A 57,671-nucleotide genomic window follows, 5' to 3' on the forward strand; every position below is an offset into this window, starting at 1 on the left:
CGAAACGAGCGCCAGACAGCTTGGCAGCGGTTTCGAAGTCCAGCCAGCCGAACTTTTCGCCGAGAGCGACGTGATCTTTCACTTCGAAATCGAATTGGGTTGGCGTGCCCCAGCGGCGCACTTCGACGTTGTCGTCTTCGTCCTTGCCGACCGGCACCGACTCGTGCGGCAGGTTCGGGATACCGAGCAGGATCGAATCGAGTTCGGTCTGGATCGCGTCCAGCTCGACCTTGCCAGCGCTCAGTTCGACCGCCATACGCTCGACGTCCGCCATCAGCGGCGCGATGTCTTCGCCACGCTGCTTGGCCTGCCCGATGGATTTGGAACGCGCGTTACGCTCAGCCTGCAGTGCTTCGGTGCGGGTCTGGACGGTCTTGCGCTGTTCTTCCAGCGCTTCGATGCGCGCGGTGTCCAAGGCAAAGCCACGGGAAGCCAGGCGGTCCGCTACGTCCTGAAGGTTGCTACGTAACAGTTTGGAATCGAGCATGTCGGTTTCTCGTTATCAAAGTTTGGTCAGGGACAGGCCAGCCCATGTTGCGAGCAGCCCGCCGAATACGCTCAGTGCCGCATAGCCGAGGGCCAGCAACACTTGCCCGCTTTCCAGCAGGCGCACCGTATCCAGTGAAAAGGATGAAAAAGTCGTCAGCCCCCCGAGGAAGCCGACCATCAACCCGGCACGCACCTCGATCGGCACTTCCGGGCGTATCAAAAACAGGCCATACAACACGCCAATCAACAGGCAGCCCACGATATTAACGGCCAGCGTCGCGGTATAGAAGTGCCGCGGCCAATTGGCGCTGACCCAATTGCCGGTGGCGAAGCGCAACAATGTGCCAGCGACGCCGCCGACCGACACTGCGAGGATCAATGGGACCACTACTTTCTCCGCTGCCGAGGGCTCAGACGATCGAGTTGAGCGAGGTGATTGAGCTTCTCGCCGATCTTCAACTCCAGGCCACGGGGCACTGGCTGATAGAACGGAATCGGCTCGAGTTCTTCCGGGAAATAGTCTTCGCCGGCGGCATAAGCGTCCGGCTCATCGTGGGCATAGCGGTACTCGTCGCCATAACCCAACTGCTTCATCAGCTTGGTTGGAGCATTGCGCAGGTGCAGCGGCACTTCCAGGGAGCCGTTTTCGGCCGCTGCGCGCAGGGCGGTCTTGAAACCCATGTACACCGCATTGCTTTTCGGTGCGCAGGCCAGATACGTGATGGCCTGGGCCACTGCCAATTCGCCTTCCGGGCTGCCAAGACGCTCCTGCACCTCCCATGCCGCCAGGCACAGGCTCAGCGCACGCGGGTCGGCATTGCCAATGTCTTCGCTGGCCATGCGCACCACGCGCCTCGCCAGATACAGCGGATCGCAACCGCCGTCGATCATCCGCGCAAACCAGTACAGCGCGCCGTCGGGATTAGAGCCGCGCACCGATTTGTGCAGCGCCGATATCTGGTCGTAAAACGCTTCGCCACCCTTGTCGAAACGCCGACGGGTGTCGCCGAGCAGGCTTTGCAGCAACTCGGTGCCGATCTCGCTGTTGTCTTCGGCCAGATCGGAGGCGTTCTCCAGCAGATTGAGCAGACGCCGGCCATCGCCATCGGCGGCGGACAGCAGCATCTGAAAACCTTCATCGCTCAGCGTCAGGTTGCGCTTGCCCAACCCGCGCTCTTCGGTCAGTGCGCGTTGCACCAGCTTGCGCAACGCCGCTTCGTCGAGGCTTTTCAACACATAGACCCGGGCACGCGACAACAATGCGTTGTTCAGTTCGAACGAAGGGTTTTCGGTGGTGGCGCCGATGAAGATCAGCGTGCCGTCTTCAACGTACGGCAGAAAGGCGTCCTGCTGCGACTTGTTGAAGCGGTGCACTTCGTCGACAAACAGGATCGTGCGCTTGCCGTACTGGCCGGCCTGCTGCTTGGCGATCTCAACCGCCTGACGGATCTCCTTGACCCCGGCGAGTACCGCCGAGACGGTTTCAAAGTGCGCATCGGAGACTTCCGCGAGCAACCGCGCCAGGGTGGTCTTACCCACGCCCGGAGGGCCCCAGAAGATCATCGAATGCAGCGCGCCCTGCTCCAGCGCCTCACGCAGAGGCTTGCCGCGAGCGAGCACGTGTTCCTGACCGACGTACTCATCCAGATTGGCCGCACGCAGACGCGCGGCCAAGGGTTGGGCAATCGGTGCACTGCGAAACAGATCCATCACGTAGCGTTGAAACCTCTGATTTTTTAAACCTGTGGCGAGAGAGCTTGCTCCCGTCGGGGCGCGAAGCAGCCCCGCTCTTCATTCAGAAGCGGGGCCTGCTGCGCAGTCCAGCGGGAGCAAGCTCCCTCGCCACAATAGCTCCGACACGGAACCTGGCGTTTATTCCTGGATGACGTCAGCACCCTTGGGAATGTCGAATTTGAATTTGGATGCCGGCACCGCTTCGTTGGCCTTGACCCCGGTAAACAGGATATTGGTGCGCTGGCCGACGCTGTCGATCAGTTGCATGTCATTGAGCAGACCGTTGCGGAACGACAGGCGCAGATTGTCGAACAGGGTGTCCTTGGTCTTCGGCTTGAGGGTGAAGTCGATCACACCGCCCGCCTCTTTCGCGCTGATATCGAAGCTCTGGCTGATCTTCGAGACATCACCGGACAGCAGCAGCGCCGGGGTCTGGGTCAGACGCTCGTCGAGCTTCTTGATGGTTGCCTGTTCCAGGTCCGGGTCCCACAGGGTGACTTTCTTGCCATCGGAGACCATGGTCTGCTCGGCCGGTGCGTTGGTGTGCCAGTAGAACAGGCCCGGACGCTGCAGGGTCATGTTGCCGGTGGTTTCCTGCAACTGCGTACCGCCGCCGTCGAGGGTCAACTGGGAAAAATTTGCCGACAGGGTTTTCGATGTTTCCAGCAATTGAGTCAGGCGCGCCACGTCCTTTTCATCGGCGTGGGCCGTGAGCGTGGTCAGCGCGAGTACTGGCAACAGCATGCGGATAAGGCGCATTGGAGTCCTCTTGAATACGTGGGAAAGCGGGCGGCGCGTCATTGCGCCGCCCGAGTCATTGCGTTTCAGTCGCGTACCGGGCCCGGGGCCAGGACTTCACGCGAACCGTTGGTGTTCATTGACGTGACGACACCGGCCATTTCCATCGCCTCGATCATCCGCGCGGCGCGGTTGTAGCCGATCTTCAGCTTGCGCTGAACAGCGGAAATCGACGCGCGACGGCTTTCGAGGACGAACTGCACCGCTTCGTCATACAGCGCGTCGGCTTCCGGATCATCACCGTCGCCACCACCGCTACTGCCTTCAAAGCCGCTGCCCGCCTCTTCGACACCGTTGAGGATGTCGTCGTTGTATTCCGGCGCGCCGCGCAGTTTCCACGCCTCGACCACACGGTGAACCTCATCGTCGGAGACGAACGCGCCGTGCACCCGGATCGGCAAACTGGTACCCGGCGGCATGTAGAGCATGTCACCGTGACCCAGCAGTTGCTCGGCGCCACCCTGGTCGATGATGGTCCGCGAGTCGATCTTGCTCGACACCTGGAACGCCATGCGAGTCGGGATGTTGGCCTTGATCAGACCGGTGATCACGTCCACCGAAGGGCGCTGGGTTGCGAGGATCAAGTGGATGCCCGCCGCCCGCGCCTTCTGCGCGATACGCGCGATCAGTTCTTCAACCTTCTTGCCGACGATCATCATCATGTCGGCAAATTCGTCGACCACCACGACAATGGTCGGCAGTTTCTGCAGCAGCGGCGCTTCGTCGTGAATGCTTTCACGCTTGTACAGCGGATCGCTCAACGGCTCGCCGGCATCCTGGGCTTCCTTGACCTTGGCGTTGAAGCCGGACAGGTTACGCACGCCCATCTTCGCCATCAGCTTGTAGCGCCGCTCCATCTCGGCAACGCTCCAGCGCAAGGCGTTGGCGGCGTCCTTCATGTCGGTCACCACCGGGCACAACAAATGCGGAATGCCTTCGTAGATCGACAGCTCGAGCATTTTCGGGTCGATCATGATGAGCTTGGCGTCGTCCGGGCCGGACTTGAACAGGATCGACAGGATCATCGCGTTCACGCCCACGGACTTACCGGAACCGGTGGTACCGGCCACCAAAAGGTGCGGCATCTTCGCCAGGTCAGTGATGACCGGCTTGCCACCGATATCGTGACCGAGCGCCAGGGTGACCGGCGATTTGAAATTGTCGTACTCGGGCGTCGACAGCACTTCGGAGAAGCGCACGATCTGACGGTCTTCGTTGGGAATTTCGATACCGACAGTGGTCTTGCCCGGAATCACCTCGACCACCCGCACACTGGTCACCGCCAGGGAGCGTGCAAGGTCTTTCGCCAGGTTGGCGATGCGGCTGACTTTTACCCCAGCGGCAGGCTGGATCTCGTAACGGGTAATCACCGGGCCCGGATGAATCGAATCCACCGTGACTTCGACACCGAATTCCTTGAGCTTGATTTCCAGCAAGTGGCCGACGGCTGCCAGCGACTCGGGCGAATAGTTGAGTTGTTTCTTTTCCGCAGGATCAAGAATCGAGATCGGCGGCAAGGTGCCTTCCACCGCGCTGTCGACGAACAACGGCGCCTGTTTCTCTTTCTGCACGCGCTTGCTCGGCTCTGGCGCCTTGGCCGGTGCCGGCGCGATGACCGGAGGCACCTGCTTCTCGCGATCGGACATGTGCTTGCTCAGCGCTTGCTCGCGCTCGATCAGGCGCTCCTTGACCTTGGCTTGCTCACGCTTGTCGGTGACAGTCGGTGCGACCACATCATGTACGCGGTCATCGACCTCACGCAGTTGCGCCACCAGTTGCTTGCGCTCGGTGCGCGCCGACCACCAGCGGTTGAGCGCGCCCTGGAACAGTTCGAACAGATCAAGGGTGATCTTGCCGGTGACATCCATCACCTTGAACCACGACAGGTCGGTAAATACGGTCAGGCCGAAGAGGAACAGAGCGATGAACAGCAGCGTACTACCCTGAATGTTCAGCGCATTCTTCGCCAGATCGCCAAGGCTTTCGCCCAAGGCCCCGCCAGCGCCAGCCGGCAGACCGGTCGCGGCATGGAAATGAATGTGCGCCAGCGCAGCACCCGAGAGCACCAGGAACACCAGACCGATCAGGCGCCAGGAGAACAGCCAGCCGCTCCACTGCCAGGGTTCGTGGCGTTGACGGAAGATCTGGTATGCCTTGACCGCCAGCAGCAACGGAAAGATATAGGCGAAGTAACCGAGCACCATGAACAGGATATCGGCGCTGTACGAGCCTGCCGGGCCGCCGAAGTTCTGCACGTCGTCGATCTTGCTGTTATGACTCCAGCCCGGATCGTCCTTGCCGTAAGTCAGCAAAGCCATCATCAGGAACAGGCACAAGGCGCCAATGGCGATCAATGCACCTTCCTTGAGCCGGTAGTGCAGTTGCTGGCGCCAGAGCGGAACGACTGTTTTGGGTGCTTCGGTGGTCTTCTTCAAAACGCTTCTTTTCCTGCGCCCGAGGCGCGTCCATCTATTGAATGACGATAAAAAACTGCCCGATCCAGGCAGGTAAAAAGGTGAAAAGCTCAACTGAGACTACTTTTAACACTGTGCCACTGGTTTTATAAACACAGCCATAAACACTCCGCACAGCGAAAAGCCCGTCACAACCCGGCATTGTACGGGTTTGTGCGCCCGACGCCATGCTTGAGCGCTCAGCCTTGAGCATAGCCAAACGCATGGGAATCGCGTTGCAATTGGAGCATGCATTGTCTTGCGTGACAAAGGCTTATGAGCTGTATTTGATGAACGTAGCGAGGCTGGTCAGATATGGCGGACAGAAATGCCAAGCAGGCATCGATACGGTGACGCTTACGACCACGGGCGACACATCAAGTTGCAGCTCGACAGTCATCGCACCCGACATCTGTGCAGGACATCGGCGCCGTTTCGCGGCAAACTCTTTCGCGGGGCTGCGCGCCCCCTGACCGCCCTCCCCTTCTGCAAGCCTGGATGCCATGCTGACTTGGTTACAACGTAATTCCCTGACCTTTCCGCCCCTGGAAAAAGCCATGCGCGAGCCAAACGGACTGCTCGCCGCCGGTGGCGATCTCTCCGCTGACCGGCTGATCCAGGCCTATCGCCACGGCTGTTTTCCCTGGTTCTCCGAGGGCCAACCGATTCTCTGGTGGTCGCCGGATCCGCGCACCGTGCTGCTTCCCGACGAACTGCACGTCTCGCGCAGTCTCGGCAAGTTGCTGCGCAAGCAACGCTATCAAGTGACCTTCGATCAGGATTTCGCCGCCGTCATCCAGGCCTGCGCTGCGCCCCGTGATTACGCCGATGGCACCTGGATCACTGAAGCCATGCAGGATGCCTACGTCGAACTGCATCGGCGCGGTTTCGCCCATTCGGTTGAAGTCCGGGACGATGGACAACTGGTTGGCGGCCTGTATGGCCTGGCGATGGGTCGATTGTTTTTTGGCGAGTCGATGTTCAGCCGCGCCGACAACGCTTCCAAGTACGGCTTCGCCACCCTGGTGCAGCATTTGAAAGCCGCCGGCTTTGTCCTGATCGACTGCCAGATGCCGACCGACCACCTTCACAGCCTCGGTGCACGGTCGATTCCGCGCAGGGAATTCGCCGACTATCTGCAGCGCCATCTCGATCAACCGAATTCGGCGACCTGGGTTTGCTGAGCGACTTTTGCGCAGGTGGCTTACACTTAATACACCAGCTTATCCCGAGGGTTGATTCATGACCGAGTTGGCGCGTTTGAAGTTCTATGCCACTCAGCCCCACTCTTGCAGTTATCTGCCCGAGGAGCAGGCCACGACGCTGTTTCTCGACCCGAGTCAGCCCATGGATGTGCACGTCTACGCAGATCTGTCGGAAATGGGCTTTCGTCGCAGCGGCGATCACCTGTACCGGCCGCATTGCCAGAATTGCAATGCGTGCGTGCCTGCGCGCATTCCTTCGGCCCAGTTCATTGCCAACCGCCAGCAAAAGCGGATCTACAAACGCAACGCCGATTTGCAAGTGCAACCAGTCAAACCGCAGTTCAGTGAAGAATACTTCGACCTGTACCAGCGCTACATCGAACAGCGTCATGCCGACGGCGACATGTACCCGCCGAGCCGTGATCAGTTCTCGACGTTCCTGGTACGTGATCTGCCCTTCTCGCGCTTCTACGAGTTCCGACTCGACGGACGGCTGCTCGCGGTGGCGGTCACCGACCTGCTGCCAAACGGTCTGTCGGCGGTCTACACCTTCTACGAACCGAACGAAGAACGCCGCAGCCTCGGTCGTTACGCGATCCTCTGGCAAATCGCCGAGAGCCAGCGCTTGGGCCTTGAGGCGGTGTACCTGGGTTACTGGATCAAGAACTGCAAAAAGATGAACTACAAGACGCAATATCGGCCCATTGAATTGCTGATCAATCAGCGCTGGGTCGTCCTGAACTAAACCCACGGCCTAAACCCCTTGGCGTAAACCCCATTTTTCGGGCACAATGCACGCCGCTTTTGCCTGGCGCAGTTGCACCGGGCCATTCATTGGATACCGAGGGCTTTACTGCATGTCGAAAGAAGACAGCTTCGAAATGGAAGGCACTGTCGTCGACACCCTGCCCAACACCATGTTTCGTGTGGAGTTGGAAAATGGGCACGTCGTAACCGCGCATATTTCCGGCAAGATGCGCAAGAACTACATTCGTATTCTTACCGGTGACAAAGTGCGCGTCGAGCTGACGCCCTATGATTTGAGCAAAGGGCGGATCACTTACCGCGCTCGTTAATCAAGTCAATACAGAACGCCCGGGTTATGCCGGGCGTTTTTGTATCTGCGCTTTATTGGTTTGTGTGTATATCCATTTTTTCGGGTGCGGCCGCTGGCGGTTTCGCTCTTACAGCGAGTCACCTTTTCCAAACGCCAAAAAGGTAACCCAAAAGGCTTTGCCCCAGCGTACGGCCCGCTCGCTGGGGCTCGGGGTTTCTTCGTTACGGGATCGATCCCGTAACGAAGCCTGCCAAAGGGGCAAAAGATCAAAAGCCGGATCAAGAGCCCTTCACCCTAGCCCTCTCCCAGAGGGAGAGGGGACTGACCGCGGTGGCTGGGCGGGCTACGCCACCTTGCGATACCGAGTCGAATGGAAATATGCAGAAGATCAAAAGCCCCTCACCCTAGCCCTCTCCCGGAGGGAGAGGGGACTGACCGCGGTGTTTAGGCGAGGTACGCCGACGTGAGATACCGAGTTGAATGCAGGTTTTGAACACCACACAAATCGGCTCCCTCTCCCTCGGGAGAGGGCTGGGGTGAGGGGCGAATCCAACGCAGATCCAAAGCAGACCACACGCTTTTCACCACTCAACAATGAGCGTTAGCTCGAGTGCTTTTGATCTTGATCCACGGGCGACGTCGGAAGGCTGAGCGGATCGATCCCGCAGCGAAGGAACCCGAGCCTGCGAGGGCCTAACGCAGGAGCAAGCGTTTTTTTGCTTACTTTTTTAGGCGTTTGTAAAAAATGTGAGTCGCCGTCAGGGCGAAACCCTAAGCAGCCGTAACCGCAGCAACGGATATTCACCCAAAACCCCCAAACGACAAACAGCAAAAAGGCGCCCGAAGGCGCCCTCTTGATACACGACCGTCAGGCCATTTCCGCAGTAGTTTCGAAGTCAAACGTCAACTCCCCGTCCTTGATGTCGATGTGCACCACACCGCCATGCTCGGCCAGTTCGCCAAACAGAATCTCCTCCGCCAACGGACGCTTGATCTTGTCCTGAATCAGACGCGCCATCGGACGTGCGCCCATTGCCGAATCGTAACCACCCGCCGCCAGCCAGCTGCGCGCCGCATCGGTAACCTCAAGCAACACGCGCTTGTCTTCCAGCTGCGCCTGCAGTTCGGTGAGGAACTTGTCCACCACGCTTTTGATGACCTCATGGCTGAGGCGACCAAACTGGATAATGGTGTCCAGACGGTTACGGAATTCCGGTGTAAAGCTCTTCTTGATCACTTCCATCGCATCGGACGAGTGATCCTGATGGGTGAAACCGATCGAAGCCCGCGCGGCCGTTTCGGCACCGGCGTTGGTGGTCATGATCACGATCACGTTGCGGAAGTCCGCCTTGCGCCCGTTGTTATCGGTCAGCGTGCCGTGGTCCATGACCTGCAACAGCAGGTTGAAGACTTCCGGATGCGCCTTCTCGATTTCATCGAGCAGCAATACGCAGTGCGGCTGCTTGGTAATCGCCTCGGTCAACAGACCGCCCTGATCGAATCCAACATAGCCTGGAGGTGCACCGATCAGACGCGATACGGTGTGACGCTCCATGTACTCGGACATGTCGAAGCGAACCAGTTCGATCCCCAACGCCTTGGCCAGTTGCCGCGCAGCCTCGGTTTTACCGACACCGGTAGGTCCTGCGAACAGGAACGAACCGACTGGCTTGTCAGGCGACTTGAGCCCGGCGCGGGACAGCTTGATCGCGGTCGACAGCGAGTCGATCGCCGCGTCCTGACCAAATACGGTCAGCTTCAGGTCACGCTCCAGATTACGCAGCAGCTCCTTGTCGGAACTGGTGACGTGCTTAGGCGGAATCCGCGCGATCTTCGCAACGATGTCTTCGACTTGTGGCACTTCGATTCGCTTGACGCGCATCTCCACCGGTTGCAGACGCTGATAGGCGCCCGCCTCGTCGATCACGTCGATGGCCTTGTCCGGCATGTGCCGGTCATTGATGTAGCGCGACGCCAGTTCGGCAGCGGCACGCAACGACTCGTCGCTGTACTCGATGTTGTGATGCTGCTCGAAACGCCCTTTCAGGCCACGCAGGATCCCGATGGTGTCTTCCACCGACGGCTCGACGACATCGACCTTCTGGAAACGACGCGCCAAGGCACGGTCCTTCTCGAAGATGCCGCGAAATTCCTGAAACGTAGTCGAACCGATGCAGCGAATGTCGCCAGACGACAGCAGCGGCTTGAGCAGGTTGGACGCATCCATCACGCCACCGGAAGCAGCACCCGCACCAATGATGGTGTGGATCTCGTCGATGAACAGGATCGCCTGCGGACGTTTCTTCAGCTCATTGAGCAGCGCCTTGAAACGCTTCTCGAAATCACCGCGATACTTGGTGCCCGCGAGCAGAGCGCCGAGATCGAGGGAATAAACAACCGCATTGGCCAGCAGATCCGGCACCTGGTTGTCGACGATGCGCTTGGCCAGGCCTTCGGCAATCGCGGTTTTACCCACGCCTGCTTCGCCCACCAGCAGCGGGTTGTTCTTGCGCCGGCGCGCGAGAATCTGCGCGACACGCTCGACTTCCGATTCGCGGCCGACCAACGGATCAATGCGACCCTGGCGCGCGAGTTCGTTGAGGTTGCTGGCATAAGCATCCAGAGGATTGCCTGAAGAAGAAGACTCACCGCCCTCGTCGTCCTGCATATCTTGTTCACCTTCAGAGTGATCGCCGTGCCCCGGTACTTTGGAAATGCCGTGGGCGATGTAGTTGACGACATCGATGCGCGCAACGCTCTGCTGTTTCAGCAGGAACACTGCCTGACTCTCTTGCTCACTGAAGATGGCGACCAGCACGTTGGCGCCGGTCACTTCGCGTTTGCCCGAGCTCTGTACGTGAAAAACAGCACGCTGCAGGACACGCTGGAAGCCCAGGGTTGGCTGGGTCTCACGATCCTCGTCATGCACGGGGATCAATGGCGTGGTGGAGTCGATGAACTCCTGCAGATCATGCTTGAGTTTGTCGAGGTTTGCGCCGCAGGCACGCAAAACGGTGGCGGCAGCCTCATTATCCAATAGGGCCAGCAGGAGATGTTCGACGGTCATGAACTCATGACGCTTCGAACGAGCCTCCTTGAAGGCTAGATTGAGGGTGACTTCGAGCTCGCGGTTTAACATAGCTTCACCTCATACCCAAGTGGTCGGCGATTAACCGTCCTTCTCGATTTCACAGAGTAGCGGATGCTGGCTTTCCCTGGCGTACTGGTTGACCTGCATGGCCTTTGTCTCGGCGATGTCGCGGGTAAACACTCCACATACTGCCCGGCCTTCTGTATGGACGGCCAGCATGACCTTGGTCGCCAGCTCGCGATTCAGGTTAAAAAACACCTCGAGCACTTCGACGACGAAATCCATCGGTGTGTAGTCATCATTGAACAAAACCACCTTGTACATCGGCGGCGCCTGTAACGCGGGCTTTGCTTCCTGAACAGCAACGCCTGCCGAATCGTCGTCGTGCTCCTGTGGAAGATCCTTTTGGAGAAGCGGGCGATCCTGATTGAATGTTAGTCGAATCTGGCTGATTGCATGCATGGAAAAAAAGGTTCGTCAGTTGTGCGAATACAGTGGTGGGGGCGGTTGCACACGTTTTCAACTACGACTGCCCGGTCACCTTGACTATCGGGAAAACGGTGTTACAACCAATAGAGCCCACAGTGGGTAAAAAAGATCCGCGGAGTCAATTCTTTTATCGAATTCGATTGCGGATGTCGTGGATGATACTCCAGCGATGGAGTCTGTTGCAGAGGGATTTGAGCATGGCTGTCGGCAAGGTGAAATGGTTCAACAATGCCAAGGGATTCGGCTTTATCAATACCGACTCCCGGGAAGGCCGCGATGAGGATGGCAAGGACATTGATTTCTTCGCCCACTACTCGGCCATCCTGATGGACGGATACAAGACGCTGAAAGCGGGCCAGACGGTGAAATTCGAGATCGTGCAAGGTCCGAAGGGCCTGCATGCGGTAGCCATTGAATCCGTAATCATCGAACCATCCACCGCTTCTGAAAGTGCCGCTGTCGGCGCAGCTGCCGCTGCCGCTGCCGCTGCCGCAACTGCCAAAGCGATGAGCTGACTGATTCCTGCCTGAATACACTGAGAAAAAAACCGCCTGACTCAACCCATCGAGTCAGGCGGTTTTCATGTGCCTGTAACTTTTACATATGCGAAATCAACGCATCCCCGAACCCCGAAGACGAAACCAGCTTGGCGCCATCCATCAAACGCTCGAAATCATAAGTAACAGTCTTCGCCCCGATCGCACCGTTGGTGCCCTTGATGATCAGGTCCGCCGCTTCAGTCCAGCCCATGTGACGCAACATCATCTCGGCCGAGAGAATCAGCGAGCCCGGGTTGACCTGGTCCTTGCCGGCATATTTCGGCGCGGTACCGTGGGTCGCTTCGAACATCGCCACGGTGTCGGAAAGGTTGGCACCCGGCGCGATGCCGATACCGCCCACTTCCGCCGCCAGGGCATCTGACAGGTAATCACCGTTGAGGTTGAGAGTGGCGATCACATCGTACTCGGCCGGGCGCAGCAGGATCTGCTGGAGCATGGCGTCGGCGATGGCGTCCTTGACCACAACGTTCTTGCCGGTTTTCGGGTTCTTGAACTGCATCCACGGGCCGCCATCGAGCAGGGTCGCGCCGAACTCTTCGGCCGCCACCTCGTAGGCCCATTCCTTGAAGGCACCTTCGGTGAACTTCATGATGTTGCCTTTGTGCACGATGGTCAGCGAGTCGCGGTCATTGTCGACCACGTATTGCAGGGCCTTGCGCGCCAGGCGCCTGGTGCCTTCGCGGGATACAGGCTTGACGCCGATGCCGCAGTTTTCGTCGAAACGGATCTTGGTGACGCCCATTTCTTCTTTAAGGAATTTGATTACCTTGGTGGCTTCCGGCGAACCGGCCTTCCACTCGATGCCGGCATAAATGTCTTCGGAGTTCTCGCGGAAGATGGTCATGTCGACATCGCCGGGCTTTTTCACCGGGCTTGGCACGCCTTCGAACCAGCGCACCGGGCGCAGGCAGACGTACAGGTCGAGTTGCTGACGCAGGGCCACGTTCAGTGAGCGGATGCCGCCACCGACCGGGGTGGTCAGCGGGCCTTTGATGGAGACTACGTAGTCCTTGACGGCGTCGAGGGTTTCCTGCGGCAGCCAGGTGTCCTGATCGTAAACCTGGGTGGCTTTTTCGCCAGCGTAGACTTCCATCCAGGAAATCTTGCGCTTGCCGCCATAGGCCTTTTCAACAGCAGCATCGACAACCTTGATCATCACCGGACTGATGTCGACACCAATACCGTCACCTTCGATGAAGGGGATGATCGGGTTATCAGGAACATTGAGAGAATGGTCTGCATTGACGGTGATTTTGTCGCCGACGGCTGGAACCTGAATCTTCTTGTAACCCATGCTGAACTCCATTGTTTGGATTGAACATCTGGCTTGCTTCGAGCGTAACCCAGTTGAATCAACACGCAAACCCTATGTTCCGCCACCCCGCACATCTCGTTTCGTACAAGCCTGAAAGCAAAGGGAAAAGCGCCAAACTCCAGCATTCGTAACGAGTCTTTGCCCGGTGCCGCCCTGCGACCTTTAGACCAATGGACGAGAATCGTTGCATATGAACCATCGGCAGATTGCCAGCTACCTATGTATAATGCCGCCCGCTGACCACAGGGTCACGACGGCTGGCCTCTCTAGCACGAGACTTTCCGCCTGATTGGTCGGGTTGTTACCGCAGCCTGACTGCTTGACGCTCTACTGATGCACCCAACATCACCGCGAAGAATCTCGACATTCGGTTCATGGATGACTTTGAACGAACGCGCTTACCCGGCGCCCCTCGAGTTTCTGCGCACGCTTTAGCAAAGAAGAGAGAGTTAATCCGAATATGCCCACCCGCTCGAAGATCATCTATACCTTCACCGACGAAGCTCCTGCCCTCGCCACCTATTCCCTGCTGCCGATCATCGAGGCTTACACCGCCTCGGCCGATATCGCCGTGGAAACCCGCGATATCTCTCTTGCAGCGCGCATCCTGGCAAGCTTCCCCGAGCAACTGGGCGACAAAGCCGTAGCCGACCACCTCGCCGAACTGGGCGACCTGGCCGTTACGCCTGAAGCCAACATCATCAAGCTGCCGAACATCAGTGCATCGGTGCCACAGCTGCAAGCCGCGATCAAAGAATTGCAGGCACAGGGCTACAACCTGCCGGATTACCCGGAAACCGTGACCAGCGACGCCGACAAAGACGCCAAGGCGCGCTACGACAAGGTCAAGGGCAGCGCCGTGAACCCGGTTCTGCGTGAAGGCAACTCCGACCGCCGCGCTCCGCTGTCGGTGAAGAACTACGCGCGCAAGCACCCGCACAAAATGGGCGCCTGGGCCAAGGACTCCAAGTCTCACGTCGCTCACATGAGCACCGGCGATTTCTACGGCAGCGAAAAAGCTGTCCTGATCGACGCCGCTGACGCAGTGAAGATCGAGCTGGTCGCCAAGGACGGTAGCGCTACCGTTCTGAAAGAAAAAACCACCGTTCAGGCTGGCGAGATCCTCGATTGCGCCGTGATGAGCAAAAACGCTCTGCGCGCGTTCATCGCTGCCGAGATCGAAAGCGCCAAGGCTCAGGGCGTACTGCTCTCGGTGCACTTGAAAGCAACCATGATGAAGGTTTCCGACCCGATCATGTTCGGCCAGATCGTTGCCGAGTTCTATAAAGACGCACTGACCAAGCACGCTGACGTGCTGAACCAGATCGGCTTCAACCTGAACAACGGCATCGGCGATCTGTACGCGCGCATCAAGGCCCTGCCGGCCGAGCAGCAAGCGCAGATCGAAGCGGATATCGCCGCGGTCTACGCCGTTCGTCCATCGCTGGCGATGGTCAACTCCGACAAAGGCATCACCAACCTGCACGTGCCGAGCGACGTCATCGTCGACGCCTCGATGCCGGCGATGATCCGTGACTCCGGCAAGATGTGGGGCACCGACGGTCAGTTGCACGACACCAAGGCTGTGATCCCGGATCGTTGCTACGCGACCATCTACCAGGCCGTGATCGAAGACTGCAAAGCCAATGGCGCTTTCGATCCGACCACCATGGGCAGCGTGCCAAACGTTGGCCTGATGGCGAAGAAAGCCGAAGAGTACGGCTCCCACGACAAGACCTTCCAGATCAAGGCTGACGGCGTCGTTCGCGTCACCGACAGCAAAGGCAAGCTGCTGATGGAACAGGCTGTCGAAGCCGGCGACATCTTCCGCATGTGCCAGACCAAGGACGCGCCGATCCAGGACTGGGTCAAACTGGCCGTCAACCGTGCTCGCGCGAGCAGCACGCCGGCGATCTTCTGGCTCGACCCGATGCGCGCTCACGATGGCGTGGTGATCGAGAAGGTTCAGGCTTATCTGAAGGATCACGACACCAGCGGTCTGGACATTCAGATCATGGCCCCGGTCGACGCGATGAAGTACACCCTGCAGCGCACCCGCGAAGGCAAGGACACCATTTCGGTGACCGGCAACGTACTGCGCGACTACCTGACCGACCTGTTCCCGATCATGGAACTGGGCACCAGCGCCAAGATGCTGTCGATCGTGCCGCTGATGAACGGCGGTGGTCTGTTCGAAACCGGCGCCGGCGGCTCGGCTCCGAAGCACGTGCAGCAACTGGTTGAAGAAAACTTCCTGCGCTGGGATTCGCTGGGTGAGTTCCTCGCCCTCGCCGCTTCCCTCGAGCATCTGGGCGTGAACTACAACAACCCGAAAGCGCTGGTGCTGTCGAAAACCCTCGACCAGGCCACTGGCCAGTTCCTCGACAACAACAAGTCGCCATCGCGCAAAGTCGGCAACATCGACAACCGCGGCAGCCACTTCTACCTGGCGATGTACTGGGCTCAGGCCCTGGCCGCCCAGACTGAAGACGCTGCACTGCAAGCGCAGTTCGCGACTCTGGCCAAAACCCTGACCGAGAACGAAGCGACCATCGTTGCCGAGCTCAACGCCGTTCAGGGCAAGCCAGTCGACATCGGCGGTTACTACCACGCCGACGCCGAGCTGATCAGCAAGGCCATGCGCCCAAGCGAAACCTTCAACAAAGCGATCGCTGCGCTGGTTTAAGGTTGTAATGCGGTAAACAGACCCCGGCCTTGTGCCGGGGTTTGTGTTTCCGAACACAACACAAATCCCCTGTAGGAGTGAGCCTGCTCGCGATAGCGGTATACCATTCAACATTGATGGTGACTGACCCGACGCTATCGCGAGCAGGCTCACTCCTACAGGTGATTGGGTTTCAACCAATAGATTGAGGATGACTTATGGAATGGCTCCCCCACATCACCGTCGCCACCATCGTCGAGGACAATGGCCGCTTTCTGATGGTCGAAGAACACAAAGGCGGCCGTAACGTGCTCAACCAGCCCGCCGGCCATCTCGAACCGGATGAAACCCTGATCGACGCGGCCATTCGCGAAACCCTCGAAGAAACCGGCTGGGACGTCGACCCCACCGGGGTGATCGGCATTTATCTGTACACCGCACCGAGCAACGGCGTGACTTACCAGCGCGTGTGCTTCAGCGCCAAAGCCGTGCAGCACCACCCGGATTACCAGCTTGACGACGGGATCATCGGCGCCAAGTGGCTGACCCGCGAGGAATTAATCGCCCAGCGCGACAACTGGCGCAGCGAGCTGATCATCCGTTGCATCGACGATTATCTGGCCGGCCATCACTTCAGCCTCGAGCTGATCCGCCCTTCTCTTTAGCCTTGCGGCCGCGAGCCTGATAGAATCGCGCCCTTTTCCAAGACACTCATTGAATCCCTATGCGTGATCCAGCCCCTTCTGACACATCCAAGAAGCGCGTCATTGTCGGCATGTCCGGCGGCGTGGACTCTTCCGTTTCCGCCCTTCTGCTGATCGAGCAGGGTTATGAAGTGGAAGGCCTGTTCATGAAGAACTGGGAAGAAGACGACGGAACGGAATACTGCACCGCCATGGACGACCTGGCGGATGCGCAGGCTGTCTGCGACAAGATCGGCATCAAGTTGCACACCGCCAACTTCGCTGCCGAGTACTGGGACAACGTGTTCGAGCACTTCCTCGCCGAATACAAGGCCGGGCGCACGCCGAACCCGGACATCCTGTGTAACCGCGAGATCAAGTTCAAAGCGTTCCTCGACTACGCAATGATGCTCGGCGCCGACCTGATCGCCACCGGCCACTACGTGCGCCGCCGCGACATCGACGGTCGCACCGAGCTGCTCAAGGGGCTCGATCCGAACAAGGATCAGAGCTACTTCCTGCACGCCGTCGGCGGCGAACAGATTGCCAAGACCCTGTTCCCGGTCGGCGAACTGGAAAAGCCTGAAGTCCGCGCGATTGCCGAGAAATACGAACTGGCCACCGCCAAGAAGAAGGATTCCACCGGGATCTGCTTCATCGGCGAGCGGCGCTTCAGCGATTTCCTCAAGCAATACCTGCCGGCGCAACCGGGCGAGATCAAGACCACCGAAGGCGATGTCATCGGCCGTCATCACGGCTTGATGTACCACACCATCGGCCAGCGTCAGGGTCTGGGCATCGGCGGCTTGAAAGATGCCGGCGACGAGCCGTGGTACGTGCTGCGCAAGGACCTGGAGACCAACGAGCTGATCGTCGGTCAGGGCAACAACCATCCGTGGTTGTTCTCCAGCGCCCTGCTCGCTTCGGAAATCTATTGGGTCAACCCGATCGACCTGAGCCAGCCGCTGCGCCTGACGGCGAAAGTGCGTTATCGCCAGAGCGATCAGGCCTGCACCCTGGAAAAAACCGCGGACGGCTATCGCGCCGTGTTCGACGAGCCGCAACGCGCGGTGACGCCGGGCCAATCGGTGGTGTTCTATGACGGTGAGATCTGCCTCGGCGGCGGCGTGATCGAAGTGGCCGAGCCGTGGAGCGGCCAGGCATGAGCCCGACTCAGGAGCAACTGACGGCGCTGGGCGGCGTGTTTCTCGCCGCCGTGCTGGTGGACCGTATCGCCAAGACCGGCCAGACCAACGAGGCCGGCCTGAGCTGCATGCTCGGCAGCCTGTTGGTGCGGGATCCGAAAGATACGCTGGACGTCTACGGTGGCGATGACATCAATCTGCGCGAGGGTTACCGCGCGCTGATCGGCGCTTTGGAGCGCGATCCGAGCACCTTGCAGCGCGAGCCGCTGCGCTACGCCCTGTCGATGCTCGGGCTGGAGCGACAACTGGCCAAGCGTGACGACATGCTCGAGACGATCGCCAAGCGCCTGCCGCAGATTCAGTCGCAGGTCGAGCATTTTGGCCCGGCTCATGAAAACGTCGTCGCCGCTTGCGGTGCGTTGTATCAGGACACGTTGAGCACCCTGCGCCAGCGCATTCAGGTGCACGGCGACATGCGCAACCTGCAGCAGCCGAGCAATGCCTCGAAGATCCGCGCCCTGCTCCTCGCCGGTATCCGCTCGGCACGCCTGTGGCGACAGCTCGGCGGTCATCGCTGGCAGTTGGTGATCAGCCGCCGCAAGTTGCTCAAAGAGCTTTATCCGTTGATGCGCAGCGAATAAACGCCGCGTCATGAAGGCTTTGTAGTCTGTAACGCGTAATACGCCGGTCAGTTGGCGACGGACCGGCGGATTTTTTCATGTATGATACGCGCCCCATTTCGTTGCCCGACTGTCCGAGAACACCCCATGCAGCTCTCTTCGCTCACTGCGGTTTCCCCTGTTGACGGCCGCTACGCCGGCAAAACCCAGGCCCTGCGCCCGATTTTCAGCGAGTACGGCCTGATCCGTGCCCGCGTTCTGGTTGAAGTGCGCTGGCTCCAGCGCCTGGCCGCCCACGCTGGCATCCCTGAAGTGCCGGCCTTCTCCGCCGAGGCCAACGCCGTTCTCAACGAACTGGCGGAAAACTTCTCGCTGGAGCACGCCGAGCGCGTCAAAGAGATCGAGCGCACCACCAACCACGACGTCAAAGCGATCGAATATCTGCTCAAGGAGCAGGCGGCCAAGCTGCCGGAGCTGGCCAAGGTCAGCGAGTTCATCCACTTTGCCTGCACCAGCGAAGACATCAACAACCTGTCCCACGCGCTGATGCTGCGCGAAGGCCGTGACGACGTGATGCTGCCGCTGATGCGCCAGACCGCCAACGCCATCCGCGAACTGGCGATCCGTTTCGCCGACGTGCCGATGCTGTCGCGCACCCACGGCCAGCCCGCTTCGCCGACCACTCTGGGCAAAGAACTGGCCAACGTGGTTTACCGTCTCGAGCGGCAGATCGCGCAGGTCGCTGCCGTGCCGCTGCTGGGCAAGATCAACGGCGCCGTCGGCAACTACAACGCACACCTTTCGGCCTACCCGCAGATCGACTGGGAAGCCAACGCCCGCGCCTTCATCGAAGACGAACTGGGCCTGGGCTTCAACCCGTACACCACGCAGATCGAACCGCACGACTACATCGCCGAGCTGTTCGACGCGATCGCGCGCTTCAATACCATCCTGATCGACTTCGACCGTGACATCTGGGGCTACATCTCCCTGGGTTATTTCAAGCAGCGCACCATCGCTGGCGAAATCGGTTCGTCGACCATGCCGCACAAGGTCAACCCGATCGACTTCGAAAACTCCGAAGGCAACCTGGGTATCGCCAACGCACTGTTCCAGCACTTGGCGAGCAAACTGCCGATCTCCCGCTGGCAGCGCGACCTGACCGACTCCACCGTCCTGCGCAACCTCGGTGTCGGCTTCGCCCACAGCGTGATCGCTTACGAAGCCAGCCTCAAAGGCATCAGCAAGCTGGAGCTCAACGAGCAGAAGATTGCTGCTGATCTCGACGCTTGCTGGGAAGTATTGGCCGAGCCGATCCAGACCGTGATGCGTCGCTACAACATCGAAAACCCGTACGAAAAGCTGAAAGAACTGACCCGCGGCAAGGGCATCAGCCCTGAAGCGCTGCAGACTTTCATCGATGGCCTGGACATGCCAGCCGAAGCCAAAGCCGAGCTCAAGCAACTGACCCCGGCCAACTACATCGGCAACGCAGTGGCACAAGCCAAACGCATCTGATCGACCGTTTGCCCCGTTTGAGACGCCCGGCCGCGCCGGGCGTTTTTATTCCCGTCTGAAAAGTGCTTTTTTTCAATAGGTTACATATGAATTCCGATATTCCTCTTCAACTTCTGGGCGGCCTCACTGCACGCGAGTTCCTGCGTGACTACTGGCAGAAAAAACCGCTGCTGATCCGTCAGGCGATTCCTGACTTCGAAAGCCCGATCGACGCCGACGAACTGGCCGGTCTGGCCCTGGAAGAAGAAGTCGAATCGCGCCTGGTGATCGAACATGGCGAGCGCCCATGGGAACTGCGCCGCGGCCCGTTCGCTGAAGACGAATTCAGCAAACTGCCGGAAAAAGAGTGGACCCTGCTGGTGCAAGCAGTCGACCAATTCGTTCCGGAAGTCAGCGAGCTGCTCGAGAACTTTCGCTTCCTGCCGAGCTGGCGCGTCGACGATGTGATGATCAGCTTCGCCGCCCCGGGTGGCAGCGTCGGTCCGCACTTCGACAACTACGACGTGTTCCTGCTGCAGGGCCACGGCAAGCGCAACTGGAAAATCGGCCAGATGTGCGACTCCGAGAGCCCGCTGCTGCAACACGCCGACCTGCGCATCCTCGCCGAATTCCACGAGACCGAAGAGTGGGTGCTGGAGCCGGGGGACATGCTCTACCTGCCGCCGCGTCTGGCCCATTGCGGTGTCGCAGTCGACAACTGCATGACCTACTCGGTCGGCTTCCGCGCCCCAAGCGCCGCTGAAGTGCTGACCCACTTCACCGACTTCCTCAGCCAGTTCCTGACCGACGAAGAGCGCTACACCGATGCCGATGCCAAGCCGGCGGTCGATCCGCACCAGATTCAACATGATGCGCTGGATCGCCTGAAAAGCCTGCTTGCCGAGCACATGAGCGACGAGCGTCTGCTGCTGACCTGGTTCGGCCAGTACATGACTGAGCCGCGCTACCCGGAGCTGGTTGTTGGCCCGGAGGACGTCGAAGAAGAAGACTTCCTCGCCGCCCTCCAGGACGGCGCCGTGCTGATCCGCAACCCGAGCGCGCGCCTGGCCTGGTCGGAAGTCGACGACGATCTGCTGCTGTTCGCCAGCGGCCAGAGCCGTTACCTGCCGGGCAAGCTGCGCGAGCTGCTGAAGCTGATCTGTGCCGCTGACGCCCTGCACGCCGACAACCTTGGCGAGTGGCTGAGCGATGAAGACGGTCGCAGCCTGCTCTGCGAACTGGTCAAGCAAGGGAGCCTGGGGTTCGCTGATGAATAAAATTCGCGTTCGTGTCGCAGACTGGCAGAAGGATATCGCCGAGATCCGGCGCATTCGTGAAACGGTGTTCATCGCCGAACAATCGGTACCGCCCGAGCTTGAGTGGGACGCGGATGACGCGACCGCTGTGCATTTTCTGGCATTTGAAGGCGACTTCCCCATCGGTACGGCCCGCTTGCTGCCTGACGGGCACATCGGCCGCGTCTCGGTGCTGAAAGACTGGCGCGGGATGAAGGTCGGTGATGCGCTGATGCAAGCGGTCATCGCCGAGGCCGAAGCGCGCGGCCTGAAGCAACAGAAGCTCAGCGCTCAGGTGCAGGCCACGGCGTTCTATGAACGCCTGGGCTTCAGCCTGGTCAGCGAGGAGTTTCTCGAGGCCGGGATACCGCATGTCGACATGGTTCGGCATTCGGCCTGAGCAGCACTGATCAAACCCTGTGGCGAGGGAGCTTGCTCCCGCCGGGCTGCGCAGCAGACCCTGCTTTGGATTTCAACAGCGGGGCCGCTTCGCGCCCCAGCGGGAGCAAGCTCCCTCGCCACAACATCATCTCCTGACGCCCCGCCATTTAACGATGCCGGGGCGTTTTGCTGTCTACGATTCAACTTGCCCCACCCCGGGCCGACAAACTGGCAATATCAAGCCTTTCGAACGCGGAGATAACGGAAATGTCCCTACGCACCCTGCTCACCACCCTGCTGCTCGGCTGCAGTTTTTCGGTGCTGGCAGCCACAGAAATCGTCCCTCTCAAATACCACACAAGCGCCGACATGCTGCCGGTGGCGCAGGACTTCATCGGTCAGGACGGTCAGGTCAGCGCTTACGGCAACCAACTGATCGTCAAGGCCGAGCCGGGCAAGATTCAAGAACTGAAGGATTTGCTCGCACAACTCGACACCGCGCCCAAGCGCTTGCTGATCACCGTCGACACCAACGAAAACAATGGCCGTGGCGACGAAGGTTATTCAGTCAACGGCGCCCAGCCGAACCAGACCCGGATCATCAGTCGCAGCACCACCAGCCGCAACGGCGGCGTCCAGCAAGTGCAGACCAGTGAAGGCACTCCGGCGCTGATCCAGGTCGGCCAGAGTGTGCCGATCACCAACACCCAGAGCGATTCCTACGGCGGTTACAGCAGCGAGACTCAATACCGCAACGTCACCCAGGGTTTCTACGTCACCGCCAGCGTCACCGGCGAGACCGTTCATCTGGCGATCAGTACCAACCGTGACCGCATGAGCCAGGAACGTCCCGATGTAGTGAACGTTCAGAGTACCGACACAACCGTCACCGGACGCCTCGGTGAGTGGATCACCCTCGCCGGCGTCAACAGCCAGACTCAGGCCGACAAACAGGGCCTGACCCGCAGCTACTCGACTCAAGGTCGCGATGACATGACTCTGCGGGTCAAAGTCGACGCACTGGACTAAAGCACCGAAAACTGACTGATTAGTCGTATCAGACTAAATATGTAGTGCTTAAAAAAAAGCACTACAAAACGTTTGACGACGCGAAAAAGCGAGGGCATGATGGCCTCGCTCCCGCTAATCAGAGGCCCTGGCAAGGGCCTTCGAAGCGCCGTTCGCACCTACCCCGCGAACCGTTTCGTGTCTGTACCGCCCACAAGGTGTGTTTGACGAGGTTACCGACTGGAACGAAGTTGTCCCGAGGGACGGAAGCGTATTTAGGTAACCCGGCTTCACGCTGTTGTCCGTATGAAGGCCCACGACGCCCGCATGCGCCCCGCAGTCCGCCACTACCTGCTCACTTCCCCTCGAGCCCATCGTTCATCCCGTCGCCTACCCCGCCGAATCCGACTTGACCACCAGGCTTCTGGTCAGCGAGCGCAGGAATTTTCCACCGCAGAACAACTTTTCATAAAAGACGCGACGAGGTTTATCTCCATGGCACTGACACGCGAACAGCAAATTGCAGCCCTCGAAAAAGACTGGGCCGAGAACCCGCGCTGGAAAGGCGTGACTCGCACTTACTCCGCTGCTGACGTGGTCCGTCTGCGTGGCTCGGTTCAGCCTGAGCACACCTTCGCGAAGATGGGCGCCGAGAAGCTGTGGAACCTGGTGACCCAGGGTGCCAAGCCGTCCTTCCGTCCAGAGAAAGATTTCGTCAACTGCATGGGCGCCCTGACCGGCGGCCAGGCTGTTCAGCAGGTTAAAGCCGGTATCCAGGCGATCTACTTGTCCGGCTGGCAGGTGGCTGCGGACAACAACTCCGCCGAATCGATGTACCCGGACCAGTCGCTGTACCCGGTTGACTCGGTGCCAACCGTGGTCAAGCGCATCAACAACTCGTTCCGTCGTGCCGACCAGATCCAGTGGAAAGCCGGCAAGAACCCGGGCGATGAAGGCTACATCGACTACTTCGCGCCAATCGTGGCGGACGCTGAAGCCGGTTTCGGCGGCGTACTCAACGCTTACGAACTGATGAAGAGCATGATCGAAGCGGGCGCCGCCGGCGTTCACTTCGAAGACCAACTGGCTTCGGTGAAGAAATGCGGGCACATGGGCGGCAAGGTTCTGGTGCCAACCCAGGAAGCCGTACAGAAGCTGACCGCTGCCCGTCTGGCCGCTGACGTTGCCGGTACGCCGACCATCATTCTGGCCCGCACCGACGCCAACGCGGCTGACCTGCTGACCTCCGACTGCGACCCGTACGATCAGCCATTCGTGACCGGCGAGCGTACTCAGGAAGGTTTCTACAAGGTACGTGCCGGTCTGGATCAAGCGATCGCCCGCGGCCTGGCTTACGCGCCGTACGCCGACCTGATCTGGTGCGAAACCGCCAAGCCGGATCTGGAAGAAGCCCGTCGCTTCGCTGAAGCGATCAAGAAGGAGTACCCGGATCAGTTGCTGTCGTACAACTGCTCGCCTTCCTTCAACTGGAAGAAGAACCTGGACGACGCCACCATCGCCAGATTCCAGCGCGAACTGTCCGCCATGGGCTACAAGCACCAGTTCATCACCCTGGCCGGCATTCACAACATGTGGCACAGCATGTTCAACCTGGCGCACGACTACGCCCGCAACGACATGACGGCCTACGTGAAGCTGCAAGAGCAGGAATTCGCTGACGCCGCCAAAGGCTACACCTTCGTGGCGCACCAGCAGGAAGTGGGCACCGGCTACTTCGACGACATGACCACCGTGATCCAGGGCGGTTCGTCCTCGGTGACCGCGCTGACCGGTTCGACCGAAGAAGAACAGTTCCACTGATAGCGCTTCGCTGAGCAAACGGCCTTTGCGGATCGAACAAAAGCTAACCGCAGAGCCGCAAGATTGACGCCCCGACTGGATCGGGGCGTTTTTTTTGCTTTCGATTTGATGGACACCACAAATCCCTGTAGGAGTGAGCCTGCTCGCGATAGCGGTTTATCAGTTAACTCATGTGCTGGCTGACAGACCGCCATCGCGAGCAGGCTCACTCCTACAGTGGATCTGTGGCGTGGGCGTGAAACATTGATCTGAAGCGGTACAAGCGTCAGAAATTTCCGCTAAAACCGTAGGCTTCGCTACTTGCAGTAACGCGCAAGTAAGACAACTTCCCAACCACTCACTCGTTAAACAGTTACAAAACCACTGCAAACGATATCAATTATCATTCAGCGGCAACTATGTTCGTTACAAACCCTACAAAACATAATTGATGGAAACCCGGCTAATGCCCGCAACGCATGGGCCGCAGGGCTTTGAGCAAGCGCTATGTCCTTAATCCGGTAAATAATTTCGCCTTTGGAATTTTACTTGCCGGGTGTTTAGCCATAAAATCAGCCCGATTGATTGCTGCGACATATCGTCACTGCCTTATTTCTTTATCAAGCTCAGAGACCTTTGCTCTCTGTTAAGGATTACCAGCATGCCCGAAGCGACAGGACTCATGGCCCACAACTGGGGCTTTGCCATTTTCCTTCTGGGTGTCGTCGGCCTGTGTGCCTTCATGCTTGGCGTCTCCAGCCTCCTCGGGTCAAAAGCCTGGGGTCGCAGCAAAAACGAACCGTTCGAGTCGGGCATGCTACCTACCGGTGGCGCCCGCTTGCGGCTCTCAGCCAAATTCTATCTGGTCGCGATGCTCTTCGTGATCTTCGATATCGAAGCCCTCTTTCTCTTTGCATGGTCTGTGTCCGTCCGCGAAAGCGGCTGGACCGGATTCGTCGAAGCTCTCGTTTTCATAGCAATTCTGTTGGCAGGTCTTGTCTACCTGTTCCGAGTGGGCGCCCTTGACTGGGCTCCGGAAGCTCGTCGCAAGCGGCAGGCGAAGCTGAAACAATGAGGCTTTGGCAATGCAATACAATCTCACCAGGATCGACCCCGATGCTCCTAACGAGCAGTATCCGATTGGCCAGCGGGAAACCGTTGCCGATCCGTTAGAAGATCAAGTCCACAAAAACATTTTCATGGGCAAGCTGGAAGACGTGCTGAGTGGCGCGGTCAACTGGGGACGTAAGAACTCCCTGTGGCCGTACAACTTCGGCCTGTCGTGCTGCTACGTGGAAATGACCACCGCCTTCACGGCGCCCCACGACATCGCGCGCTTTGGCGCCGAAGTGATCCGGGCTTCGCCGCGTCAGGCCGACTTCATGGTTATCGCCGGTACCTGCTTCATCAAGATGGCGCCGATCATTCAGCGTCTCTACGAGCAAATGCTCGAACCGAAATGGGTCATCTCCATGGGTTCGTGCGCCAACTCCGGCGGCATGTACGACATCTACTCCGTGGTTCAAGGCGTAGACAAGTTCCTGCCCGTGGACGTCTACGTACCTGGCTGCCCGCCCCGTCCGGAAGCATTTCTGCAAGGCTTGATGCTGTTGCAGGAATCGATTGGACAGGAGCGTCGTCCGCTTTCCTGGGTCGTTGGTGATCAAGGCGTGTATCGCGCCGACATGCCATCGCAGAAGGAACAGCGCCGCGAACAGCGAATCGCAGTCACCAATCTGCGCAGCCCTGACGAAGTCTGATCCAGTTCTGTTCCAAGTAACGAGAAGCTGGCTTCATTCTTTACGTTGACCGAAAGCGAAAAAATAACCATGACTACAGGCAGTGCTCTGTACATCCCGCCTTACAAGGCAGACGACCAGGATGTGGTCGTCGAACTGAACAACCGTTTTGGCGCCGAAGCGTTTACCGCGCAGGCAACCCGCACCGGCATGCCGGTGCTGTGGGTGGCCCGCGCCAGACTGGTTGAAGTCCTGACTTTCCTGCGCAACCTGCCCAAGCCGTACGTCATGCTCTATGACCTGCACGGCGTGGACGAGCGTCTGCGCACCAAGCGTCAAGGGCTGCCGACCGGCGCCGATTTCACCGTGTTCTATCACCTCATGTCGCTGGAGCGTAATAGTGACGTGATGATCAAGGTGGCCTTGTCCGAAGGCGACCTCAGCATGCCTTCCGTCACCAGCATCTGGCCGAACGCCAACTGGTACGAGCGCGAAGTCTGGGACATGTTCGGCATCGACTTCAAAGGCCACCCGCACCTGTCGCGCATCATGATGCCGCCGACCTGGGAAGGTCACCCGCTGCGCAAGGACTTCCCGGCGCGCGCCACCGAATTCGATCCGTACAGCCTCAACCTCGCCAAGCAGCAGCTTGAAGAGGAAGCCGCGCGTTTCCGTCCCGAAGACTGGGGCATGAAGCGTTCCGGTGCCAACGAGGACTACATGTTCCTCAACCTCGGCCCGAACCACCCTTCCGCGCACGGTGCGTTCCGCATCATTCTGCAGCTGGACGGCGAAGAGATCGTCGACTGCGTCCCGGACATCGGTTACCACCACCGTGGCGCCGAGAAGATGGGCGAACGTCAGTCCTGGCACAGCTTCATTCCGTACACCGACCGCATCGACTACCTCGGCGGCGTGATGAACAACCTGCCGTACGTGCTCTCGGTCGAGAAACTCGCCGGCATCAAGGTGCCGCAGAAGGTCGACGTCATCCGCATCATGATGGCCGAATTCTTCCGTATCACCAGTCACCTGCTGTTCCTTGGCACCTACATCCAGGACGTCGGCGCCATGACGCCGGTGTTCTTCACTTTCACCGACCGCCAGAAGGCGTACACGGTGATCGAGGCGATCACCGGTTTCCGTCTGCACCCGGCCTGGTACCGCATCGGTGGTGTCGCCCACGACCTGCCGCGCGGCTGGGAAAAACTGGTCAAGGATTTCGTCGAGTGGATGCCCAAGCGCCTGGACGAATACACCAAGGCCGCCCTGCAGAACAGCATCCTCAAGGGCCGTACCGTCGGCGTCGCTGCCTACAACACCAAAGAGGCCCTGGAATGGGGCGTCACCGGTGCCGGCCTGCGTTCGACCGGTTGCGATTTCGACCTACGCAAGGCGCGTCCGTATTCGGGCTACGAGAACTTCGAATTCGAAGTGCCGCTGGCCGTCAACGGCGATGCCTACGACCGCTGCATGGTTCGCGTCGAAGAGATGCGCCAGAGCATCAAGATCATCGATCAATGCATGCGCAACATGCCGGAAGGCCCGTACAAGGCGGATCACCCGCTGACCACGCCGCCACCGAAAGAGCGCACGCTGCAGCACATCGAAACCCTGATCACGCACTTCCTCCAGGTTTCGTGGGGCCCGGTCATGCCGGCCAACGAATCCTTCCAGATGATCGAAGCGACCAAGGGCATCAACAGTTATTACCTGACGAGCGACGGCGGCACCATGAGCTACCGTACCCGGATCCGTACTCCGAGCTTCCCGCACCTGCAGCAGATCCCTTCGGTGATCAAAGGCAGCATGGTCGCGGACTTGATTGCGTACCTGGGTAGTATCGACTTCGTTATGGCCGACGTGGACCGCTAAGCATGAACAGCACGCTTATCCAGACAGACCGTTTCACCTTGAGTGAAACCGAGCGCTCGGCCATCGAGCACGAGCTGCATCACTACGAAGACCCGCGCGCGGCGTCGATCGAAGCCCTGAAAATCGTTCAGAAGGAACGCGGCTGGGTGCCGGACGGCGCCCTGTACGCGATCGGCGAGATCCTCGGCATCCCGGCCAGCGACGTTGAAGGCGTGGCGACGTTCTACAGCCAGATCTTCCGTCAGCCGGTCGGCCGCCACATCATTCGCGTCTGCGACAGCATGGTCTGCTACATCGGCGGCCACGAGTCGGTGGTCAGCGAAATCCAGAACAATCTGGGCATCGGCCTGGGTCAGACCACCGCCGACGGTCGTTTCACCCTGCTGCCTGTCTGCTGCCTCGGCAACTGCGACAAGGCACCGGCGCTGATGATCGACGACGACACCTTTGGCGATGTCCAGCCTGCTGGCGTGGCCAAACTGCTCGAGGGCTACGTATGACCCTGACATCTTTCGGTCCTGCCAACCGCATTCAGCGTTCGGCCGAGACGCATCCCCTTACCTGGCGTCTGCGCGATGACGGCGAAGCCGTGTGGCTCGACGAGTACCAGGCCAAGAACGGTTACGCCGCCGCGCGCAAAGCCTTCGCCGACATGGATCAGGACGCCATCGTCCAGACCGTGAAAGACGCCGGCCTCAAGGGTCGCGGCGGTGCCGGCTTCCCCACTGGCGTGAAGTGGGGCCTGATGCCCAAGGACGAATCCATCAACATCCGCTACCTGCTGTGCAACGCGGATGAAATGGAGCCGAACACCTGGAAAGACCGCATGCTGATGGAGCAACTGCCCCATCTGCTGATCGAAGGCATGCTGATCAGTGCCCGCGCACTGAAAACCTACCGTGGCTACATCTTCCTGCGCGGCGAATACACCACCGCCGCCAAGCACCTCAACCGTGCCGTGGAAGAAGCCAAGGCGGCCGGCCTGCTGGGCAAGAACATTCTGGGCAGCGGTTTCGATTTCGAACTGTTCGTCCACACTGGCGCCGGGCGTTACATCTGCGGTGAAGAAACCGCACTGATCAACTCCCTCGAAGGCCGCCGCGCCAACCCGCGCTCCAAGCCGCCCTTCCCTGCCGCCGTCGGTGTGTGGGGCAAGCCGACCTGCGTGAACAACGTCGAAACCCTGTGCAACGTGCCGGCGATCATTGCCGACGGCGTTGACTGGTACAAATCGTTGGCCCGCGAAGGATCCGAAGACATGGGCACCAAGCTCATGGGATTCTCCGGCAAGGTCAAGAATCCGGGCCTGTGGGAACTGCCATTCGGCGTCACCGGTCGCGAGCTCTTCGAAGACTACGCCGGCGGCATGCGCGACGGCTTCCAGCTCAAGGCCTGGCAGCCGGGGGGCGCCGGTACCGGTTTCCTCCTGCCGGAGCACCTCGACGCACAAATGTATGCCGGCGGCATCGCCAAGGTCGGCACCCGTATGGGTACCGGCCTGGCGATGGCGGTGGACGACAGCGTCAACATGGTCTCGCTGCTGCGCAACATGGAGCAGTTCTTCGCCCGTGAATCCTGCGGTTTCTGCACCCCGTGCCGCGATGGTCTGCCATGGAGCGTCAAGCTGCTGATGGCCATCGAACAAGGCAAGGGCCAGCCAGGCGACATCGAGACCCTGCTGGGTCTGGTCGGTTTCCTTGGCCCGGGCAAGACCTTCTGTGCTCACGCACCGGGTGCCGTGGAGCCGCTGGGCAGCGCCATCAAATACTTCCGTCCAGAGTTCGAAGCCGGTATCGCGCCTGTCAGCGCCGCCGTCCCGCCTCTGGCAAGGCCGATCGTAGTCGGCGCGTAAACGCTTAAGAAGGCGAAGGGTCCGTGCCCTTCGCCTTTCGTCCGATGACGCCCTTCGGGGCTGTTTGGATTCGGACGCATAACAAGATTCCATTAGCCACGCCCGCTGACACCGGGCCAACGAAGACCTTTGAACCATGGCCACTATCCACGTAGACGGCAAAGCGCTCGAAGTCGACGGGGCAGACAACCTGTTACAGGCATGTCTGTCGCTGGGCCTCGACATTCCATATTTCTGCTGGCACCCCGCGCTTGGTAGCGTCGGGGCCTGCCGCCAGTGCGCGGTCAAGCAGTACACCGACGAGAACGACACCCGTGGTCGCATCGTCATGTCCTGCATGACCCCAGCCACCGACAACACCTGGATCTCCATCGACGATGAAGAATCCAAGGCGTTCCGCGCCAGCGTTGTCGAATGGCTGATGACCAACCACCCGCACGACTGCCCGGTGTGCGAGGAAGGCGGTCACTGCCACCTGCAAGACATGACAGTGATGACCGGCCACAACGAGCGCCGCTATCGCTTCAGCAAGCGCACCCACCAGAACCAGCAACTGGGCCCGTTCATTTCCCACGAAATGAACCGCTGCATCGCCTGCTACCGCTGCGTGCGTTTCTACAAGGACTATGCCGGCGGCACCGACCTCGGCGTGTTCGGCGCCCACGACAACGTGTACTTCGGTCGCGTTGAAGACGGCACCCTCGAGAGCGAATTCTCCGGCAACCTCACCGAGGTCTGCCCGACCGGTGTATTCACCGACAAGACTCACTCCGAGCGCTACAACCGCAAGTGGGACATGCAGTTCGCGCCGAGCATCTGCCATGGCTGCTCGAGCGGTTGCAACATCTCCCCGGGCGAGCGTTACGGTGAACTGCGTCGCATCGAAAACCGTTTCAACGGTTCGGTGAACCAGTATTTCCTCTGCGACCGTGGCCGTTTCGGTTATGGCTACGTCAACCGTACCGACCGTCCACGTCAGCCGCTGCTGGCCGATGGCACCAAGCTCAGCCTCGACGCTGCGCTGGACAAAGCCGCCGACCTGCTGCGCGGGCGCAACATCGTCGGTATCGGTTCGCCGCGTGCCAGCCTCGAAAGCAACTACGCGTTGCGCGAACTGGTCGGCGCCGAGCACTTCTACTCGGGTATCGAAGCCTCCGAGCTGGAGCGCATCCGTCTGGTCCTGCAGGTGCTGAACGACAGCCCGCTGCCTGTGCCGAACATGCGCGACATCGAAGACCACGACGCGATCTTCGTCCTCGGCGAAGACCTGACCCAGACCGCCGCGCGCATGGCGCTGGCCCTGCGTCAGTCGGTCAAGGGCAAGGCTGAAGACATGGCCGAAGCCATGCGCGTCCAGCCTTGGCTCGATGCGGCGGTGAAGAACATCGGCCAGCACGCGCTGAACCCGCTGTTCATCGCCAGCCTGGCGGAAACCAAGCTCGATGACGTCGCTGAAGAATGCGTACACGCAGCTCCGGATGACCTGGCACGGATCGGTTTCGCCGTGGCTCACGCGCTGGATGCCAGTGCTCCGGCCGTCGAAGGCCTGGACGCAGAAGCCCTGGAGCTGGCGCAGCGCATCGCCGACGCCCTGCTCGCCGCCAAGCGCCCGCTGATCATCGCCGGTACTTCGCTGGGTTCCAAAGCCTTGATCGAAGCCGCCGCGAACATCGCCAAGGCCCTGAAGCTGCGCGAGAAGAACGGTTCGATCAGCCTGATCGTGCCGGAGGCCAACAGCCTCGGTCTGGCCATGCTCGGTGGCGAATCGGTCGACGCCGCGCTGCAAGCGGTCATCGATGGCAAGGCCGACGCTATCGTCGTGCTGGAAAACGATCTGTACACCCGCACCGCCAAAGCCAAGGTCGATGCTGCGCTGAACGCCGCTAAGGTGATGATCGTCGCCGACCATCAGAAAACCGCCACCACCGATCGCGCGCACCTGGTGCTGCCAGCGGCGAGCTTCGCCGAAGGCGACGGTACGCTGGTCAGCCAGGAAGGTCGCGCCCAGCGCTTCTTCCAGGTTTTCGATCCGCAATACCTCGACGCGAGCATTCTGGTGCACGAAGGCTGGCGCTGGCTGCACGCCCTGCGCGCGACCCTGCTGAACCAGCCGATCGACTGGACGCAACTCGACCACGTCACCGCTGCCGTTGCCTCGAGCACCGCGCAACTGGCACGTATCGTCGATGCTGCACCTTCCGCTGCGTTCCGCATCAAGGGTCTGAAACTGGCGCGTGAGCCGCTGCGTTACTCCGGTCGCACCGCAATGCGCGCCGACATCAGCGTTCACGAACCGCGCACCCCGCAAGACCAGGACACCGCATTCGCCTTCTCCATGGAAGGTTACTCGGGCTCCGCCGAACCGCGTCAGCAGGTGCCATTTGCATGGTCGCCGGGCTGGAACTCGCCACAAGCGTGGAACAAGTTCCAGGACGAAGTCGGTGGTCACCTGCGCGCTGGCGACCCGGGCACACGCCTGATCGAAAGCACTGGCGATTCGCTGAACTGGTTCGCCGCTGCGCCGCGTGCCTTCAACCCGGCGCCGGGTACCTGGCAAGCCGTGCCGTTCTTCCACCTGTTCGGCAGCGAAGAGAACTCGTCGAAAGCCGCCCCGGTGCAAGAACGCATTCCGGCGCCATATGTGGCTCTGGCGAAATCCGAAGCCGACCGCCTCGGTGTCAACGACGGTGCCATGCTGAGCCTGAACGTGGCCGGCCAGACCCTGCGTCTGCCGCTGCGCATCAATGAAGAACTGGGCGCCGGTCTGGTGGCATTGCCTGCGGGCATCGCCGGCATTCCACCGGCATTCGCCGGCGTGTCCGTCGACGGTCTGCAGGAGGCAGCGCAATGACCTGGTTCACCCCTGAAGTGATCGATGTGATCCTGACGGTCATCAAAGCCATCGTGATCCTGCTGGCCGTGGTGGTCGCGGGCGCCTTGCTCAGCTTTGTCGAACGTCGCCTGCTGGGCTGGTGGCAGGACCGTTACGGTCCGAACCGCGTTGGCCCGTTCGGCATGTTCCAGATCGCCGCCGACATGCTGAAGATGTTCTTCAAGGAAGACTGGACCCCGCCGTTTGCCGACAAGGTGATCTTCACCCTGGCACCGGTGGTGGCCATGTCCGCCCTGCTGATCGCCTTTGCGATCATCCCGATCACCCCGACCTGGGGCGTGGCGGATCTGAACATCGGCCTGCTGTTCTTCTTCGCCATGGCCGGTCTGTCGGTGTACGCCGTGCTGTTCGCCGGCTGGTCGAGCAACAACAAGTTCGCCCTGCTCGGCAGCTTGCGTGCCTCGGCGCAGACCGTGTCCTACGAAGTGTTCATGGGCCTGGCCCTGATGGGCATCGTGGTCCAGGTCGGCTCGTTCAACATGCGCGACATCGTCGAGTACCAGGCGCAGAACCTGTGGTTCATCATTCCGCAGTTCTTCGGCTTCTGTACCTTCTTCATCGCTGGCGTCGCCGTGACTCACCGTCACCCGTTCGACCAGCCGGAAGCGGAACAGGAACTGGCCGACGGTTACCACATTGAATACGCCGGTATGAAATGGGGCATGTTCTTCGTCGGTGAATACATCGGCATCATCCTGATCTCGGCGCTGCTGGTCACCCTGTTCTTCGGTGGCTGGCACGGTCCGTTCGGCATCCTGCCGCAACTGTCCTTCGTCTGGTTCGCACTGAAGACCGCGTTCTTCATCATGCTGTTCATCCTGCTGCGCGCTTCCATCCCGCGTCCGCGTTATGACCAGGTGATGGATTTCAGCTGGAAATTCTGCCTGCCACTGACCCTGATCAATTTGCTGGTGACCGCTGCGGTTGTGTTGTTGAACACGCCTGCGGTTGCGGTTCAGTGAGGATTTGACCCATGTTCAAATATATTGGCGACATCGTTAAGGGTACCGGTACCCAGTTGCGCAGCCTGGTCATGGTCTTCGGCCATGGCTTTCGCAAGCGCGACACCCTGCAATACCCCGAGGAGCAGGTCTACCTGCCGCCGCGTTACCGTGGCCGCATCGTCCTGACCCGCGACCCCGATGGCGAAGAACGCTGCGTAGCCTGCAACCTGTGCGCCGTGGCCTGCCCGGTGGGTTGCATCTCGCTGCAGAAAGCTGAAACCGAAGACGGTCGCTGGTACCCGGACTTCTTCCGGATCAACTTCTCGCGCTGCATTTTCTGCGGTCTCTGCGAGGAAGCCTGTCCGACCACCGCGATCCAGCTGACCCCGGATTTCGAGATGGCCGAGTTCAAACGTCAGGACTTGGTGTACGAGAAAGAAGATCTGCTGATCTCCGGCCCCGGCAAAAACCCTGATTACAACTTCTATCGTGTTGCAGGTATGGCAATCGCTGGCAAGCCGAAAGGCGCTGCGCAGAACGAAGCCGAACCGATCAACGTGAAGAGCTTGCTGCCTTAAGGAAGAACGATGGAATTCGCTTTCTATTTCGCATCGGGTATTGCTGTGGTGTCCACGCTGCGTGTGGTCACCAACACCAACCCCGTGCACGCCCTGCTCTACCTGATCATCTCGTTGATCGCCGTGGCCATGACCTTCTTCGCCCTCGGCGCGCCGTTCGCCGGTGTGCTGGAAGTGATCGCCTACGCCGGCGCCATCATGGTGCTGTTCGTGTTCGTGGTGATGATGCTCAACCTCGGCCCGGCCTCGGTGCAGCAGGAACGCACCTGGCTCAAGCCCGGCATCTGGGCAGGACCGGTGATTCTCGCCGCGCTGCTGCTGGCCGAACTGCTGTATGTGCTGTTCGCTCACCAGAGCGGCCAGGCCATCGGCCACACCACCGTAGATGCAAAAGCCGTGGGCATCAGCCTGTTCGGCCCGTACCTGCTGGTGGTCGAACTCGCCTCGATGCTGCTGCTCGCCGCAGCCGTCACGGCGTTCCATTTGGGCCGTAACGAGGCGAAGGAGTAAGACATGCCTGCTATCCCTCTCGAGCATGGACTGGCGGTTGCCGGCATCCTGTTCTGCCTTGGTCTGGTCGGCCTGATGGTCCGCCGCAACATTTTGTTCGTGTTGATGAGTCTGGAAGTGATGATGAACGCCTCTGCCCTGGCCTTCATCGTTGCGGGCGCCCGCTGGGCGCAGCCGGATGGACAGATCATGTTCATCCTGGTGATCAGCCTTGCAGCGGCCGAGGCCAGTATTGGCCTGGCGATCCTGCTGCAACTGTATCGCCGCTTCCACACGCTCGATATCGACGCTGCCAGTGAGATGCGCGGATGAACCTGATCTTTCTGACTTTCGTATTCCCTCTGATCGGTTTCCTGCTCCTGTCGTTCTCCCGTGGACGCTGGTCGGAAAACCTCTCGGCGCTGATCGGCGTGGGTTCCATTGGCTTGTCGGCGATTGTCGCTGCCTACGTCATCTGGCAGTTCAACGTCGCACCACCGGAAGGCGGTCACTACACCCTGGTGCTGTGGCAGTGGATGGCGGTCGAAGGCTTCAAGCCTGACTTCGCCCTCTACGTCGACGGCCTGTCGATCACCATGCTCGGCGTGGTGGTGGGCGTCGGTTTCCTGATCCACCTGTTCGCGTCCTGGTACATGCGCGGTGAAGCGGGCTACTCGCGCTTCTTCTCGTACACCAACCTGTTTATCGCCAGCATGCTGTTCCTGGTGCTCGGCGATAACCTGTTGTTCCTGTACTTCGGCTGGGAAGGCGTGGGCCTGTGCTCGTACCTGTTGATCGGTTTCTACTACAGCAACCGCAACAACGGTAACGCCGCACTCAAGGCTTTCATCGTCACCCGCATCGGCGACGTGTTCATGGCCATCGGCCTGTTCATCCTGTTCCAGCAAGTGGGCACGCTGAACATCCAGGAACTGCTGGTGCTGGCACCGCAGAAATTCCAGGTCGGCGACTTCTGGATCACCCTGGCGACCCTGATGCTGCTGGGTGGTGCGGTTGGTAAATCGGCGCAACTGCCACTGCAAACCTGGCTCGCGGACGCGATGGCCGGCCCGACCCCGGTGTCGGCATTGATCCACGCCGCAACCATGGTCACCGCCGGTGTCTACCTGATCGCCCGTACTCACGGCCTGTTCACCCTGGCGCCGGAAATCCTGCACCTGGTGGGCATCGTCGGTGGCGTGACTCTGGTTCTCGCAGGCTTCGCCGCGCTGGTACAAACCGACATCAAACGTATCCTCGCCTACTCGACCATGAGCCAGATCGGCTACATGTTCCTGGCGCTGGGCGTGGGTGCATGGGATGGCGCGATCTTCCACCTGATGACCCACGCCTTCTTCAAGGCCCTGCTGTTCCTTGCTTCCGGTGCGGTGATCGTTGCCTGCCACCACGAGCAGAACATCTTCAAGATGGGTGGTCTGTGGAAGAAACTGCCACTGGCCTACGCCAGCTTCATCGTCGGTGGTGCTGCGCTGGCCGCTCTGCCACTGGTCACCGCGGGCTTCTACTCCAAGGACGAAATCCTCTGGGAAGCGTTTGCCAGCGGTAACCACGGTCTGCTCTACGCAGGTCTGGTCGGTGCGTTCATGACTTCGCTGTACACCTTCCGCCTGATCTTCATCACGTTCCACGGTGAAGCCAAGACCGAAGCCCACGCCGGTCACGGTATCGCTCACTGGCTGCCGCTGTCGGTGCTGATCGTGTTGTCGACTTTCGTCGGCGCCATGATCGTTCCGCCGCTGCACGGCGTTCTGCCAGAAAGCGTTGGCCATGCCGGCGGCGAAGCCAAGCACAGTCTGGAAATCGCCTCGGGCGCCATCGCTCTGGCCGGTATCCTGCTGGCAGCGCTGCTGTTCCTCGGCAAGCGTCGCTTCGTCACGGCGATCGCCAACAGCGGCATCGGCCGTTTCCTTTCGGCCTGGTGGTTCGCTGCCTGGGGCTTCGACTGGATCTACGACAAACTGTTCGTCAAGCCGTACCTTGCGATCAGCCATGTACTGCGCAAAGACCCGCTCGACCAGACCATCGGTCTGATCCCGCGTATGGCCAAGGGTGGTCACACCGCCCTGAGCCGCACCGAGACCGGTCAACTGCGTTGGTACGCTGCTTCGATGGCTGCGGGTGCCGTGCTGGTGATCGGCGCCATCGTGCTGGTAGCGGTCTGATATGAACCTTGCGAATTTGCGAAAGGAAACGAGCCCGTCATGATTCTGCCTTGGCTAATCCTGATCCCCTTCATCGGCGGCCTGCTGTGCTGGATGGCTGAGCGCTTCGGCGCCACCCTCCCGCGCTGGATTGCGCTGTTGACCATGACCCTGGAACTCGCACTCGGCCTCTGGCTGTGGGCCCACGGTGACTATTCATTCGCACCGGCGCCGGGCGCCGATCCGACCTGGGCGCTTGAGTTCAAGCATGTCTGGATCCAGCGTTTCGGCATCAACGTGCACCTGGCCCTCGACGGCCTGTCGCTGTTGATGATCCTGCTGACCGGTCTGCTGGGTATCCTCTCGGTGCTCTGCTCGTGGAAAGAGATTCAACGTCACGTTGGCTTCTTCCACCTGAACCTGATGTGGATCCTGGGCGGTGTGGTCGGCGTGTTCCTCGCCCTCGACCTGTTCATGTTCTTCTTCTTCTGGGAAATGATGCTGGTGCCGATGTACTTCCTCATCGCGCTCTGGGGTCACAGTTCTTCGGACGGCAAGAAAACCCGGATCTACGCAGCGACCAAGTTCTTCATCTTCACTCAGGCTTCCGGCCTGATCATGCTGGTGGCGATCCTCGGTCTGGTGCTGGTCAACTTCAACAACACTGGCGTGATTACCTTCAACTACGCCGACCTGTTGAAAACCAAGATGTCGATGACCACCGAGTACATCCTGATGCTCGGCTTCTTCATCGCCTTCGCGGTCAAGCTGCCAGTGGTTCCGTTCCACTCCTGGCTGCCTGACGCTCACGCCCAGGCGCCGACTGCCGGTTCCGTCGACCTCGCCGGTATCCTGCTGAAAACCGCGGCCTACGGCCTGCTGCGTTTCGCCCTGCCGCTGTTCCCGAACGCTTCGGCCGAGTTTGCGCCGATCGCCATGACCCTCGGTCTGATCGGGATCTTCTACGGCGCGTTCCTCGCGTTCGCCCAGACCGACATCAAGCGTCTGATCGCCTTCTCTTCCGTTTCCCACATGGGCTTCGTGTTGATCGGCATCTACTCCGGCAGCCAACTGGCGCTGCAAGGTGCGGTGATCCAGATGCTCGCGCACGGTCTGTCGGCAGCGGCACTGTTTATCCTCAGCGGTCAGTTGTACGAACGTCTGCACACTCGGGACATGCGTGAGATGGGTGGCCTGTGGTCGCGCATCGCGTACCTGCCGGCCATCAGCCTGTTCTTCGCTGCGGCGTCGCTGGGCTTGCCGGGTACCGGTAATTTCGTCGGCGAGTTCCTGATCCTGATCGGTTCCTTCGCCAGCGCTCCATGGGTCACGGCGATTGCCACGTCCGGTCTGGTGTTCGGTTCGGTCTACTCGCTGATCATGATCCACCGTGCCTACTTCGGCCCGTCGAAATCCGACGCGGTGCTGCATGGCATGGACGCGCGCGAACTGATCATGGTGCTCGGTCTGGCGGTGCTGCTGATTTACCTCGGCGTCTACCCGCAACCGTTCCTCGACACCTCTGCCGCCACCATGCATGGCGTGCAGCAGTGGCTCGGCACCGCCTTCTCTCAACTCGCTTCGGCCCGGTAAGAGCGCTATGGAATTCACGATTCAACACTTTATTGCGCTTGCGCCACTGTTGATCACCAGCCTCACCATTATCGTGGTGATGCTGGCGATCGCCTGGCGCCGCAACCACTCGCAGACCTTCCTGATTTCGGTGGCGGGGCTGAACCTGGCCCTGCTGTCGATCCTGCCTGCGTTGAAAGTCGCGCCTCTGGCCGTGACCCCATTGCTGCAGATCGATGCCTTCGCCTGCCTGTACATGGCGATGATCCTGGTTGCCACCCTCGCCTGCGTCACCCTCGCCCACGCCTACCTCGGTGATGGCGGTTCGGGTTACCCGGGCAATCGCGAAGAACTGTACCTGCTGATCCTGATGGCCGCCGCCGGTGGTCTGGTCCTGGTCAGCGCGCAACATCTGGCCGGTTTGTTCATCGGTCTGGAATTGCTCTCGGTACCGGTCTACGGTCTGGTGGCTTACGCCTTCTTCAACAAGCGTTCGCTGGAAGCCGGCATCAAGTACATGGTGCTGTCGGCCGCCGGTTCCGCGTTCCTGCTGTTCGGTATGGCGCTGCTGTACGCCGACGCCGGTTCGCTGAGCTTCGTCGGCATCGGTCAGGCCCTGGCCGCGACCGGTCTGCCTAGCCCGCTGGCGCAACTGGGCCTGGGCATGATGCTGATCGGTCTGGCGTTCAAGCTGTCGCTGGTTCCGTTCCACTTGTGGACGCCGGACGTTTACGAAGGTGCTCCGGCGCCGGTAGCCGCGTTCCTCGCGACCGCTTCGAAGGTTGCCGTGTTTGCGGTGATGGTGCGTCTGTTCCAGCTCTCCCCTGCCGCCAGCAGTGGCGTGCTGAGCGATGTGCTCAGCGTGATCGCAGTTGCCTCGATCCTGTTCGGTAACCTGCTGGCCCTGACCCAGAGCAACCTCAAGCGCCTGCTCGGTTATTCGTCCATCGCGCACTTCGGCTACCTGCTGATCGCACTGGTGGCGAGCAAGGGTCTGGCGGTGGAAGCCATCGGCGTGTACCTGGTCACCTACGTGATCACCAGCCTCGGCGCGTTCGGCGTGATCACCCTGATGTCCTCGCCGTACAACGGCCGCGACGCTGACGCGCTGTACGAGTACCGCGGCCTGTTCTGGCGCCGTCCTTACCTGACCGCCGTGCTGACTGTGATGATGCTGTCCCTGGCCGGTATTCCGCTGACCGCTGGCTTCATCGGCAAGTTCTACATCATCGCCAGCGGCGTCGAAACGCGTCAGTGGTGGCTGGTCGGCGCATTGGTGCTGGGCAGCGCCATCGGCGTCTTCTACTACCTGCGCGTGATGGTCACCCTGTACCTGATCGAGCCAAACCTGCGTCGCCACGACGCCCAGCTGCACTGGGAACAGAAGGCAGGTGGCGTGATGCTGCTGGCCATCGCCCTGGTCGCGTTCTTCCTGGGTGTGTACCCGCAGCCGTTGCTGGTGCTGGTACAACAGGCGGGTCTGGCGGGCTGATTGCCTGGCGGGTCTGGCTACACATGAAAACGGCACCTTCGGGTGCCGTTTTTTGTTTGTACCCGGGTGCATCGCAAACCCTTGTAGAAGTGGGCCAGCTCGCGATGGTGTCATGTCAGTTGAAAATCCGCCGTCTGACCCAGCGCTTTCGCGAGCAGGCTCGCTCCCACATTGGATCAGTGCTACTCAAGATCGGTGGCACCAAAAATCCCTGTGGGAGCGAGCCTGCTCGCGAAAGCGGCAGATCAGGCAGCAAAAAAACGGCACCTTCCGGTGCCGTTCGCCTTTCACACTTCCACTATCACTTACGCGCATCCGCCCACGATTTCAGCAGTTCGCTATAGCTCACGGTTTCACCCTTCGGCTTCTCGTTCGCCAGTTTCGGTTTCGGTGCGCCCGGCTGGTCGAACCAGTATTGCGCGTCGCGCTCCGGGTTCATCTTCGGCGCGCAAGTGGCCTGGGCCTTGGAGCGTTCGAGGCGCGTCATGATCGCGTCCTGATCCTTGGCCAAACCATCGAGCGCCTGTTGCGGGGTCTTCTCGCCGCTGGCGGCTTCGGCGATGTGGCTCCACCACAGTTGCGCCAGACGCGGATAGTCCGGCACGTTGGTGCCGGTCGGGGTCCATTGGACGCGGGCCGGGCTGCGGTAGAACTCGACCAGACCACCGAGTTTCGGCGCCAGATCGGTCATCGCTTGCGAATTGATGTCCGACTCGCGAATCGGCGTCAGGCCGACGATGGTTTTCTTCAGCGACACGGTTTTCGAGGTGACGAACTGCGCGTACAGCCAGGCCGCCAGTTTCTGTTTCTCAGGCGTGGACTTCATGAATGTCCACGAGCCCACGTCCTGATAGCCGAGCTTCATGCCCTCTTCCCAATACGGCCCGCGCGGCGATGGTGCCATGCGCCATTTCGGCGTGCCGTCGGCGTTGACCACCGGCAGGCCCGGTTTGGTCATGTCGGCGGTGAACGCGGTGTACCAGAAAATCTGCTGGGCGATGTTGCCCTGCGACGGCACCGGACCGGACTCGGAGAAAGTCATGCCGGCCGCTTCCGGTGGCGCGTACTTCTTCAGCCAGTCGACGTATTTGGTGGTGGCGAACACCGCCGCCGGGCCGTTGGTGTCGCCGCCACGGGTCACGCTGGAGCCGACCGGGTGGCAGTCTTCGACGCGGATGCCCCACTCGTCCACCGGCAAGCCATTGGGGATGCCCTTGTCGCCGCCACCGGCCATGGAGAACCAGGCATCGGTGAAGCGCCAGCCCAGCGACGGGTCTTTCTTGCCGTAATCCATGTGGCCGTAGACGCGTTTGCCGTCGATTTCCTTGACGTCTTCGCTGAAGAATTTGGCGATGTCTTCATAGGCCGACCAGTTCACCGGCACGCCCAATTCGTAGCCGTACTTTTCCTTGAACTTGGCTTTCAGGTCTGCACGTTCGAACCAGTCGGCACGGAACCAGTACAGGTTGGCGAATTGCTGGTCAGGCAATTGATAGATCTTGCCGTCCGGCGCGGTGGTGAACGAGATGCCGATGAAGTCCTTGATATCGAGGGTCGGCGAGGTGAAGTTCTTGCCCTCGTTGGCCATCAGGTCGGTGATAGATTCGGTCTTGCCGTAGCGAAAGTGCGTACCGATCAGGTCGGAGTCGTTGACCCAGCCGTCATAGATGTTCTTGTCCGACTGCATCACCGTCTGCATTTTCTCGACCACGTCGCCTTCCTGCAGCAGGTCGTGGGTGAGCTTGATCCCGGTGATTTCGCTGAACGCCTTGGCCAGCACCTTGGACTCGTATTCGTGGGTGGTCAGGGTCTCGGAAACGACCTTGATGTCCATGCCGCGAAACGGCTCGGCCGCCTTGATGAACCACTTCAATTCTTCGAGCTGCTGTTCGGCCGTCAGGGTCGAGGGCTTGAACTCGCTGCCGATCCATTTTTTCGCCGCATCCTCATAGGCGTCGGCCCAGGCAGATGCGCTCAAACCGCTGAGTGCCAGCATGGCTGCCAATGAAATGCTATGTCGCAGCTTATTGTTTTTATCGAACATAGAGACCTCCTGTTTAAGTTGTGGAGCCGCGTTGCCGAACGATTCGACTAGCCCCAACGCATCACAGCCAACAGCCACACCAGGGACAACGCGGACGCCACCCAGATGCTCCAGTCGGTGACGCCGATTACCAGCAAGTGCAGGTAGGCGCTGCCGAGAAGACCGATAAACAAGCGATCGCCACGGGTGGTGGCAATCGGCAGAAACCCGCGCCGCAGAATGCTCGGCGAGCGCAATTCCCAGGTGGTCATGCCCACCAGAATCAGACCGATGCCGATGAAGAACGCGGCGGTCGGTGTCGTCCAGCTCATCCATTCCATCATCTGTTCCTCAGACTCGGCCGAGGGCAAAGCCCTTGGCCACGTGGTTGCGCACAAACCAGATCACCAGCATGCCCGGGAGGATGGTCAACACCCCCGCCGCTGCCAGCACGCCCCAATCGATCCCCGACGCCGACACCGTGCGCGTCATCACCGCGGCAATCGGCTTGGCGTTGACCGAGGTCAGCGTGCGCGCCAGCAGCAGTTCGACCCAGGAAAACATGAAGCAGAAAAACGCCGTGACACCGATGCCGGAACCGATCAACGGGATGAAAATCTTCACGAAGAACTTGGGGAAACTGTAGCCGTCGATGTAGGCCGTTTCGTCGATCTCCTTGGGCACCCCGGACATGAAGCCTTCAAGAATCCACACCGCCAGCGGCACGTTGAACAAGCAATGCGCCAAGGCCACGGCGATGTGCGTGTCGAACAGGCCGATCGACGAATACAACTGGAAAAACGGCAGCAAGAACACCGCCGGCGGTGCCATGCGATTGGTCAGCAGCCAAAAGAACAGATGCTTGTCGCCGAGGAAACGATAGCGTGAAAACGCGTAAGCCGCCGGTAGCGCCACACTCAGGGAAATCACCGTGTTGAGGCTGACGTAATACAGCGAGTTCAAATAGCCGGTGTACCAGCTCGGATCGGTGAAGATCACCTTGTAGTTCGCCAGCGTGAAATCCTGTGGGAAAAGCGTCAGGCCGCCGAGGATTTCGGTGTTGCTCTTGAACGACATGTTCAGCAACCAGTAGATCGGCACCAGCAGGAACAGGATGTACACCAGCAACGGAATAAGCTTTTTCTTGCTCATGGCCGGGCCTCAGCGGTTGGCGTCGGAGTGCGTCATGGCGGTGTAGAACAGCCAGGACACCAACAGGATGATCAGGAAGTACACCAGCGAAAACGCCGCTGCCGGACCGAGGTCGAATTGCCCTACGGCCATCTGGGTCAAGGTCTGACTGAGGAAGGTCGTGGCATTGCCCGGCCCGCCGCCGGTGAGCACGAACGGCTCGGTGTAGATCATGAAACTGTCCATGAAGCGCAGCATCACCGCAATCAGCAGCACGCTTTTCAGCTTGGGCAACTGAATATGGCGGAACACCGCCCAGGCCGAGGCGCGATCGATGCGCGCGGCCTGGTAATACACGTCGGGAATCGCCCGCAGGCCGGAGAAACACAGCAGCGCGACCAGCGAAGTCCAGTGCCAGACGTCCATCACCAGCACGGTCACCCAGGCGTCCATGGTGTTGGCCGCATAGTTGTAACTGATGCCCATCGCGTTGAGGCTGGAACCGAGCAAACCAATGTCGGCACGGCCGAAGATCTGCCAAATGGTGCCGACCACGTTCCACGGGATCAGCAACGGAATCGCCAGAATGATCAGCACGACTGATGACCAGCGACCCTTGGTCGGCATGGTCAGGGCGACGGCAATACCCAGCGGGATTTCAATCAGCAACACGCACGCCGAATAGATGAACTGACGCAGCAGCGAGTCGTGCAAACGCGGATCGAGCAGCACTTGCTTGTACCAGTCGGCGCCGACGAAGTAGCGGCTGGACTGGTCGAAGATGTCCTGCACGGAGTAGTTGACCACGGTCATCATCGGGATCACCGCACTGAACGCCACCAGCAGGAACACCGGCAGCACCAGCCACCAGGCTTTATTGTTCTGCACCTTGTTCATAGCTGCGCCTCCTCGTCACTGACTTCCAGGAGAAATTCATCGGCATAGACCATCAGCCACTGCGCCGGGAAACTGATGTACGCCGTCCCCTGCGGCACCGGTTTGTCTTCGGCCAGACGTACCTTCAACGGTGCGCCGTCGAGGTTGAGGGTCATGATCTTGTAGGTGCCGAGGTCTTCGACGTGTACGACTTTTGCCTGCATTGCGTCGTCAAACGGCTCATCCCACACATGAATGAACTCGGGCCGGATGCCGACCTTGAGATTTTTCCACTGGCCGTGCTCGATATGGCGCTGCAAGGCGTCGGACAACGGCAGGTGCGTCGAGGCGAAACCGACGCCGCCGGGCTGCGGCTGCACCTCGATCAGATTCATCCCCGGGCTGCCGATGAAATAGCCGACAAAGGTGTGGCTCGGCCGCTCGAACAATTCCCGTGGCGTACCGAACTGGACGATCTGGCCGCCGTACATCACCGCGATCTTGTCGGCGAACGTCGAGGCTTCCAGTTGATCGTGGGTGACGTAGACCATGGTGATGTTGAACTGCTCGTGGATCTGTTTGAGCTTGCGCCGCAGTTTCCACTTCAGGTGCGGGTCGATCACCGTCAGCGGCTCGTCGAACAGGATTGCCGAAACGTCGTCTCGTACCAGCCCACGGCCCATGGAGACTTTCTGTTTTTCGTCGGCGGTGAGGTTGCGCGCTTTCTTGCTCAGGAGGTTTTGCAGGTCGAGCACCTCGGCAATTTCCTGCACCTTGCTGTGCACTTTCGCCTCGGCCATGCCCTGATTTCGCAGGGGGAAAGCAAGGTTATCGAACACGGTCATGGTGTCGTAGACCACCGGAAACTGGAAAACCTGGGCGATGTTGCGCTTCTCCGGGGTCAGGTCGTTGACCGCTTTGCCGTCAAACAACACATGGCCCTGGGAGGGGCTGAGCAGGCCGGAAATGATGTTGAGCAAGGTCGACTTGCCGCAACCGGACGGGCCGAGCAAAGCATAGGCGCCGCCCTGCTCCCAGACGTGATCCATCTCGCGGATCGCATAATCCTCAGCGCCGCTGGGGGTTTTGCTGTAGCTGTGGGCGAGGTGCTGCAAACGGATTTCGGCCATCAGGCAACCCTCGCGACACGCCGGCCCGGTGCTTGCACCAGACGGCCCTGCGCATCGAAAACGAACAGTTTGTGGGTCGGGATATAGATGCGGATCGGCGCATCGACGTCGTATTCGTGAACGCCCGGCAAGTGCAGCACCAGCAGGAAATGCTCGTTGCGCACGTGCAGGAAGGTTTCCGAACCGCTGATCTCGGCGACCTCGACAGTCACTGCCAACTCGAGATCGTCATCGTTGCTCGGCACCAGCGAGATATGGCTGGGGCGCACGCCAAAACGGAATTCGCCCTCGCCCACCGGCCGCAGATCGACGTTCAACGGGAAATGGACGAAGTTGGCAAAACTGACTTCGTTGCCGGCAATGCGCCCCGGCATCAGGTTGATCGGCGGCTCGGAGAACAATTCAGCGGCGAGTACCGATTGCGGCTGGTGATAGACCTCGGTCGACGGCCCGCTCTGGATCACCCGGCCTTCGTGCAGGATGGTGGTGGTGCCGCCGAGGGCCAGTGCTTCGTTGGGTTCAGTGGTGGCGTAGATTGCGATGGTGTGGCGGGCCTTGAACAGCTCGCGCATTTCCTGACGCAGCTCTTCGCGCAGCTTGTAGTCGAGGTTGACCAGTGGCTCGTCGAAGAGGATCAGTTCGGCATCCTTGACCAGTGCGCGGGCCATGGCCGTGCGCTGTTGCTGTCCGCCGGAGAGCTCCAGCGGGTAGCGCTGCAGGAACTTCTCGATGCGCAGCATGCGTGCGGTTTCCTGCACCTTGCTGTGGATGATTTCTTTGGAAATACCGGCCTGGCGCAGTGGCGAGGCGATGTTCTCGAACACCGTCATGGTCGGGTAATTGATGAACTGCTGATAGACCATCGACACGTTGCGCAAACGCACCGGACGCTGGGTGACGTCGACGCCGCTCATCAACACGCGGCCGCTGTCGGGCTTGTCGAGGCCGGCCATCAGGCGCATGAGACTGGTCTTGCCGGACAGGGTGCGCCCGAGCAGAACGTTGAAGGATCCGGGTTCGAATTTCAGGCACGCATCGTCGATCCAAATCTGGCCCTCGACGGTGCGGCTGACGTGCTCCAGGGTGAGTGACATGGCTCGGCCTTTGTTATTTTTGGAGTCAAGCGACCGGAGCAACAGAGCGACATTCGTGCCAGAAATGGCAAGTGCCTGATTTGCCGTGAAAATCGCTGATTACCCGAGGAAGTGGCGTTCACAGCTGAACACTTTTGAACAGTCGGGGTGATTGACAATGAACAATAGTGAACAACACTCTATGCACTGTTCACACCCATGTAGGAGCTGCCGAAGGCTGCGATCTTTTGACTTTGACTTTGATTTTCAAGATCAAGATCAAGATCAAAAGATCGCAGCCTTCGGCAGCTCCTACGGGGGAAGGTGAACCCCATAACAATAATAAAATCGCTGCACTCAGAGGCTCGCCCCCATGGCCGCACCTGCTTCGCCGCTTTCCCACGACGCGATCGTCCAGACCTCCTGGCAACGTTGCCGCGCGTTCGGCCTCGACCACCAGAGCACCCCGGCCTTCGATCAGTTGCCCGCCGCCGGCATTGCGCGGTTGCTCGACAGCCATCATTCGCTGGTGCAGACCACGCACCAGGAAGTCCTGCCCTACTACGAAAACATCCTCAGCAATTCCAACTGCCTGATCATGCTCGCCGACAACCAGGGCCAGGTGCTGACCTCGTGGGGCACGCAGCGCTTTATCGAACCGACTCTGGCCCGGGGTTTTCAGGCCGGGGCGAGCTGGATGGAGCGCAGCAGCGGCACCAATGCGATCGGCACCGCACTGGCCTGTGAGCAGGCGGTGCACATCGAACACGATGAACATTTTCTCAAGGCCAACCGTTTCATGACCGGTTCCGCTGCGCCGATTTTCGACGCCGAGCGCAAGGTCATCGCCGTGCTCGATGTGTCCAGCGACAGCTACCTGCCGCCCTCCCACACCCTGGGCATGGTCAAGATGATGAGCCAGACGGTGGAGAACCGGCTGATCCTCAACCTGTTCCATGGCCAGCACTTTCAGCTCACCTTCAACACCGGCTTGAACAACCTCGACAGCCAATGGGCCGGGTTGCTGATTTTCGATGAGAGCGGCCAGGTGCTCTCGGCCAATCGCCGCGCCGACAATCTGCTTGGTGTGCGTCTGTCACGGGTCAGCGTCGAGAGCCTGTTCAAGGTGTCGCTGCTGGAGCTGATCAATCAGCCCGAAGGGATGCCGTTTGCTTTGCAGACTTCCGGGCGCAACCGTTTTCAATGTTTGTTGAAACGGCCGAAACAGGCGCCGGTGCAAGCGCGGGTGTTTGTCGCCGAGGACCAGCCTGCGCCAGCCAGTGTAATCAGCCTCAATACTCTGCATTTCGGCGACAGCCGCGTGGAAAAAGCCGTGCGTCAGGCCGAGCGCTTGCTGGAAAAAGATATTCCGCTGCTGATCCATGGCGAAACTGGCGTCGGCAAGGAGGTCTTTGTCAAAGCCCTGCATCAGGCCAGCTCGCGGAGTAGACAGGCGTTCATCGCAGTGAACTGCGCAGCCATCCCCGCCGAACTGGTGGAGTCGGAATTGTTCGGCTACGAGAAAGGCGCTTTCACCGGCGCCAATCAGAAAGGCAGCATCGGCCTGATCCGCAAGGCAGACAGAGGCACGCTGTTTCTCGACGAGATCGGCGATATGCCGCTGCCGACCCAAGCGCGCTTGTTGCGGGTGTTGCAGGAACGTTGCGTGCAACCGGTGGGCAGCAGCGAGTTGTTCGCGGTTGATCTGCGAATTATCTCCGCGACCAACCGATCGTTGCGCGAGCAGGTGCAACTGGGCCGTTTCCGCGAGGATTTGTACTACCGCATCGGTGGTCTGACCCTGGAGCTGCCGCCGTTACGCGAACGCAGTGACAAGCAGGCGCTGTTTAAACGGCTATGGGAGCAGCATCGCGAGCCTACGCAATGGGCGGGGTTGAGCCCGGAGGTGTTGGAGCTGTTCGAGAGGCATCCGTGGCCGGGGAATCTGCGTCAGGTCAGCAGCGTGATGCAGGTGGCGCTGGCCATGGCCGAGGAACAACCGGTGCGGCCGGAGCATTTGCCGGATGATTTTTTTGTCGATCTGGAGATGGAGCCGGTGGAGACGGCGCCGCCGCTGGGGCTGGATTTGAATGATGTCGAGGCGTTGAACAGGGAGTTGAAGGCGGCTGGAGGGAATATCTCGCACCTGGCACGGCGGTTGGGAGTCAGTCGGAATACGCTTTACAAGCGGTTGCGGCAAATTGGCAATTAAAAGCCAGATCAAAAGATCGCAGCCTTCGGCAGCTCCTACATGGAAACGCGATCCCTGTAGGAGCTGCCGAAGGCTGCGATCTTTTGATCGTTCCCACGCAGAGCGTGGGAACGAACAAGGCAGGCCCCTACTCAGTCAGCCAACCGCCACGTAGTCCCACCCTTGCCGTCTTCCAGCACAACGCCCATCGCCGTGAGCTGATCACGGATACGATCGGACTCAGCCCAATCCTTGCCCGCACGTGCCGCCAGACGCGCGGCAATCAGTGCGTCCACTTCAGCCGCATCGACACGCCCTTCAGCGCCCGCCTGCAGGAAGTCATCGGCCTCAAGCTGCAACACGCCCAAAACGCTGGCCAGCTCTTTCAGACGTGCCGCCAGACCCGCCGCCGCATCGAGATCGCTCTCACGCAAACGGTTGATCTCGCGCACCATTTCGAACAGCACGGCGCAGGCCTCGGGGGTGCCGAAGTCGTCGTTCATCACCGTGGTGAAACGCTCGACGAACGCTTCGCCACCGGCCGGCGCCACGGACGGCAGACCTTTCAATGCGTGGTAGAAACGCTCGAGTGCGCCCTTGGCGTCCTTGAGGTTGTCTTCCGAATAGTTGATCGCGCTGCGGTAGTGGCTCGACACCAACAGGTAACGCACGACTTCCGGGTGGTACTTGTCGAGCACGTCGCGGATGGTGAAGAAGTTGTTCAGGGACTTGGACATCTTCTCGCCATTGATACGGATCATCCCGCAATGCATCCACGCGTTGGCGTAGGTCTTACCGGTGGCCGCTTCGCTCTGGGCGATTTCATTTTCGTGGTGCGGGAACTCCAGATCGCTGCCGCCGCCATGAATGTCGAAAGTCTCACCGAGGCAGCAGGTCGACATCACCGAGCACTCGATGTGCCAGCCCGGACGCCCGGCGCCCCATGGCGATTCCCAGCTCGGCTCGCCCGGCTTGGCGGCTTTCCACAGTACGAAATCGAGCGGGTCTTCCTTCGACTCGTCGACTTCGATGCGTGCGCCGATGCGCAGGTCTTCGATCTTCTTGCGCGACAGCTTGCCGTAGCCCATGAATTTGGCGACGCGGTAGTACACGTCGCCGTTGCCCGGGGCGTAAGCGTAGCCCTTGTCGATCAGGGTCTGGATCATCGCGTGCATGCCGGCGATGTGATCGGTGGCGCGCGGTTCCATGTCCGGCTTCTGGATATTCAGGCGCGCTTCGTCTTCGTGCATCGCGGCGATCATGCGCTCGGTCAGCGCTTCGAACGATTCACCGTTCTCGCGGGCGCGATTGATGATCTTGTCGTCGATGTCGGTGATGTTGCGCACGTAGGTCAGGTCATAACCGCTGAAGCGCAACCAGCGCGTCACCAGGTCGAACGCGACCATGCTGCGGCCGTGGCCGAGGTGGCAGTAGTCGTACACGGTCATCCCGCAGACGTACATGCGCACCTTGTTGCCATCCAGCGGCTTGAAGACTTCTTTGCTCTTGGTGAGGGTGTTGTAGATCGTTAGCACGTTATTTCCTTGACTCACTCACTGGCCCCACGAATCACGCAGGGTCACGGTACGGTTGAATACCGGCTGACCGGGTTTCGAGTCCTTGAGATCCGCGACGAAGTAGCCTTCGCGCTCGAACTGGAAACGGTCTTCCGGCTGTGCGTTGCCGAGCGATGGCTCAGCGCGACAACCGGTCAGCACTTGCAGCGAGTCAGGGTTGATGTTGTCGAGGAAGCTGGCGCTGTCTTCGGCCTTTTCCGGGTTCGGCGAACGGAACAGGCGATCGTACAGACGTACTTCGCACTCGACGCTGGCGGCGGCCGGGACCCAGTGGATCACGCCCTTGACCTTGCGCCCTTCCGGGTTCTTGCCGAGGGTGTCCGGGTCGTACGAGCAACGCAGTTCGACGATATTGCCGTCGGCGTCCTTGATCGCTTCGTCGGCACGGATCACGTAGCTGCCGCGCAGACGCACTTCACCGGCCGGTTCCAGGCGCTTGTAGCCCTTCGGCGGCTCTTCCATGAAGTCTTCGCGGTCGATGTAGATTTCCCGGGCGAACGGCAGCGCGCGCACGCCCATGTCTTCTTTCGGGTGGCGTGGCAGTTCGAGGTTTTCGACCTGGCCTTCCGGGTAGTTGGTGATGACCACTTTCAGCGGACGCAGCACGCACATCGCGCGCGGTGCGCTGTGGTCGAGGTCGTCGCGGATGCTGAATTCGAGCATGCCGAAGTCGACCACGCCGTCGGAACGGTTGGTGCCGATCATTTCGCAGAAGTTGCGGATCGATTTCGGCGTGTAGCCACGGCGGCGGAAGCCCGACAGCGTGGACATGCGCGGATCGTCCCAGCCATTGACGTGCTTCTCGTCAACCAGTTGCTTGAGCTTGCGCTTGCTGGTGATCGTGTAGTTCAGGTTCAGGCGGCTGAACTCGTACTGGCGCGGGTTCGCCGGCACCGGCAGGTTGTCCAGGAACCACTCGTACAGCGGACGATGGCTTTCGAACTCGAGGGTGCAGATCGAATGGGTGATGCCTTCGATGGCGTCCGACTGGCCGTGGGTGAAGTCGTAGTTCGGGTAGATGCACCACTTGTCACCGGTCTGGTGGTGATGAGCGTGGCGGATGCGATACATGATCGGGTCGCGCAGGTTCATGTTCGGCGAAGCCATGTCGATCTTCGCGCGCAGCACGCGGGCGCCGTCGGCGAACTCACCGGCCTTCATGCGCGCGAACAGGTCGAGGTTCTCTTCCACGGTGCGGTCGCGGAACGGGCTGTTCTTGCCCGGCTCGGTCAGGCTGCCACGGTATTCCTTGGCCTGCTCCGGAGTCAGGTCGTCGACGTAGGCCTTGCCGGCCTTGATCAGCTCGACGGCCCAGTCGTGCAACTGGTCGAAATACTGCGAGGCGTAGCGCACTTCACCGGACCATTCGAAGCCCAGCCATTTGACGTCGCTTTCGATCGCGTCGATGTATTCCTGATCTTCCTTGGCCGGGTTGGTGTCGTCGAAACGCAGGTGCGTGACGCCACCGAACTCCTGGGCCAGACCGAAGTTGACGCAGATCGACTTGGCGTGGCCGATGTGCAGGTAGCCGTTGGGCTCCGGTGGGAAGCGAGTCACGATCTGGGTGTGCTTGCCCGAGTCCAGGTCTGCCTGGATGATCGGCCGCAGGAAGTTGACCGGCACGGCAGGGCCGGACTTGGCATTCGAGGTAGGGTCGACAGTGGGCTTGCTCATAGGATCCTTGACGTACAGGTGCGCGGCCGCAAAGAGGGGCCAGACAAAACAAAGCCGCTATCATAGCCGATGCTGTCAAGGGCCTGACAGAGCAGGCCCGATAAAGGCATGCATTTAATCGCCGGGAAATGAAAAACCGCCTCGAAATTCGCGCCTGTCACGCTAAACTGCGCACCTTGGCCGAAGCAGGCTGAACCGGTTGTGGGGCTGAAGGTCCCAGAACCACGAATTCCCTATGAAGAGTAATGACCATGACTCAAGTCAAACTGACCACCAACCATGGCGAGATCGTCATCGAACTGAACGCTGAAAAGGCGCCGATCACCGTTGCCAACTTCGTCGAGTACGTGAAGGCCGGTCACTACGAAAACACTGTTTTCCACCGCGTCATCGGTAACTTCATGATCCAGGGCGGCGGTTTCGAGCCTGGCATGAAAGAAAAGAAAGACAAGCGCCCAAGCATCCAGAACGAAGCGGACAACGGTCTTTCCAACGACAAATACACCATCGCCATGGCCCGCACCATGGAGCCGCATTCGGCTTCGGCACAGTTCTTCATCAACGTCGCCGACAACACCTTCCTCAACCACAGCGGCAAGAACGTGCAGGGCTGGGGCTACGCGGTATTCGGTAAAGTCACCGCAGGCACCGAGGTTGTCGACAAGATCAAAGGCGTGTCGACCACTTCCAAGGCCGGCCACCAGGACGTACCCGCAGAAGACGTGATCATCGAGAAAGCCGAGATCATCGCAGCGTGATACTGCTGATTTCAGACTTGCATCTGGAAGAGGAGCGCCCGGACATTACCCGGGCGTTTCTGGATTTGCTCGCCGGACGCGCCCGCACTGCGAGTGCGTTGTACATCCTCGGCGACTTCTTCGAGGCGTGGATTGGCGACGACGCCATGACGCCCTTTCAGCGTTCCATCTGCCAGGCCCTGCGCGATTTGAGCGACAGCGGTACGGCGATCTTTCTCATGCACGGCAATCGCGACTTCATGCTCGGCAAGGCCTTCTGCAAACAGGCCGGCTGCACATTGCTGAAGGATCCGAGTGTCGTGCAGTTCTACGGCGAGCCGGTGCTACTGATGCACGGCGACAGCCTGTGCACCCGCGACGTCGGCTACATGAAGCTGCGCCGCTACCTGCGCAACCCGATCACCCTGTTCATCCTCCGTCATCTGCCGCTGCGCAGCCGCCACAAACTGGCGCGCAAGCTGCGCAGCGAGAGTAAGGCGCAGACGCGGATGAAGGCCAATGACATTGTCGATGTCACGCCTGAGGAAATTCCGCGGATCATGCAGGAATATGGCGTGAAAACCCTGATCCACGGCCACACCCACCGCCCGGCGATTCACAAGCTGCAGCTCGGTGAACAGGCGGCGAAGCGGATTGTGCTGGGGGATTGGGATCGTCAGGGTTGGGCGTTGCAGGTGGATGAGAGCGGGTACGCATTGGCCCCGTTCGACTTCGCCCCGCCGCTGGCATTGCCGCACGGCTGAAGAGCGCTACCCCCTCACCCCAGCCCTCTCCCCCAGGGGGGCGAGGGGGAAAGGGAGCCGATCTTCATGCTATTCAAACCTGAGTTCGACTCGGTATCGCACGTCGGTGCAATTTGCCCAGACACCGCGGTCAGTCCCCTCTCCCTCCGGGAGAGGGTTAGGGTGAGGGGCTTTTGATCCTGATCTTAGTGCCCCGAAGCAGCAGGCCCTGCCTTGGCGGCAAACGGCGGTTTCGCCAGCCAGACGATCAGAATCAACCCCATGAATCCCCACCCCAGCAGCGTGAAGTAATCCACGGTCGACAACATGTACGCCTGACTCGTGAGGATCTGGTCCATCTGCGCATACGCCGACTGACTCGCCCCGCCCAGCGCGTTCAACGTCTCGCGCGTCGCCGGCTCGAAGGTGCTGATGCTCTCGCTCATGTACGCATGATGCTGATCGGCCCGGCGAATCCAGATCCAGGTGGTCAGCGATGCCGCGAAGCTGCCGCCCAGTGTCCGCAAAAACGTCGCCAGGCCAGCGCCATCGGCAATCTGGCTCGGCGGCAAGTCCGACATCAGAATGCTCAGGGTCGGCATGAAGAACAGCGCCACGCCGATGCCCATGAACAACTGCACCAGCGCGATGTGCTGGAAGTCCACCTCATTGGTGAATCCTGCGCGCATAAAGCAGCTCAAGCCAATCGCCAGAAACGCCAGCCCGGCCAGCAAACGCAAGTCGAACTTGTTCGCGTACTTGCCGACAAACGGCGACAGCAGCACCGGCAGAATACCGATCGGCGCCACGGCCAGACCGGCCCAGGTTGCGGTGTAGCCCATTTGCGTCTGCAGCCACTGCGGCAGGATCAGATTGATCCCGAAAAAACCGGCGTAACCCAAGACCAGCACGAGCGTGCCGATGCGGAAGTTGCGATAGGCAAACAGGCGCAGGTTGACCACCGGGTGGCGGTCGGTCATTTCCCAGATCACGAACACCGCCAGCGCCACCACGGAAATCGCCGCGCCGACGATGATGAAATTCGACTCGAACCAGTCCAGGTCATTGCCTTTGTCGAGGATCACCTGCAATGCGCCGACGCCAATGATCAAGGTGATCAGGCCGACGTAATCCATCGGTTGGCGACTGGTGACCACCGGCCGTTTCGCCAGTTGGGAACGCACCACCATCACCGCAAAGATGCCGATCGGCACGTTGATGAAGAAGATCCACGGCCAGCTGTAACTGTCGGTGATCCAGCCACCGAGAATCGGGCCGGCAATCGGCGCGACCACCGTGACCATCGCCAGCAAGGCCAGGGCCATCCCGCGTTTTGCCGGCGGATAGACCGCGATCAACAGCGTCTGCGTCATCGGATACAGCGGCCCGGCGACCAGGCCTTGCAGCACACGAAAGCCGATCAGCTCGGGCATCGAAGTCGAGATACCGCAGAGAAACGACGCCAGCACAAACAGCATCGTCGCCCACAGAAACAGCTTCACCTCGCCGAAGCGGCGGCTCAGCCAACCGGTCAGCGGCAGCGCGATCGCGTTGCTCACGGCGAACGAAGTGATCACCCAGGTGCCCTGCTCCGAACTCACCCCGAGGTTGCCGGAAATCGTCGGCAACGCCACGTTGGCGATGGTCGTGTCGAGCACTTGCATGAACGTCGCCAGCGACAGGCCGATGGTGCTGAGCAACAGGCTGGGCGGCGTGAAAGAAGCGTTATTGCTCATTGTGAATCCTATGAAACCTGATGGACACCACACCCCTGTAGGAGTGAGCCTGCTCGCGATAGCGGTGTATCAGCCAAGATATTTGGCTCTGACACACCGCTATCGCGAGCAGGCTCACTCCTACAAGGTCCGTGCAGATCAGCGCTGTGCGGTCTTGCCCGCTGCGGCGCTGTTGTCGTGAATCAACTGGGCAATCATCGCGTCCGCCTCGGCCAGTTGGCGCTCGTAGACGTTGGTGCTGAACGAGGCTTTTTGCGGCGGTTGCTGGGCCAGCACCGGGCCGCTCTGGTCGTGCAGATTCACTTCGACATTGGTCGACAGACCTACACGCAGCGGGTGTTTGGCCAGCTCTTCGGCATTGATGTGAATGCGCACCGGCACGCGCTGGACGATCTTGATCCAGTTGCCGGTAGCGTTCTGCGCCGGCAGCAAGGCAAACGCGCTGCCGGTACCAGCGCCGAGGCTGTCGACGGTGCCGCTGTATTTCACGTCGCTGCCATAAATATCGGCCTCGATATCCACTGGCTGGCCGATGCGCATGTCACGCAGTTGGGTTTCTTTGAAGTTGGCATCGATCCACAGCTGATCCAGCGGAATCACCGCCATCAACGCGGTGCCCGGCTGCACGCGTTGACCGAGTTGCACGGTGCGCTTGGCGACGTAACCGGTGACCGGCGCGATCAGGGTGCTGCGCGCATTGGTCAGGTAGGCCTGACGCAGATCGGCAGCCGCCGACATCACGTCCGGGTGCGACGAGACCACGGTGTCGTCGACCAGGGCACTGGTGGTTTTCAGTTGCTGTTTGGCGTTGGCCAAAGCGTTCTGCGCCGAGGTCAGGTCGTCGCGCGCGTGGGACAGCTCTTCCTGGGAAATCGCCCCGCCCTGGGCGAGATTTTTCCGTCGGTTGTAGTTGTCCTGGGCCTTCTGCACCTCGGCCTGTTGCGCGTTGACCTGGGCTTTCATGCCATCGACGTTGCTGTACAAGCCGCGCACTTGGCGCACGGTGCGCGCCAGTTTGGCCTTGGCACTTTGCAGGCCGACTTCGGCATCATTGGGGTCGAAGTTGACCAGCACCTGGCCTTCGTGGACCAGATCACCGTCGTCGGCGCCGATGCTGACCACGGTGCCGGTGACCAGCGGTGTGATCTCCACGACGTTGCCGTTGACGTAGGCATCGTCGGTGCTTTCGTTAAAGCGCCCGATGAATTCGTGATATGCCCAGACGCCGGCAATGGCGAGCAGGACGACCACGGCGAGGGCCAGCAGCATCACCTTGCGTTTGCGCGGGTTGCCGGTGTCCGGGGTGTTGTCTGGAGCTTGGGTGTTTTCGGCAGTAGCCATGACAAATACCTTGAATTAGTAGTGCGACGAGGCTGGGCTGGCGTTGGCTGCGTTCAGGTTTTCACCCTGAAAGCCGCCGCCCAGCGCTTGCATCAGTTGAATCGACAGGTCGATCTGCTCGGCATTGAGGGTCGCCAGCTGACGCTGGGCCTGGAGCAGTTGCTGCTCGATGCTGAGCACGTCCAGGTAGTTGCCGATGCCGGAACCGTAACGCTGGACGACCGTGTTGTAAGAATCCTGGGCAATGTCGGTAGCGTGTTGCTGCGCGCCGATCTGGCGGCCGATGTCACGCAACTGGTTGATGGTGTCGCCGACATCGCCGAGCGCTTTGACCAGGCTCTTGTTGTATTGCGCCACCGCCAGATCGTAATCGGCGTCGCGCGCATCGAGGCTGGCGCGCAGGCGTCCGCCATCGAAAATCGGCAGCGATACGGTCGGCGCGATGCTGAAGAAACGGCTGGCGGAACCGAACATCGCATCACCCAGCAATGACTCCGCCCCGGCCGAAGCCGACAGGTTGAGGTTGGGATAGAAGCGGGTTTTCGCCGCGTCGATATCTTTGCTCGCCGCTTCGACACGCCAGCGCGCCGCGACCAGATCCGGGCGGCGGCCGAGCAGTTCCGCCGGCAACACCGACGGCACCGCCACGGCACTGGCTTGCAGGACTTTCGGTCGGGCGATCTCGTTGCCGCGATCAGGGCCTTTGCCGAGCAATACCGCCAAGGCGATTTTCGCGCTGTTCAGGCGTTTTTCCGCGTCGATCAGGCTGGCCTGGGAACTGGCTTCCAGACTCTGGGTTTGCTGGAACTGGTACTGGCTGTCGATCCCCGAACTCAAGCGGCGCTGACTGAGGTCGAGCATTTGCCGGGTGCGTTTGAGGTCCTCGCTGGCGAGGTCGTAAACGATGTGCGCCTGACCGAGATCGCTGTACGCGCGGGCGACGTCAGCGGCGAGGGTCAGCTGGGCGGCCTGACGGTCGACTTCAGCAGCACGGGCCTCACCGAGTGCGGCTTCCCAGGCATCGCGCTGGCCGCCCCACAAGTCGAAGTTGTAATTGAAGCCGGCGCTGACATTGCGCACCGTCGCGTACGCCCCGCCCTGCCCCCGCGGATCCTGGTCACGGGCCAGACGCGAACGGCTGATGCCGGCGCTGGCGTCGAGGGTCGGATAGCGTTCGGCATCGGCGGCATACGCGGCGGCACTGGCCTGATGGGCGCGGGCTTCGGCGATCTGCATGTCCGGGCTATCGCGCAGGGCTTCGCGGATCAGACCGTCGAGCTGCGGATCGCCAAGGCTGCTCCACCAGTCGCTTTTCGGCCATGCCGCCGGTGACAGGGTCACGCCTTGCAGAGACTGCGCTGTCTTCAACTGCGCCGCGTCGAGGCGCTGGCCTTCGGTGTCGAGGCCTCTGTAGTTGGCGCAACCGGCGAGGATCATCGCCGACAGCAGCAGCGTCAGGCTGCTGCGCATGATTTTAGCGTTCATTGTGTTCACCCAAACGCTGGACGGTGATCGGGTCACCGGCGGCCAGGAGGATTTTCTTGAGGATGTATTCGAG

49 protein-coding genes (2 of these 49 only partly in view) are annotated in these 57,671 nt (G+C 60.3%); 29 read left to right on the top strand and 20 right to left on the bottom strand.

The annotated features are described in order from the left end of the window. The 5 genes from serS to ftsK all read right to left on the bottom strand — a co-directional run. Positions 1-487, bottom strand: partial view of a serine--tRNA ligase gene (gene serS / locus LIS66_RS16530; RefSeq protein WP_227972605.1) — the 5' portion only. 794 nt of this gene lie to the left of the window's left edge; the window shows 487 of its 1,281 coding nt (coding positions 1-487); the start codon lies at positions 485-487; the stop codon falls past the left edge of the window. A gap of 15 nt (positions 488-502) precedes the next feature. Next, the gene (gene crcB, locus LIS66_RS16535) at positions 503-877 is read right to left on the bottom strand and encodes a fluoride efflux transporter CrcB (RefSeq protein ID WP_016775261.1); all 375 of its coding nucleotides are present in this window, start codon (positions 875-877) and stop codon (positions 503-505) included. Further along, on the bottom strand, positions 877-2,199 hold the full coding sequence (locus tag LIS66_RS16540; protein WP_227972606.1) for a replication-associated recombination protein A: 1,323 nt from the start codon (positions 2,197-2,199) through the stop codon (positions 877-879). The genes crcB and LIS66_RS16540 overlap by 1 nt, the downstream gene beginning before the upstream one ends. A 162-nt stretch (positions 2,200-2,361) precedes the next feature. Continuing rightward, entirely contained in the window at positions 2,362-2,982 is a 621-nt protein-coding gene (gene lolA, locus LIS66_RS16545; RefSeq protein WP_042609224.1) for an outer membrane lipoprotein chaperone LolA, read from the bottom strand. A 65-nt stretch (positions 2,983-3,047) separates the two neighbouring features. Continuing rightward, a complete protein-coding gene (ftsK, locus tag LIS66_RS16550; RefSeq protein ID WP_041477069.1) occupies positions 3,048-5,456 on the bottom strand; it encodes a DNA translocase FtsK in 2,409 nt (802 codons plus the stop codon). A gap of 521 nt (positions 5,457-5,977) precedes the next feature. Here ftsK and aat point away from each other — a divergent pair. The 3 genes from aat to infA all read left to right on the top strand — a co-directional run bounded on the left by aat (position 5,978) and on the right by infA (position 7,755). Next, complete coding sequence (gene aat, locus LIS66_RS16555; RefSeq protein ID WP_116658626.1) at positions 5,978-6,658, top strand: leucyl/phenylalanyl-tRNA--protein transferase; 681 nt, start codon at positions 5,978-5,980, stop codon at positions 6,656-6,658. Positions 6,659-6,716: 58 nt separating this feature from the next. Further along, entirely contained in the window at positions 6,717-7,424 is a 708-nt protein-coding gene (locus LIS66_RS16560; protein WP_042609221.1) for an arginyltransferase, read from the top strand. A gap of 112 nt (positions 7,425-7,536) precedes the next feature. Continuing rightward, a complete protein-coding gene (gene infA / locus LIS66_RS16565; RefSeq protein WP_002553999.1) occupies positions 7,537-7,755 on the top strand; it encodes a translation initiation factor IF-1 in 219 nt (72 codons plus the stop codon). A gap of 849 nt (positions 7,756-8,604) precedes the next feature. On the opposite strand, the gene clpA is transcribed toward infA, so the two are convergent. Together clpA and clpS are read right to left on the bottom strand one after the other, a co-directional pair. Further along, positions 8,605-10,875 (bottom strand): ATP-dependent Clp protease ATP-binding subunit ClpA, encoded by a 2,271-nt coding sequence (gene clpA / locus LIS66_RS16570; RefSeq protein ID WP_016775266.1) that lies wholly within the window; start codon positions 10,873-10,875, stop codon positions 8,605-8,607. A gap of 30 nt (positions 10,876-10,905) precedes the next feature. Beyond that, positions 10,906-11,289 (bottom strand): ATP-dependent Clp protease adapter ClpS, encoded by a 384-nt coding sequence (gene clpS / locus LIS66_RS16575; protein WP_011334948.1) that lies wholly within the window; start codon positions 11,287-11,289, stop codon positions 10,906-10,908. Positions 11,290-11,513: 224 nt separating this feature from the next. Here clpS and LIS66_RS16580 point away from each other — a divergent pair, with 224 nt between their 5' ends. Further along, complete coding sequence (locus LIS66_RS16580; protein WP_227972607.1) at positions 11,514-11,831, top strand: cold shock domain-containing protein; 318 nt, start codon at positions 11,514-11,516, stop codon at positions 11,829-11,831. 82 nt (positions 11,832-11,913) lie between these two features. Here LIS66_RS16580 and icd read toward each other — a convergent pair whose 3' ends face one another. After that, on the bottom strand, positions 11,914-13,170 hold the full coding sequence (icd, locus tag LIS66_RS16585; RefSeq protein WP_056788899.1) for an NADP-dependent isocitrate dehydrogenase: 1,257 nt from the start codon (positions 13,168-13,170) through the stop codon (positions 11,914-11,916). A 481-nt stretch (positions 13,171-13,651) separates the two neighbouring features. On the opposite strand from icd, the gene LIS66_RS16590 reads away from it, so the two are divergent. The 22 genes from LIS66_RS16590 to nuoN all read left to right on the top strand — a co-directional run bounded on the left by LIS66_RS16590 (position 13,652) and on the right by nuoN (position 39,881). Further along, on the top strand, positions 13,652-15,877 hold the full coding sequence (locus tag LIS66_RS16590; RefSeq protein ID WP_159245458.1) for an NADP-dependent isocitrate dehydrogenase: 2,226 nt from the start codon (positions 13,652-13,654) through the stop codon (positions 15,875-15,877). 197 nt (positions 15,878-16,074) lie between these two features. Continuing rightward, positions 16,075-16,521, top strand: a complete 447-nt coding sequence (locus tag LIS66_RS16595) for an NUDIX hydrolase (RefSeq protein WP_227972608.1) — start codon at positions 16,075-16,077, stop codon at positions 16,519-16,521. Positions 16,522-16,580: 59 nt separating this feature from the next. Next, on the top strand, positions 16,581-17,705 hold the full coding sequence (mnmA, locus tag LIS66_RS16600; protein WP_083352448.1) for a tRNA 2-thiouridine(34) synthase MnmA: 1,125 nt from the start codon (positions 16,581-16,583) through the stop codon (positions 17,703-17,705). Continuing rightward, positions 17,702-18,325: a high frequency lysogenization protein HflD gene (gene hflD / locus LIS66_RS16605; RefSeq protein ID WP_039763308.1), complete on the top strand. Its 624-nt coding sequence runs from the start codon at positions 17,702-17,704 to the stop codon at positions 18,323-18,325. The genes mnmA and hflD overlap by 4 nt, the downstream gene beginning before the upstream one ends. A 126-nt stretch (positions 18,326-18,451) precedes the next feature. Then, positions 18,452-19,822, top strand: a complete 1,371-nt coding sequence (gene purB, locus LIS66_RS16610; RefSeq protein WP_003223822.1) for an adenylosuccinate lyase — start codon at positions 18,452-18,454, stop codon at positions 19,820-19,822. A gap of 86 nt (positions 19,823-19,908) precedes the next feature. Continuing rightward, a complete protein-coding gene (locus LIS66_RS16615; RefSeq protein ID WP_016775274.1) occupies positions 19,909-21,078 on the top strand; it encodes a cupin domain-containing protein in 1,170 nt (389 codons plus the stop codon). After that, on the top strand, positions 21,071-21,496 hold the full coding sequence (locus tag LIS66_RS16620) for a GNAT family N-acetyltransferase (protein ID WP_016775275.1): 426 nt from the start codon (positions 21,071-21,073) through the stop codon (positions 21,494-21,496). Before LIS66_RS16615 ends, LIS66_RS16620 begins: the two co-directional genes overlap by 8 nt. Before the next feature lie 248 nt (positions 21,497-21,744). Continuing rightward, positions 21,745-22,506 (top strand): secretin N-terminal domain-containing protein, encoded by a 762-nt coding sequence (locus LIS66_RS16625; protein WP_042609214.1) that lies wholly within the window; start codon positions 21,745-21,747, stop codon positions 22,504-22,506. A 474-nt stretch (positions 22,507-22,980) separates the two neighbouring features. Next, a complete protein-coding gene (aceA, locus tag LIS66_RS16630) occupies positions 22,981-24,306 on the top strand; it encodes an isocitrate lyase (protein WP_227972609.1) in 1,326 nt (441 codons plus the stop codon). 640 nt (positions 24,307-24,946) lie between these two features. After that, positions 24,947-25,360: an NADH-quinone oxidoreductase subunit A gene (locus LIS66_RS16635; protein ID WP_003223812.1), complete on the top strand. Its 414-nt coding sequence runs from the start codon at positions 24,947-24,949 to the stop codon at positions 25,358-25,360. Positions 25,361-25,370: 10 nt separating this feature from the next. Next, complete coding sequence (locus LIS66_RS16640) at positions 25,371-26,045, top strand: NuoB/complex I 20 kDa subunit family protein (RefSeq protein ID WP_016775278.1); 675 nt, start codon at positions 25,371-25,373, stop codon at positions 26,043-26,045. Positions 26,046-26,114: 69 nt separating this feature from the next. After that, positions 26,115-27,899: an NADH-quinone oxidoreductase subunit C/D gene (gene nuoC / locus LIS66_RS16645; RefSeq protein ID WP_227972610.1), complete on the top strand. Its 1,785-nt coding sequence runs from the start codon at positions 26,115-26,117 to the stop codon at positions 27,897-27,899. A 2-nt stretch (positions 27,900-27,901) separates the two neighbouring features. Next, a complete protein-coding gene (gene nuoE, locus LIS66_RS16650) occupies positions 27,902-28,399 on the top strand; it encodes an NADH-quinone oxidoreductase subunit NuoE (RefSeq protein WP_003223804.1) in 498 nt (165 codons plus the stop codon). Further along, positions 28,396-29,751, top strand: coding sequence for an NADH-quinone oxidoreductase subunit NuoF (nuoF, locus tag LIS66_RS16655; RefSeq protein WP_042609212.1), 1,356 nt, complete (start codon positions 28,396-28,398; stop codon positions 29,749-29,751). The genes nuoE and nuoF overlap by 4 nt, the downstream gene beginning before the upstream one ends. 136 nt (positions 29,752-29,887) lie before the next feature. Further along, entirely contained in the window at positions 29,888-32,602 is a 2,715-nt protein-coding gene (nuoG, locus tag LIS66_RS16660; RefSeq protein ID WP_227972611.1) for an NADH-quinone oxidoreductase subunit NuoG, read from the top strand. Beyond that, complete coding sequence (gene nuoH, locus LIS66_RS16665) at positions 32,599-33,606, top strand: NADH-quinone oxidoreductase subunit NuoH (RefSeq protein ID WP_039763316.1); 1,008 nt, start codon at positions 32,599-32,601, stop codon at positions 33,604-33,606. The genes nuoG and nuoH overlap by 4 nt, the downstream gene beginning before the upstream one ends. 11 nt (positions 33,607-33,617) lie before the next feature. Continuing rightward, complete coding sequence (gene nuoI / locus LIS66_RS16670) at positions 33,618-34,166, top strand: NADH-quinone oxidoreductase subunit NuoI (RefSeq protein WP_016775283.1); 549 nt, start codon at positions 33,618-33,620, stop codon at positions 34,164-34,166. 9 nt (positions 34,167-34,175) lie between these two features. After that, positions 34,176-34,676 carry an NADH-quinone oxidoreductase subunit J gene (gene nuoJ / locus LIS66_RS16675; protein ID WP_007951462.1) on the top strand — a complete coding sequence of 167 codons (501 nt, stop codon included), beginning with the start codon at positions 34,176-34,178 and terminating at the stop codon, positions 34,674-34,676. Between the two features lie 3 nt (positions 34,677-34,679). Then, positions 34,680-34,988 (top strand): NADH-quinone oxidoreductase subunit NuoK, encoded by a 309-nt coding sequence (gene nuoK, locus LIS66_RS16680; RefSeq protein ID WP_003180046.1) that lies wholly within the window; start codon positions 34,680-34,682, stop codon positions 34,986-34,988. Next, a complete protein-coding gene (gene nuoL / locus LIS66_RS16685; RefSeq protein ID WP_042609210.1) occupies positions 34,985-36,838 on the top strand; it encodes an NADH-quinone oxidoreductase subunit L in 1,854 nt (617 codons plus the stop codon). The genes nuoK and nuoL overlap by 4 nt, the downstream gene beginning before the upstream one ends. Before the next feature lie 39 nt (positions 36,839-36,877). Beyond that, positions 36,878-38,410, top strand: a complete 1,533-nt coding sequence (gene nuoM / locus LIS66_RS16690; RefSeq protein WP_042609209.1) for an NADH-quinone oxidoreductase subunit M — start codon at positions 36,878-36,880, stop codon at positions 38,408-38,410. 7 nt (positions 38,411-38,417) lie between these two features. Further along, entirely contained in the window at positions 38,418-39,881 is a 1,464-nt protein-coding gene (gene nuoN / locus LIS66_RS16695) for an NADH-quinone oxidoreductase subunit NuoN (RefSeq protein WP_024013420.1), read from the top strand. Positions 39,882-40,182: 301 nt separating this feature from the next. On the opposite strand, the gene LIS66_RS16700 is transcribed toward nuoN, so the two are convergent. The 6 genes from LIS66_RS16700 to LIS66_RS16725 are packed head-to-tail and all read right to left on the bottom strand — an operon-like array spanning position 40,183 to position 46,135. Continuing rightward, positions 40,183-41,925, bottom strand: a complete 1,743-nt coding sequence (locus tag LIS66_RS16700; RefSeq protein WP_042609208.1) for an ABC transporter substrate-binding protein — start codon at positions 41,923-41,925, stop codon at positions 40,183-40,185. Between the two features lie 47 nt (positions 41,926-41,972). After that, positions 41,973-42,245 carry a DUF2160 domain-containing protein gene (locus LIS66_RS16705; protein WP_038861868.1) on the bottom strand — a complete coding sequence of 91 codons (273 nt, stop codon included), beginning with the start codon at positions 42,243-42,245 and terminating at the stop codon, positions 41,973-41,975. Between the two features lie 10 nt (positions 42,246-42,255). Beyond that, entirely contained in the window at positions 42,256-43,056 is an 801-nt protein-coding gene (locus tag LIS66_RS16710) for a carbohydrate ABC transporter permease (RefSeq protein ID WP_024013421.1), read from the bottom strand. A 9-nt stretch (positions 43,057-43,065) separates the two neighbouring features. Then, positions 43,066-43,932 carry a carbohydrate ABC transporter permease gene (locus LIS66_RS16715; protein ID WP_007912484.1) on the bottom strand — a complete coding sequence of 289 codons (867 nt, stop codon included), beginning with the start codon at positions 43,930-43,932 and terminating at the stop codon, positions 43,066-43,068. Further along, complete coding sequence (locus LIS66_RS16720) at positions 43,929-45,041, bottom strand: ABC transporter ATP-binding protein (protein ID WP_227972612.1); 1,113 nt, start codon at positions 45,039-45,041, stop codon at positions 43,929-43,931. The genes LIS66_RS16715 and LIS66_RS16720 overlap by 4 nt, the downstream gene beginning before the upstream one ends. Then, positions 45,041-46,135: an ABC transporter ATP-binding protein gene (locus LIS66_RS16725; protein WP_227972613.1), complete on the bottom strand. Its 1,095-nt coding sequence runs from the start codon at positions 46,133-46,135 to the stop codon at positions 45,041-45,043. Before LIS66_RS16725 ends, LIS66_RS16720 begins: the two co-directional genes overlap by 1 nt. Before the next feature lie 352 nt (positions 46,136-46,487). On the opposite strand from LIS66_RS16725, the gene LIS66_RS16730 reads away from it, so the two are divergent. After that, positions 46,488-48,326, top strand: coding sequence for a sigma-54-dependent Fis family transcriptional regulator (locus LIS66_RS16730; RefSeq protein WP_227972614.1), 1,839 nt, complete (start codon positions 46,488-46,490; stop codon positions 48,324-48,326). A 131-nt stretch (positions 48,327-48,457) separates the two neighbouring features. Here LIS66_RS16730 and cysS read toward each other — a convergent pair whose 3' ends face one another. After that, positions 48,458-49,840 (bottom strand): cysteine--tRNA ligase, encoded by a 1,383-nt coding sequence (cysS, locus tag LIS66_RS16735; RefSeq protein ID WP_186634985.1) that lies wholly within the window; start codon positions 49,838-49,840, stop codon positions 48,458-48,460. An 18-nt stretch (positions 49,841-49,858) separates the two neighbouring features. Continuing rightward, the gene (locus tag LIS66_RS16740; RefSeq protein ID WP_065616019.1) at positions 49,859-51,556 is read right to left on the bottom strand and encodes a glutamine--tRNA ligase/YqeY domain fusion protein; all 1,698 of its coding nucleotides are present in this window, start codon (positions 51,554-51,556) and stop codon (positions 49,859-49,861) included. 251 nt (positions 51,557-51,807) lie between these two features. Between LIS66_RS16740 and LIS66_RS16745 the strand changes: the two genes are divergently transcribed. Next, positions 51,808-52,314 carry a peptidylprolyl isomerase gene (locus tag LIS66_RS16745; RefSeq protein WP_227972615.1) on the top strand — a complete coding sequence of 169 codons (507 nt, stop codon included), beginning with the start codon at positions 51,808-51,810 and terminating at the stop codon, positions 52,312-52,314. Then, on the top strand, positions 52,311-53,057 hold the full coding sequence (gene lpxH / locus LIS66_RS16750) for a UDP-2,3-diacylglucosamine diphosphatase (RefSeq protein ID WP_227972616.1): 747 nt from the start codon (positions 52,311-52,313) through the stop codon (positions 53,055-53,057). The genes LIS66_RS16745 and lpxH overlap by 4 nt, the downstream gene beginning before the upstream one ends. Positions 53,058-53,242: 185 nt before the next feature. Here the strand turns inward: lpxH and LIS66_RS16755 are convergent, their stop codons facing one another. The 4 genes from LIS66_RS16755 to LIS66_RS16770 form a co-directional block, all read right to left on the bottom strand. Continuing rightward, positions 53,243-54,772 carry a DHA2 family efflux MFS transporter permease subunit gene (locus LIS66_RS16755; RefSeq protein ID WP_042609202.1) on the bottom strand — a complete coding sequence of 510 codons (1,530 nt, stop codon included), beginning with the start codon at positions 54,770-54,772 and terminating at the stop codon, positions 53,243-53,245. Positions 54,773-54,910: 138 nt separating this feature from the next. After that, positions 54,911-56,113, bottom strand: coding sequence for an efflux RND transporter periplasmic adaptor subunit (locus tag LIS66_RS16760; RefSeq protein WP_042609201.1), 1,203 nt, complete (start codon positions 56,111-56,113; stop codon positions 54,911-54,913). Positions 56,114-56,128: 15 nt separating this feature from the next. Beyond that, positions 56,129-57,598 (bottom strand): efflux transporter outer membrane subunit, encoded by a 1,470-nt coding sequence (locus LIS66_RS16765; RefSeq protein ID WP_227972617.1) that lies wholly within the window; start codon positions 57,596-57,598, stop codon positions 56,129-56,131. Then, positions 57,588-57,671, bottom strand: the end of a protein-coding gene (locus tag LIS66_RS16770; RefSeq protein WP_042609199.1) for a MarR family winged helix-turn-helix transcriptional regulator. Its footprint extends 399 nt past the window's final position; the window shows 84 of its 483 coding nt (coding positions 400-483); the start codon falls outside the window, past its right edge; its stop codon occupies positions 57,588-57,590. Before LIS66_RS16770 ends, LIS66_RS16765 begins: the two co-directional genes overlap by 11 nt.

This window comes from Pseudomonas sp. HN2 (assembly GCF_020736465.1).
Lineage (GTDB): Bacteria > Pseudomonadota > Gammaproteobacteria > Pseudomonadales > Pseudomonadaceae > Aquipseudomonas > Aquipseudomonas moraviensis_A.

What these genes read in the sequence shown, in the direction of transcription:
- LIS66_RS16540 (WP_227972606.1), bottom strand. Translation starts at nt 2,199, where the DNA reads ATGGATCTGTTTCGCAGTGCACCGATTGCCCAACCCTTGGCCGCGCGT.
- lolA (WP_042609224.1), bottom strand. Translation starts at nt 2,982, where the DNA reads ATGCGCCTTATCCGCATGCTGTTGCCAGTACTCGCGCTGACCACGCTC.
- aat (WP_116658626.1), top strand. Translation starts at nt 5,978, where the DNA reads ATGCTGACTTGGTTACAACGTAATTCCCTGACCTTTCCGCCCCTGGAA.
- LIS66_RS16560 (WP_042609221.1), top strand. Translation starts at nt 6,717, where the DNA reads ATGACCGAGTTGGCGCGTTTGAAGTTCTATGCCACTCAGCCCCACTCT.
- infA (WP_002553999.1), top strand. Translation starts at nt 7,537, where the DNA reads ATGTCGAAAGAAGACAGCTTCGAAATGGAAGGCACTGTCGTCGACACC.
- clpA (WP_016775266.1), bottom strand. Translation starts at nt 10,875, where the DNA reads ATGTTAAACCGCGAGCTCGAAGTCACCCTCAATCTAGCCTTCAAGGAG.
- clpS (WP_011334948.1), bottom strand. Translation starts at nt 11,289, where the DNA reads ATGCATGCAATCAGCCAGATTCGACTAACATTCAATCAGGATCGCCCG.
- LIS66_RS16580 (WP_227972607.1), top strand. Translation starts at nt 11,514, where the DNA reads ATGGCTGTCGGCAAGGTGAAATGGTTCAACAATGCCAAGGGATTCGGC.
- icd (WP_056788899.1), bottom strand. Translation starts at nt 13,170, where the DNA reads ATGGGTTACAAGAAGATTCAGGTTCCAGCCGTCGGCGACAAAATCACC.
- LIS66_RS16590 (WP_159245458.1), top strand. Translation starts at nt 13,652, where the DNA reads ATGCCCACCCGCTCGAAGATCATCTATACCTTCACCGACGAAGCTCCT.
- LIS66_RS16595 (WP_227972608.1), top strand. Translation starts at nt 16,075, where the DNA reads ATGGAATGGCTCCCCCACATCACCGTCGCCACCATCGTCGAGGACAAT.
- mnmA (WP_083352448.1), top strand. Translation starts at nt 16,581, where the DNA reads ATGCGTGATCCAGCCCCTTCTGACACATCCAAGAAGCGCGTCATTGTC.
- hflD (WP_039763308.1), top strand. Translation starts at nt 17,702, where the DNA reads ATGAGCCCGACTCAGGAGCAACTGACGGCGCTGGGCGGCGTGTTTCTC.
- purB (WP_003223822.1), top strand. Translation starts at nt 18,452, where the DNA reads ATGCAGCTCTCTTCGCTCACTGCGGTTTCCCCTGTTGACGGCCGCTAC.
- LIS66_RS16615 (WP_016775274.1), top strand. Translation starts at nt 19,909, where the DNA reads ATGAATTCCGATATTCCTCTTCAACTTCTGGGCGGCCTCACTGCACGC.
- LIS66_RS16620 (WP_016775275.1), top strand. Translation starts at nt 21,071, where the DNA reads ATGAATAAAATTCGCGTTCGTGTCGCAGACTGGCAGAAGGATATCGCC.
- LIS66_RS16625 (WP_042609214.1), top strand. Translation starts at nt 21,745, where the DNA reads ATGTCCCTACGCACCCTGCTCACCACCCTGCTGCTCGGCTGCAGTTTT.
- aceA (WP_227972609.1), top strand. Translation starts at nt 22,981, where the DNA reads ATGGCACTGACACGCGAACAGCAAATTGCAGCCCTCGAAAAAGACTGG.
- LIS66_RS16635 (WP_003223812.1), top strand. Translation starts at nt 24,947, where the DNA reads ATGCCCGAAGCGACAGGACTCATGGCCCACAACTGGGGCTTTGCCATT.
- LIS66_RS16640 (WP_016775278.1), top strand. Translation starts at nt 25,371, where the DNA reads ATGCAATACAATCTCACCAGGATCGACCCCGATGCTCCTAACGAGCAG.
- nuoC (WP_227972610.1), top strand. Translation starts at nt 26,115, where the DNA reads ATGACTACAGGCAGTGCTCTGTACATCCCGCCTTACAAGGCAGACGAC.
- nuoE (WP_003223804.1), top strand. Translation starts at nt 27,902, where the DNA reads ATGAACAGCACGCTTATCCAGACAGACCGTTTCACCTTGAGTGAAACC.
- nuoF (WP_042609212.1), top strand. Translation starts at nt 28,396, where the DNA reads ATGACCCTGACATCTTTCGGTCCTGCCAACCGCATTCAGCGTTCGGCC.
- nuoG (WP_227972611.1), top strand. Translation starts at nt 29,888, where the DNA reads ATGGCCACTATCCACGTAGACGGCAAAGCGCTCGAAGTCGACGGGGCA.
- nuoH (WP_039763316.1), top strand. Translation starts at nt 32,599, where the DNA reads ATGACCTGGTTCACCCCTGAAGTGATCGATGTGATCCTGACGGTCATC.
- nuoI (WP_016775283.1), top strand. Translation starts at nt 33,618, where the DNA reads ATGTTCAAATATATTGGCGACATCGTTAAGGGTACCGGTACCCAGTTG.
- nuoJ (WP_007951462.1), top strand. Translation starts at nt 34,176, where the DNA reads ATGGAATTCGCTTTCTATTTCGCATCGGGTATTGCTGTGGTGTCCACG.
- nuoK (WP_003180046.1), top strand. Translation starts at nt 34,680, where the DNA reads ATGCCTGCTATCCCTCTCGAGCATGGACTGGCGGTTGCCGGCATCCTG.
- nuoL (WP_042609210.1), top strand. Translation starts at nt 34,985, where the DNA reads ATGAACCTGATCTTTCTGACTTTCGTATTCCCTCTGATCGGTTTCCTG.
- nuoM (WP_042609209.1), top strand. Translation starts at nt 36,878, where the DNA reads ATGATTCTGCCTTGGCTAATCCTGATCCCCTTCATCGGCGGCCTGCTG.
- nuoN (WP_024013420.1), top strand. Translation starts at nt 38,418, where the DNA reads ATGGAATTCACGATTCAACACTTTATTGCGCTTGCGCCACTGTTGATC.
- LIS66_RS16700 (WP_042609208.1), bottom strand. Translation starts at nt 41,925, where the DNA reads ATGTTCGATAAAAACAATAAGCTGCGACATAGCATTTCATTGGCAGCC.
- LIS66_RS16705 (WP_038861868.1), bottom strand. Translation starts at nt 42,245, where the DNA reads ATGGAATGGATGAGCTGGACGACACCGACCGCCGCGTTCTTCATCGGC.
- LIS66_RS16710 (WP_024013421.1), bottom strand. Translation starts at nt 43,056, where the DNA reads ATGAGCAAGAAAAAGCTTATTCCGTTGCTGGTGTACATCCTGTTCCTG.
- LIS66_RS16715 (WP_007912484.1), bottom strand. Translation starts at nt 43,932, where the DNA reads ATGAACAAGGTGCAGAACAATAAAGCCTGGTGGCTGGTGCTGCCGGTG.
- LIS66_RS16720 (WP_227972612.1), bottom strand. Translation starts at nt 45,041, where the DNA reads ATGGCCGAAATCCGTTTGCAGCACCTCGCCCACAGCTACAGCAAAACC.
- LIS66_RS16725 (WP_227972613.1), bottom strand. Translation starts at nt 46,135, where the DNA reads ATGTCACTCACCCTGGAGCACGTCAGCCGCACCGTCGAGGGCCAGATT.
- LIS66_RS16730 (WP_227972614.1), top strand. Translation starts at nt 46,488, where the DNA reads ATGGCCGCACCTGCTTCGCCGCTTTCCCACGACGCGATCGTCCAGACC.
- LIS66_RS16740 (WP_065616019.1), bottom strand. Translation starts at nt 51,556, where the DNA reads ATGAGCAAGCCCACTGTCGACCCTACCTCGAATGCCAAGTCCGGCCCT.
- LIS66_RS16745 (WP_227972615.1), top strand. Translation starts at nt 51,808, where the DNA reads ATGACTCAAGTCAAACTGACCACCAACCATGGCGAGATCGTCATCGAA.
- LIS66_RS16755 (WP_042609202.1), bottom strand. Translation starts at nt 54,772, where the DNA reads ATGAGCAATAACGCTTCTTTCACGCCGCCCAGCCTGTTGCTCAGCACC.
- LIS66_RS16760 (WP_042609201.1), bottom strand. Translation starts at nt 56,113, where the DNA reads ATGGCTACTGCCGAAAACACCCAAGCTCCAGACAACACCCCGGACACC.
- LIS66_RS16765 (WP_227972617.1), bottom strand. Translation starts at nt 57,598, where the DNA reads ATGAACGCTAAAATCATGCGCAGCAGCCTGACGCTGCTGCTGTCGGCG.